The sequence below is a fragment of the Exiguobacterium sp. PvP048 genome, from assembly GCF_040549175.1.
Lineage (GTDB): Bacteria > Bacillota > Bacilli > Exiguobacteriales > Exiguobacteriaceae > Exiguobacterium_A > Exiguobacterium_A artemiae.
Genome location: NZ_JBEPSU010000012.1, coordinates 1 through 41,812, shown reverse-complemented (window position 1 = coordinate 41,812; position 41,812 = coordinate 1). Strand labels below are relative to the sequence as shown.

Genomic DNA, 41,812 nt, shown 5'->3' with positions numbered 1-41,812 from the left:
AGCACTTGAACGCCGAAAGTAGTTGGGGGCTTCCCCCTGTGAGGATAGGACGTTGCCAGGCCAGTAAGAGACCGATCTGCATTTTGCAGGTCGGTCTTTTTGTAGTTTAGATTGGAAAGGACTGTAGGAGATGAAAGGTCGTATGCCGATTATTGAAGCACTTTGTGCTCATGTAGAAAGAAAAGCTACTTCCTGGCATGTTCCAGGACATAAAAATGGAACATTGTTCGAAGGATTACCGTCTTTTTTCGAATGGGATAAAACAGAATTGCGAGGGTTGGATGATTTTCATCATCCGGAAGAGGCCATTTATGAAGCAAAACTCTTATTACGTCAAGTCTATGAAGCACGTGACAGTCATTTCTTGATTAATGGATCGACAGTTGGTAATTGGGCAATGTTAGCTGCGGTCTCACAGCGGGGAGACCGGATATACGTTCAGCGTAATTCCCATAAATCAGTTTTTAATGCGTTGGAATGGCTTGGGTTATCTCCGATTTTATTGGGACCGGAAATAGATCCCTCCACAGGTATCAGCGGAAATGTTTCACGTGAAACATTGGAGGAAGCGTTAACGACTTTTCCGGGAGGCGTTGCGGTCTTTTTAACTTCGCCGACCTATTACGGTGAAACGGCTCGAATCGAGGAGTTGCTTCCATTCACGACAGCATCGGGTATACCATTGTTGATTGACGAAGCCCATGGTGCTCATTTCGGGGAAGCTTTTGGCGTTCGTTCAGCGTTTGAACTGGGAGCCACTGCTGTTGTTCAATCGGCGCACAAGACGTTACCTGCTCTGACAATGGGAGCCTGGATCCATGAACGCTTTACGGATGACGAACGGAGACGGTTAACAAGGGCTCTTCAGGCCTTTCAAACGTCCAGCCCGTCGTATCTGTTGATGGCTTCACTCGATTTTGCTCGTGAGTATCGTGAAAAATGGACGGTTTCCAATATGAAGTCTGTCCGGACCAGTCACGAACACCTTCATCAACAAATCAATCAATTAACAGATATAACGGCGTTTACGTTCGATGATTGGTCACGGATGATTTTGTCCTGTGAGGAATATTCCGGAAGTCAGTTAATCGAGGCGTTGGCGGATCAAGGACTGGATGCTGAGTTTGCTCTCGGACCCCATGTAGTTTGTATATTACCGCTACGAAGTATCGAGCCATTTGAACAGGATACCTGGATTAATCAGATCCAATTAGCAATCGAAACCTTAAAAGCGGAAGGAATTCCGGATAAAAGGTATATGGAACAACCGTTTATGGGTAAAATAAAGGTATCGTCCCTGGCTTGTCCACTCGATCAATTGGAAGACGCTGAGGCGGTCGAACAAACTTTTGAACAGTCAGTCGGATTGGTTTCACTTGAAACAATCATTCCCTATCCGCCCGGGATACCACTAATCCTACGGGGAGAACGGATAACAGCAGAACATATTACAATGATTGAACATTATATAAACACATCAATTCATCTGCAGGGCGGTGAGTTTCTCCATCAGGGGAAATTACGTGTGATACAGGAAGGAATTAGAGAATGACAGGAACATTTATTACAGTCGAAGGACCGGATGGTGCCGGAAAAACGACCCAGCTGCAATTACTTGCAGATCGATTGACGGCTGAAGGGTATGAGATCGTGATGACACGCGAGCCGGGTGGAACACGAATCGGAAATGAAATTCGGTCATTGATTTTAAATCCTGATTTTCAAGAGATGGATGAGATGACTGAAATCCTTTTGTATGCAGCTTCACGGGCACAACATGTCAATGAATTGATTCGTCCGGCTCTTGCTGCTGGAAAAATTGTTTTATGCGATCGGTTCATCGATGCATCGATTGCTTATCAAGGGTATGGACTGGGTTATACAATTGAACAGGTCCGTTCCATTAATCAGCAGGCAACAAACCATTTAACACCGGATCGAACGTATCTGTTTGATTTGACGGTGTCGGAATCGAAGCAACGAATGATGGACCGAGGGGCACTAGACCGAATCGAGCAACGCGATGATGCGTTCCGTCAACGGGTATACGATGGTTTTATGACGTTAGCGGTACAAGAACCGGAGCGTATTCAGTTGGTCGATGCCAATCAATCGATTGAAAGTTTACAAACGGAATTATGTAAGGATGTTTTGACGTATTTAAAAAAAAGGGAGAGATTATCATGAAAATGGTCATTACGATTGTTCAAGATAAAGATAGCCTACGTTTAGCAGAAGCATTGGTCGAACACGATTTTCGGGCAACAAAACTCGCTACGACAGGCGGTTTTCTCAAAGAAGGAAATACCACGTTCATGATTGGTGTCCAAAGTGAACGCTTGGATGATTTGATGCGTTTGATCAAAAAGAACTGTTCAAGTCGGGAACAAATGGTTTCACCGATTTCACCAATGGGTGGTCATGCCGATTCATATATTCCGTATCCGGTTGAAGTACAGGTTGGCGGAGCAACGGTGTTCGTCTTGCCAATCGAAGGGTTTCATCAATTCTAATGCAGACATTTCATGAACTAGAACAAACTCAATCGGTCATTGCGACGATTTTGCGCAACTCGTTACAGACGAATCGTATCAACCACGCTTATATCTTTACGGGAGACTATGAGCCGCTTCTTTTAGAGGCGGCTCAATTGTTCGCCAAAAGCCTGTTTTGTGAACGTCGTGATCAAATCGAACCATGTCAAACGTGCCGGAGCTGCCGTCGGATGGACAGCGGAAACTTGGTCGACTATTATCAAATCGAACCGGACGGTGCGACGATAAAAAAAGAACAGATTCAGGAATTGATGCATGATTTATCCTTACGGGGTCTTGAAGGTGACCGCCAAATCTATGTGGTGACGCAGTCGCATAAAATGACACCCCAGGCGGCAAACAGCCTGCTGAAGTTCTTTGAAGAACCGGGAGCGGGAAAAGTAGCCATTTTGATTACGAATCAACCGCAATTGCTGTTGCCGACGATTCGTTCGCGAGGTCAATTATTAAGTTTTCGTCCAGCGGATCGCCTGTTGATTGGACAAGTCCTGTCCGAAAAAACGGGACGGGATAACGAATTGACTCAGCTGGCGGCCCGAGTCTATCCTAAAATAGAAGATGCAGAACAGGCATTAGTCGAAGACTGGTTTGTAAATGCGCGAGTGTCAGTGTTACAATTGATGGAGGAATTAGCGAATCGTCCGGCGGATTTACCGTTGTTTGTCCAGGAGAAATGGATGAGTCAATTTAAAAATCGGCAAGATGCACGAATTGGTCTGGAACTGGTGACATGTTTCTTTGAAGATGTACTGCATCTTAAATTGAATCCGTCATGGGAAACGATCACATATGCAAACAGCCGGCCATTACTGGAACAGATGGGTGGGAAAAGTCAGACGACGATCACACGGTGGCTGCAGGCAGTACTCGCAGCCGTTAAACGGATCGAAGCAAATGTTAATCCTCAATTAACAGTTGAGCGTCTCATGTTTGACTTACAGAAAGGGTAGAGCGATATGCTAGAAGTAGTAGGCGTTCGCTTTAAAGAAGCGGGCAAAATTTATTATTTTGCACCTGGACAAGAGTCATTATCACGAGGACAATCCGTCATCGTCGAGACAGTACGGGGCATTGAATACGGCGAAGTGGTGATTGCCGATAAACAAATGGACGAAGAAGATGTGGTCTTGCCACTAAAATCCATCCTTCGGGTCGCAGATGATAAAGATGCGATGATCGTTCGTGAAAATAAAATGGCAGCGTTTGATGCGCATGCTGTTTGTGTGGAAAAAATTCGTGAGCACAAACTCGATATGAAATTAGTCGATGTCGAATATACATTTGATCGCAATAAAGTCATTTTTTACTTCACGGCAGAAGGTCGTGTCGATTTCCGGGAACTCGTCAAAGATTTGGCGGCTGTTTTCCGGACACGCATTGAATTACGACAAATCGGTGTCCGTGATGAAGCGAAGTTACTGGGAGGAATCGGTCCATGTGGTCGTGTTCTCTGTTGCTCTTCGTTTTTAGGTGAATTTGAACCGGTCTCGATCAAGATGGCGAAAGATCAAAACCTATCCTTGAACCCGACGAAGATTTCTGGTGTCTGCGGTCGTTTGATGTGTTGCTTAAAATATGAAAATGACACGTATGAAGAAATGCGACGGGATTTGCCGGATTACGGAAAACGCTTGACTGTTCCGGAAGGCGAAGGACGGGTAGTCGGTCTGAATATTCTTGACCAAATCGTTCAAATTGAATTAAAAGACCGTTCGCGGGTCCTGACTTACTCGATGGAGGAACTACTTTCTGTCGGTGCCGTAAAACAAAAACGACCAAAAGAATGACGGGGTGCATGCGCGTGGAGAGAGTCGATAAAAAAGAAATCATTACGCGTGTTGATGCGATCGAGCAACAGATTCACTTGCTGACTGAGCATCTGAGCGTATTGAAAGATCAGCTTGCTTACATGATGGAGGAGAACCAACATCTGTATCTTGAGAATCATCACCTCCGTGAGAAGGTAGAGCGCGATGAACAACAACCGATTACAGAAGAAGCACAGGCGGAAGCCGGTACAGGTGCTGGCTATGATAATCTGGGACGGTTGTATCAAGAAGGATTCCATATTTGTAACCTGCATTATGGTCAAGTCCGTAAAGACGGAGATTGTCTGTTCTGCTTGTCCATGTTAACGAAACATTGAGAGGCTGACTTCCTAGGAGTCAGTCTTTTTTTCAGAAAGGAAGAACGTTATGCCTGAACTATTATCAGATGAGCGACTGGATCATCTGCTTGGAAAAGAAGGACGAATCATTCAAAGTCCAACCGTGTTTTCATACTCTCTGGATGCTGCCTTGCTGGCACAGTTCGCCTGGGTGCCGATCCAACAGGGGAAGTTGGTGGATCTATGCGCCGGTAATGGAGCGATTCCCCTGTTTTTGTCTTACCGGACGAAAGGGACGATCACAGGACTTGAAATTCAGCCCCGTCTCGTTGATATGGCCGAGCGCAGTATTCAGATGAATGAAAAACAAGACCAATTGCAGATGGTCGAAGGTGACGTCAAGGAAGCCGGGAAACAATTGGGATACGGTCTTTATGACGCTGTCACATGTAATCCACCATACTTCCTGGCAAACGAATCGTCGAACCGAAATGCAAGTGAACATTATACGATTGCCCGTCATGAAGTATTATGTACACTCGAGGATTGTATCCGGTCGGCTGCAGATCTGCTGAAGCAAGGCGGAAAAACGGCATTCGTCCATCGTCCGGAGCGCCTGCTCGACATCGTGACATTGATGCGGCAGTACCGGCTTGAACCGAAGCGGATGCAACTCATCTACCCGAAAGAAGGCAAAGAGGCCAACATGTTGTTGATTGAAGGGATTAAAGATGCCAAGCCGGGTCTTAAGGTATTAGCCCCCTTCATCGTCTACGAACAAGACGACACATATACGTTACAGATGCGGAATCAGTTTAATGTCTGAGCATGCCGTCTACATTGTCCGTTGCCGGGACGGCAGTCTCTATACAGGATATGCGATTGATGTCGAAAAACGGTTGGCGACACACAATGCCGGACAAGGTGCCAAGTATACCCGGGCCAGACTGCCGGTCGTGCTCGAGTATACTGAAACATTTCCAACGAAATCGGAAGCCTTAAAGCGTGAGTATGCCATCAAACAATTGACACGTCTAAAAAAAGAACGACTTATTCAAGGAGGGAGGTCATCTCATGAAAGCAACAAGCAGTTTTAAAGGACAAACGACCGGATTATACATCGTTCCGACACCAATCGGAAATCTTGAAGACATGACATACCGGGCTGTTCGTATCTTACAGGAGTCCGATCTCGTCGCGGCGGAAGATACGCGACAAACAATGAAGTTATTTAATCATTTTAAAATCGAGACGAAACTTGTCAGCTATCACGAACATAATAAGCAGGTCAGCGGAGCACGTCTGCTAGCTGATCTGCATGCGGGAAAACAGATTGCCTTGGTCTCGGACGCCGGTATGCCGGGAATCTCTGATCCAGGCAGTGATTTAATTCGGGAAGCGATTGCCGAAAACATTCCGGTCATCGTCTTACCGGGGGCAAATGCCGCGCTGACGGCACTTGTTGCCTCGGGTCTTGCGACAGAACGCTTTTTGTACTACGGTTTTTTGCCGCGTAAGAAAAAAGAACGTCGTGAGGCGCTTGAAACCGTCCGGTACGAAAAAGGAAGCCTGATCTTCTACGAGGCACCGCATCGTCTAAAAGAGATGTTAGGTGCGTTACGGGATGTGCTCGGTGACCGTCAATTGACGTTAGCCCGTGAACTGACTAAACGGTATGAAGAGTATATCCGGGGTTCTGTGACAGAAGCGCTCGAGTGGGCGGAAGAAGAGGTCCGGGGCGAGTTTGTCGTCATCGTCGAAGGATCGACCGAAGAACGGCCGGCGGAAGAAGAACAGGAAGCGGATCCGTTGCAACAAATTGAAAGGTATATCGAACAAGGCGAAAAACCGAATGCTGCCTTAAAACGGGTGGCGAAGGAACGGGGACTCGATCGTCAGGAACTGTATTTGCGTTATCATGAATCCTAAAAAAAGAAGCGACTCCGTTTGGAATCGCTTCTTTTGCTTATTCGTTTCCTGCGTAATGACGGTCGAGGAAATCTTTTAACTCAACGAGGACACGTTGTGCGCCGTCTGGAGAGAGAATCAATTTACCATCAGCTAGTTTGAAGTTATCTTCTGATACTTCACCTGTTACTTGGCAAGTCATGTTTGGTTTGTATTTTTTAAGGATGATTTGCTCGTTGTCGACATAAATCTCAAGAGCATCCTTCTCTGCGATTTGAAGCGTACGACGAAGTTCGATTGGAATAACGACCCGGCCGAGCTCATCTACTTTACGTACAATACCTGTTGATTTCATTTTGTTGTTCCTCCTCTGATGTCTAGGTTCTCTTTATTTTTGGAAAATCGTCAAAATTCGACATCACTTCTATAGAATGTAGAATACTAAACTTTCCAAAAGTAGTCAACCAATCTGAATAGCTTGAAATCAAAATGTCATTTATTTCTCAAAAAAGCCATATTTGAAACGATTTACTAATAGATTTTCCCTTTTTAAAGGAAATCAAACTATTTAGTGTGTTTTTTTGGTATTCGATGTCTGATGTCAAAAAATGTTTGCATTCGACAAAAAACGTGTTTCGACACAGACGACAGAACAGCGTATAATAATGAAATGAAATACAGAACGGAGGAATATCATGGCAAAAACATTTTATATCACTACACCGATTTATTATCCTAGCGCCAAGCTACATATCGGTCATGCCTATACGACAGTCGCAGGGGACGCGATGGCGCGTTACAAACGACTTCAGGGATTTGATGTCCGTTACTTAACAGGAACAGATGAGCACGGACAAAAAATTCAGGAAAAAGCGAAGGAAGCCGGTGTGTCCGAGCAGGAATTCGTCGATGGTGTCGTCGAACAAATCAAAGTATTGTGGGACCGTCTTGATATTTCCTACGATGATTACATCCGGACGACAGAACCGCGTCATAAAGAAGTCGTCGAACGTGTATTTGAAACGTTGCTTGAAAAAGGCGACATCTACCTCGGAGAGTACGAAGGTTGGTATTCCGTTCCGGATGAAACGTATTATACCGAATCACAGCTGGTTGACGGTAAGAGTCCGGACAGCGGTCATCCGGTCGAACTCGTTCGGGAAGAGTGTTATTTCTTCCGGATCAGTCAATACGCAGATCGCTTAGTCGAATATTATGAAGCGAATCCATCGTTCATTTTACCGGAGTCACGGAAACACGAGATGATCAACAACTTCATCAAACCGGGTTTACAGGACCTTGCTGTTTCACGGACGACATTTGATTGGGGCGTCAAAGTTCCATCGAATCCGAAACACGTCGTTTATGTATGGGTCGATGCGTTAACGAACTACATCTCGTCACTCGGATACGGAACGGATGACCAAGGAAACTTTGATAAGTACTGGCCGGCTGATGTCCATCTCGTCGGAAAAGAAATCGTTCGTTTCCATACCATCGTTTGGCCGGCTCTTTTGATGGCGCTTGACTTACCGCTTCCGAAACAAGTCTTTGCACACGGCTGGTTGTTGATGAAAGACGGTAAAATGTCGAAATCCAAAGGAAACGTCGTCGATCCGGTTCCGATGATTGATCGGTACGGACTCGATGCATTACGTTATTACCTCCTTCGGGAAGTACCGTTTGGATCAGATGGCATGTTCACACCGGAAGCATTCGTCGAACGGATGAACTTTGATCTCGCGAACGACCTTGGAAACTTACTCAACCGGACGATTGCGATGATCACGAAGTATTTCGACGGCGTCATTCCGACATATGCCGGAAATGTGACACCGTTTGACGAGACATTGTCGACACTGGCAAAAGAAACAGTCGAGAAGGTCGAAGCTGCGATGGAACACATGGAGTTTTCGGTTGCCTTGTCACACATTTGGCAACTGATCAGCCGTGCCAATAAATATATCGATGAAACACAACCGTGGGTGCTCGCAAAAGACGAGTCGAAAACGGATGAACTGGCATCATCGATGGTTCACCTGGTCGGTGCGTTACGTCACGTCGCCATCATGTTGCAACCGTTCATGACACGTTCGCCAAAAGAGATGTTCCGTCAACTCGGACTGGAAGGACAACCGATGGACTGGACGGCTCTTGAACAGTTCGCGGCTATTGAAGAAGGAACAAAGGTCGGTGCTGCCGAACCGATTTTCCCGCGTCGTGACATGAAAGAAGAAGTCGAAGCGATCGTTGAGATGATGAAACAAGCCTCTGCCGCACGTGTCGAAGAAGAGACGGAAGTTGAGGAAGAAGACACTGATGCTCGGCCGGAAACGACGATTGATTTCTTTGACCAAATCGAGTTACGTGTCGGAGAAGTCGTCACAGCTGAAAAAATCAAGAAAGCAAAAAAACTGCTGAAGCTGACCGTCGACATGGGGAAAGAGACACGACAAATCGTTTCGGGAATCGCGGAATGGTATGAGCCGGAAGATTTAGTCGGCCGTAAAGTCATCGTCGTCGCCAATTTAAAACCGGTCACATTACGGGGAGAATTGTCGCAAGGAATGGTGCTCGCTGCTGAGAAATCAGGTAAACTTGAATTAGCTACCGTACCATCAACGATGGCGAACGGAGCAAGCGTAAAATAATCCGGATGCCTGTGGACTTGATGTCACAGGCATTTTTTTGAAAGAAGGAGTCGAATAGTATGTTGATTGATACACACACACATTTAAACTCGGATCAGTTTGACGGAGATGTCGAGGAGACGATTGAGCGGGCAAGGGCAAACGGGGTTTCTCCGATGATCGTCGTTGGCTTTGATCACAAGACGATTGACCGGGCAATGGAACTCGTCGAACAGTATCACGACCTGTATGCTGTCATCGGATGGCATCCGGTCGATTCAATCGATTTCGACGATGCCGCCTATGAAAAAGTGGGACGATTGATGGATCATCCGAAAGTCGTTGCCCTCGGAGAAATCGGACTGGATTACCACTGGGATACGTCGCCGAAAGACGTTCAGGACGCAGCGTTTCGAAAACAGATTCGCTTGGCGAAGCAAAAAAATAAACCGATCGTTATTCATAATCGGGAAGCGACGGAAGATACGCTCCGCATTTTGGAAGAAGAAGATGCAAAAGAAGTCGGTGGGATTTTGCACAGCTACAGCATGAGTGCAGAACTGCTACCGCGTTGCTTAGCCATGAATTTCTACATTTCCCTCGGAGGACCGGTGACATTTAAAAATGCGAAGATGCCTAAACGCGTCGCACAGGAAGTACCGCTTGACCGTTTATTGGTCGAGACGGACTGTCCGTACCTGACACCGACTCCGTATCGCGGAAAACGGAATGAGCCGGCATATGTCCGATTCGTTGCGGAAGAAATCGCCCAATTGCGGGGAATGATGTACGCGGATATCGAACAAGCGACGACTGAGAACGCCAAGCGCGTCTTCCGCCTTCCATGATTCGATCGATCACCTATATGACCATCGGCTGCACCTTATTGTTGGTTGCCAGTCTGCTTTATATGATGATGGACCATCCGCGTGACGTTACGATTCTTGTGGATGGCCGGCAAACGAAAATCGAGACGGTGGAGACATCCGTTTTCGGTGTCTTGAAAGAAGCCGGCATCTCGGTTCGCTCACAAGATGTCATCGAGCCGGCTTTAAGTGCCGATCTTCCGAAAAATGATTTAATCGTCATTCAACCGGCTAAAGAAATTACATTAATCATGGGGTACGGTGAAGCACGGACAATCCGGACGCAAGCACGTCGTGTCGAGGATCTGTTAAAAGAACAGGGAATCAGCCAGATGCTTGAGACGGATGATGTGTATCCTTCGAAAGGAGCTGTTTTGACGAGCGGCATGACAGTCCGGTACCGGGAGGCGTTTCCGATCGAGCTGATTGTCGAAGGAAAAGCGCGTGAAGTCTATACGTATCAAACGACGGTGCGGGAACTGTTGTCGATGCAGGGCGTTAAGCTCCAAACAGAAGACAAGGTCATGCCCGGTCTGGATACAGTCGTCGCAAAGGATATGCTCGTTACGGTCAATACGACACGGCGTGCCGTGCTGACGGAACAACAGCTGTTACCGTTTGAAGTCGAGACTGTCGAAGACGACACCTTACCGGCGGGCGAACAATTGGTGACGAAATCCGGTCGCCCGGGCATCCGGACCCAAAAATATCAATTGACCCTTGCGGACGGATTGAGTAAAGAAAAGAAACTGATTGCTAATGAAGTGACGAGTGAACCGGTTAAACAAGTCGTCAAGATCGGAACGAAACCCGTTGAATCGGTTGAGGCCGCGACGACACCGGCACCGACGTTTGATCAGGAAAAAGCGACGGTACCGTTAGCAGAAGAACCTAAGGCGGCAACTGATTTAGATTTTAGCAAAGCAAAAACCCTGATGGTTGAAGCAACGGCTTATACAAATGATCCGGCTTCCAATGGAAGTCGATTGTATGATGGACGGGCACTGACGGCGACCGGTTATGACGTGACGGATACAATCACGTATCAAGGACTGCCGATCATCGCTGTTGATCCGAAAGTCATTCCCCTCGGAACAAAAGTATATGTCGAAGGGGTCGGACTGGCGATTGCCCTTGATACCGGCGGTGCGATTAAAGGAAATAAAATTGATGTGCTTGTTGAAGGAGAGTCGACCGCCAAAACATTTGGCCGGAAGACGATCCAGATCTGGGTCATCCCGAACGAGACGACGGAAGCGGGCACTTGACGCTTCCTTGTTTTTTTTGTGGAAACAGGTACAATTACGGAAGTGTTTGAAAAAGGTGGAGAAGATATGATGCGGAAACGCTTAAAAGAAGTCATCGTCGTCGAAGGACGCGATGATACGACACGCTTACAGGAAGTATTTGATGTCGATACAATTGAAACGAACGGTTCTGCGGTCAATGAGCAGACCCTGCAGCGAATTGCCAAAGCGCTTGAACGGCGCGGTGTCATCGTGTTTACCGATCCGGACTTCCCGGGCGACCGGATTCGGGCCCGGATTAACGAGCGGGTACCGGGATGTAAACAGGCTTACCTGCCACGGGCAGATGCCAAGGATAAACGCGGGAAAATCGGTGTCGAACATGCGTCACCGGAAGCGATTGAACGGGCGCTTGGTGCCGTATATGAGACGGAAGAGCAGCATGATGCGGAAGTGACGCGGGAGATGATTCTCGCAGCGGACTTGATCGGGGGACCAGCGGCCTCAAAACGCCGGAAACGGCTCGGACAGCTGCTCGCCATCGGTGAACCAAATGCCAAACAACTCGTCAAACGTGTCGCGTCGATCCGGATCACGAAACAAGAATGGGAAGACGCTTTGAAACAGATAGAGGAGGAACAGGATTGAAAGACATCGCAACACTACACCGGACAAAGGAAATCTTGGCGAAGCACGGATTTTCATTCAAAAAGTCCTTGGGACAAAACTTTTTAATCGATTTAAACGTACTCGGAAACATCGTCGGTGCCGCTAATCTGACACCGGACAGCGGTGTGCTTGAGATTGGTCCCGGTATCGGATCGTTGACGGAACAATCAGCAAAACAGGCGAAAAAAGTCGTGGCGCTCGAAATCGACCAGCGGCTCCTGCCGATTTTGGAAGATTCGCTTGCTCCGTATCCGCACGTGAAAGTCATTCACGGGGATGCGCTCGAACTGGATCTTGAAACGATCGTCGATGAAGAGTTTACGCAACAAGGGATTACGGACCTCGCTGTCGTCGCAAACCTGCCTTATTACGTGACGACGCCGATTATCATGCGGATTCTCGAAGCGCGGACACCGTTCCGGACCCTGATCATGATGATTCAAAAAGAAGTGGCGGAACGAATCGGGGCACAGCCGGGAACGAAAGCATACGGTTCCTTGTCAATCGCCATTCAATACTACGCAGAAGCAGAAGTTTGTTTTACGGTTCCGAAACAGGTCTTCATTCCTGCGCCGAACGTCGATTCGGCTGTCATCCGTTTAAATATTCGTAAAGAACCGGCCGTCAAGACACTTGATGAGAAACTCTTCTTCGAAGTAACACGCGCCAGTTTCGCACAACGCCGGAAAACGATTCTGAATAACTTATCCAGCCATTTTGGAAAAGCAGAAAAGGAAGCGGTCGAAGCGGCTTTACATGAAGCCGGCATTGATCCACGCCGCCGTGGCGAGACGCTCAGCCTGCAGGAATTTGCACAACTTGCCGACGCACTTTTGCCGATTAAAAAACGTTGACGGTAGACAAAAGAACAGATATAATATTTCCTCTTCCTAATATTTACTTCATATGCTATAATAAATATTAGTGAGGTGAAGCGTATGCCAAAGACGTTGAACGAAATCAGACATGTATTTGAAACACATGTAGGTGAAAGACTGACGCTAAAAGCAAGCGGCGGTCGTAAAAAGGTCGTAACCCGAATCGGAACGCTCGTTGAGACGTATCCATCGGTGTTTGTAGTCAAGCTAGACGCAGAGCGTCACAATGTCGAGCGAGTTTCTTACAGCTATGCCGACGTTTTAACCGACTCCGTACAAATCGAATTCGCGAATTCGTAAACTTACCTTCCGAAGTGGACAGAAATGTTCGCTTCTTTTTTTGTGCAAAGGTTGATACAATTCGTACAGGAAACGTACTAGAGGAGGAACGGCACGATGACGATTATTGTAAAAGCTCCAGCGAAAATCAATTTAGTATTGGATGCGACGGCGAAACGTCCGGATGGTTATCATGATGTACATATGGTGATGACGACGGTGGATTTGGCAGATCGTCTCGAATTGACGGAATTAGCGTCCGGCGAGATTCGGATGAATGCCCAACATGCTTACGTACCAAATGATGAACGCAACTTAGCGTATAAAGCAGCAGCAGTCCTGAAAGAACGATTCAACGTCAAGAGCGGGGTTGAAATCTATTTGGAGAAACAAATTCCGGTCGCAGCAGGTCTTGCGGGCGGTTCGAGTGACGCAGCCGCAACACTGCGTGGACTGAATGAATTATGGAAGCTCAACCTGACGCTTGAACAGTTGGCGGAAATCGGATCAGAAGTCGGATCGGATGTCCCGTTTTGTGTCATGGGTGGCACCGCGATTGCCACGGGGCGCGGGGAAAAGCTCGAGAAATTAGTCTCTCCTCCGCCTTGTTGGGTTGTACTGGCGAAACCGACCATCGGTGTCTCGACAGCAGATGTGTACGGAGCGCTTGATTTGGAAACAGCGGAACGTCCGGATGTCGGAGCAATGATCGATGCGGTCAAGAACCAAGATTTCACGGCCATTTGTGAATCGCTCGGCAATGTCCTTGAATCCGTGACATTACCGATGCATCCGGAAGTCGAACAAATCAAAGCGTTCATGACAAGTTGTGGAGCAGAAGGTGTCTTGATGAGCGGCAGCGGTCCGACCGTTTTTGCTTTGACGGAACACGAAAACCGGGCGCAGCGTCTCTATAACGGATTACGAGGATTTTGTAATGAAGTCTACGTCGTTCGTCTTTTAGGGGAAAACCATTGATAGTTTCCGTATGAAAATGATATATTCACTATTGAATATTCGGAATTACGGAGAGGTGGAACGATTTAGATGAAAATTCGGAGAAGTGGTCGGCTGGTAGATATGACACGTTACCTGCTGGATCATCCGCATCATCTGGTCTCATTGACGATTTTCGCAGAACGGTACAGCTCTGCGAAATCTTCGATCAGTGAAGATTTAGATATTGTCAGTGAAATGTTGGAGCATGAAGGAACCGGACGACTCGTCACTGTCCCGGGAGCCGCGGGAGGCGTCATGTTCATTCCGACCTGGAGCAGTGAAAAGGCGTTGCCGTTCATTGATGAATTATGTGAACGTGTCGCACGCCCCGATCGTCTGTTGCCGGGAGGCTACTTGTATCTGACGGACTTGCTCGGAGATCCGCGGATGGTGAAACAGATGGGACAAGTGTTTGCTTCTGTCTTCAGCCAGAAAAAAGTCGACGTCGTCATGACGATTGCGACCAAAGGAATCCCGCTTGCTTATGCCGTTGCCGAACAATTGGGTGTACCGTTCGTCATCGTCCGCTCAGACAGCCGGGTGACGGAAGGTTCGACCGTCAGCATCAACTATGTTTCCGGCTCATCGAAAGCAATCCGGACGATGGCTCTTGCGAGACGCAGTTTACCGCGAGGTGCGAACGTCCTGCTGATTGACGATTTCATGAAAGCTGGCGGAACGATCCGGGGGATGATGAGTCTGCTCAGTGAGTTCGAAGCGAACGTGGCAGGTGTCGGTGTGTTGATCGAAGCAGAAGGTGCCGAGAAGAAGATGGTCAATGAGTACGTCAGTCTGATGAAGCTTTCGGATGTTGATGTCGATCTTGGACAGATTCAAGTGAAACGGGGAAATGTCGACCAGTATTTCACAGATGGAGAAAACACCTGAATTTGACACAGATTTTTTTTGTAACTATACTGTAATTATCAAACTTTTGGAAATTATGCGTGAAATGATTGGCAAAAGCTAAACCTTTGAATGTTTTAAGCCGTAAGTAGAAGTAGACAACGAAGAGTTGTGACAACGGTTATAAAAAGGGGTGCGGACAAAATGAATGTCACCGACGTTAAGATTCGTCGCGTCGTAGCAGAGGGTCGAATGAAAGCACTGGCCTCGATTACGCTCGACCACGAATTCGTGGTACATGATTTACGCGTGATCGAAGGAAACAGCGGTCTTTTCGTCGCGATGCCAAGCAAGCGGACACAGGAAGGCATCTTTCGTGATGTCGCCCATCCAATCAATGCATTAATGCGAAAAAAAGTCGAAGATTCAGTATTAGAAGCATATGCGATTCGTGAAGAAAACGGTGAGGCGTCAGAACTTGAACTGGCGGCGCTTGAAGCAACCGATCCTTCCTAACGCGATTGACAGGTCTCCGCCAATGGGAGAACCTGTCTTTTTTTGTGTGTTTTGTCGATTTCCGGTCTGTCCTGTCATTGATTCGTTGCGCCATTTTCGTTATAGTGGGAACGAGTGGACTATTTCAGAACGAAATCAACACTAATTTACATGGAGGAGCGACAAGGATGAATCATTTCGCGGTAATTCTAGCAGCGGGTAAAGGCACTCGGATGAAATCAAAGCTCTACAAAGTACTTCACCCAGTAGCTGGGAAACCTATGGTACAACATGTCGTTGATCAGTTGACGACACTTGGTGTCACACGTCAGGTCGTTATTGTCGGTCACGGTGCAGAGTCTGTAAAAGAAGTGCTCGGCACATCGGTGGAATATGCACTTCAAAGTGAGCAGCTTGGCACGGGTCACGCTGTTCAAATGGCAGAACCTGTTCTTGGACAGGAAAAAGGTTCGACACTGGTCGTTTGTGGAGATACACCTCTTTTGACAAGTGAAACGTTACAGTCGCTCTTGCAACACCATGCAGAAACAGGTGCGAAAGTGACTGTTTTGACGGCACATGCGGACGATGCAACAGGATACGGACGAATTGTCCGCGGCGAAGACGGAAACGTCTCGAAAATCGTCGAGCATAAGGATGCGAACGCAGAAGAGCTTCTCATTAAAGAAATCAATACCGGAACATACGTATTTGATAACGAAATGCTGTTCGAAGCACTTAAGCAGGTCAAAAACGATAATGTCCAAGGTGAATATTATTTGCCGGATGTCATCGAAATCGCTAAAGCAGACGGAGAAACGATTGCAGCCTATGCGGCATCGACGTTTGAAGAAACGATTGGTGTCAACGATCGGGTGGCTCTTGCGCAAGCGGAAACGTCAATGCGTAAACGGACAAACGAACATTGGATGCGTCAAGGCGTCACGTTCATCGATCCGGCGTCGACGTACATCGGACCGGATGTCGTCATCGGTTCCGACACAGTCTTGTACCCGGGCACACAGTTGCTCGGTAACACAACAATTGGCTCGGAATGCATCATCGGACCGAATTCGGATATCCGTAACAGTGAAGTCGCTGATCAAGCGGTCGTGCGTCAATCGGTCGTGACGGACAGTAAAATCGGACCAGCAGCACAGGTCGGTCCATTTGCCCATTTACGTCAACAAGCAGTTCTCGGTGCCAACACACGAATCGGTAACTTCGTTGAAGTGAAGAAATCGACTTTTGGTGAAGGCAGTAAATCTGCTCACTTGAGTTACGTCGGTGACGCGACGATCGGCACAAACGTCAACTTAGGTTGCGGATCGATCACCGTGAACTATGATGGAACAAATAAATTCCAAACGGTCATTGAAGACGATGCGTTCATCGGATGTAACGTCAATTTGATCGCGCCGGTCACGGTTGGTAAAAATGCGCTAGTCGCAGCAGGATCAACTGTTACGGACGATGTTCCGGAAAACGGTCTCGCTATCGCACGTGAACGCCAAACAACTAAACCAGATTACCGTTAATTTTTATTCGTTCATTATCCGTCGCTCTACTCGTCTAAACCCAAACAAATGGAGGCCACCTAACCATGTCTACTGTCTTAGAACATGAAATTCGTATTTTCGCACTTAACTCGAACAAACCACTGGCAGAGGAAATCGCTAAAGTCATCGGAATTCCTGTCAGCGAAAGTTCAGTCAAACACTTCAGTGACGGCGAAATTTCAATGAACATCGAAGAAAGCGTCCGTGGGGATGATATTTACATCATTCAATCGACAAGCCAACCGGTCAACGAAAACCTGATGGAACTTCTCATCATGATCGACGCTTTGAAACGTGCTTCGGCCCGGACGATCAACGTCGTTATCCCGTACTACGGATATGCACGTCAAGATCGCAAAGCCCGTTCACGTGAGCCGATCACAGCGAAGCTTGTAGCGAACCTGCTTGAAGTAGCCGGTGCGACACGCGTCGTGACGATGGATCTTCATGCTGCTCAAATCCAAGGATTCTTCGATATTCCAGTAGATCAATTAATGGGTGTTCCCTTGCTTGCTTCTTACTTCGAGAAGAAGAACATCGACCCGAACGAACTCGTCATCGTTTCTCCAGACCATGGCGGCGTAACACGGGCACGTAAATTAGCTGAACAATTAAAAGCACCAATCGCGATCATCGATAAGCGTCGTCCGAAACCGAACGTCGCCGAAGTCATGAACATCGTCGGCCAAGTCGATGGTAAAATTGCGATCATCATCGATGACATCATCGATACAGCGGGTACAATCACGCTTGCTGCCAATGCCTTGATCGAAAACGGAGCGAAGCAAGTGTACGCTTGCTGTACGCACCCGGTTCTCTCCGGTCCAGCCATGGAACGTATCGAAAACTCGGCAATCGAAGAGCTCGTCGTTCTCAACACAATCGATTTGACGCAACGTGAATGTGCAAGCAAAATCAAACAAATCTCGGTTGCACGCTTGTTGGCAGAAGCCATCATCCGTGTCCATGAACAAAAATCAATCAGCCCGCTCTTCAGCTGATTACAAACAGATATGAACGCCAAGGTCCGGTTTTTAAAAATCGGACCCTTGTGCGTTGCTTTTTTCGTCAGCGGGATCCAGATTGGAAAAGTAGAGGAGGTGCCGATATGAAATGTATCGTCGGTTTAGGAAATCCAGGTGCAAAATATACCAATACACGGCATAACATCGGTTTTTTGGCTATTGATGCCCTCGCCAAGGAACATGGCATAAAATTAACAGAGTCTAAGTTTAAAGCCGTCTTCGGAACGGGAATGATTAAAGGGGAACGGGTCGTTCTCGTTAAACCATTGACGTATATGAATTTATCGGGAGAAGCCGTCCGTCCGTTGCTCGATTTCTACAAAATCGCAGTCGAAGATGTCCTTGTCATTTATGATGATCTTGATTTGCCGCTTGAGAAGATGCGCCTGCGTTCAAAAGGGAGTGCCGGTGGTCACAACGGAGTCAAATCGTTGATTCAACATTTAGGAACACAAGACATCAAACGATTGAAACTCGGAGTCGGCCGTCCGCCGGCCCCGATTCAAGTCATCGACTGGGTCTTGATGCCATTTGCCAAATCAGAACAGACGACGTTGCAACATGTGTTGTCTGATTCCGTTAATATCGCAACTGATTTCATCGATACACCGTTTTTAGCTTTGATGAATCGCTATAACTGAACAAAACGCTTTGGGTGACCAAAGCGTTTTTGCTGTCGTCCTAGGAGGGAAAGTATGAAACAACTACAAAATCTGTTACTCGGTATTCCGGAGATCAAAACCGTCCGGGAACGGTTCCGCGACGGGGTCAATGCCCAACTGATCACGGGCCTGATGAATAGCGGGAAAGCGTTATTCATCGCTGGCATTTACCAAGAGACGAAAAAACGATTCGTCATCGTGACTCATAACATGTTCCAGGCTCAAAAATTATATGATGATTTAATTGAACTTGTTCCCGAGCAGGACGTGATGTTGTATCCGGTCGACGAAACGCTTGCCGCTGAATTATCATACGGCGCAAGCCCCGAACTTCGGGCAACCCGAATCGAGACCCGTCATCGTCTGTTGACGACGGACGACGGTATTTTAATCATTCCGCTTGTCGGTCTGAGACGATATGTTCCGACGGCATCTGACTTTTTAGATCATACGAAACGGATCAAACCGGGGGATGTCTTATCGATTCCGGACTTCATTCAGGAATTGGTCGATGCCGGATACGAACGGACAGCGACGGTGACGACGCCCGGAGAATTCGCGGTCCGCGGAAGCATCATCGATCTATATCCGTTGACTGTCGAACGTCCTTATCGGCTCGACTTATTTGATGAAGAAGTCGATTCGATTTATACATTCGATGCCGAGACCCAACGTTCACTTGGTGTCATCGCAGAAGCGTTAGTGCCTCCGGCGACGGAACATTTTGCAACACGCGAAGGATTGAAGACGGCGGGTGACAAGTTACGCCGTCTGTATGATGCGACGAAGGAACGGGTTCAAAGTACGGAAGTATTGGCTGCCCTTGAAGAAGGAATTGCCTATGACGTCGAAGTGCTTGAAGGCGGGGACCGTCCGAAACAACTCGCGAAGTATGCGCCGCTTTTATATGAAACGACGTTGCTTGACGATATTAAGGATGCTGTTTTGATTGTGGATGAAGTGGCCCGGATTGAAGAAGCGGCCGAAGTGCAGGATACAGAAGAAGCGGAATGGATGGCTTCGTTGATCGAACGGGGACAAAGTGTCAGTGACTATACGTTATCGGTTCCGATGCTGAATGTGTTCAAGCAACGGCAATTGCTTTATTTATCGTTGCTTCCGACACGGCGTAGCGGTGTGCCGGAAAGTGCGGCGATTCATTTCAGTATTAAGCCGATTGCTCCGTTCCATGGACAGATGGAACGATTGAAACAGGAAGTCGACCGGTATGGTCGGGCGGATATGTGGATGGTCTTTCTGGCAAGCAACCGGGAACGGGCGGAACGCATGCGGCAGACGTTATCCGATTACGGGGTCGAAGCGTCTCTGCATACGACGGAAGATGAAATCCGTCGCGGACATCCGTCCATCTTAATCGGCGGTATTCATGGCGGATTTGAGATGACAAACGCCCGTCTTGTCGTCATCACGGAAGAAGAAGTCTTTAAACAGCCGGCACGACGACGGAAACAAACGACGAAACTGACGAATGCCGAACGAATCAAAAGTTATCAGGAACTGAAGACCGGTGATTACGTCGTCCATATCCATCACGGAATCGGTCGTTATCACGGCATCAAGACGATTGATGTCGCCGGCAATCACCAAGACTACCTGCATTTGATTTATGCCGGTGAGGATTCCCTGTATGTCCCGGTCGATCAAATCGACTTAATCCAGAAGTATGTCGGGGCGGAAGGGAAAGAGCCGAAGATTTACAAACTGGGTGGGATGGAATGGAAGAAGGTCAAGGCGAAGGTTCAAAAATCCGTCGAGGATATCGCGGATGAACTGATTAAGCTGTACGCGGCACGTGAAGCGGCCGTCGGCTTTGCCTTCCCCGAGGATGATGACAGTACACAGGCTTTTGAAGCATCCTTCCCTTACGAGGAAACCGTCGACCAACTCCGGTCGATCGAAGAAATCAAAAAAGACATGGAGCGCCCGCGTCCGATGGATCGTCTGTTATGCGGGGATGTCGGTTACGGGAAAACGGAAGTTGCCATTCGGGCTGCCTTTAAAGCAGTCATGGCAGGCAAACAGGTCGCACTGCTCGTTCCGACGACGGTTCTCGCCCAACAGCATTATGAAACGATGCTCGAACGCTTCAGTGACTGGCCGATTAACGTCTCCGTCATGAGTCGTTTCCGCTCGGCAGCGGAACTGAAAGCCACGAAAAAGGGCTTGAAGGAAGGAACAATTGATGTCGTCGTCGGCACCCATCGTGTCCTGTCCAAAGATGTCCAGTTTGCCGACGTCGGGTTGCTGATTATTGATGAAGAACAACGTTTTGGTGTTAAGCATAAAGAACGGTTGAAGCAGTTGAAGACGAATGTCGATGTGCTGACACTGACGGCGACCCCGATTCCACGGACGCTGCATATGTCGATGATCGGGATCCGTGATTTATCAGTCCTCGAGACACCGCCGGAAAATCGTTATCCGGTCCAGACGTATGTCATGGAGTATGACGGAATCGTCATGCGCGAAGCACTCGAACGTGAACTTGGACGGGGTGGACAAGCCTTCTTTCTCTATAACCGTGTCGAAGGAATCGAACGGAAAGCGGAAGAAATCCGGGCTCTCGTTCCGGAAGCACGTGTTGTCACTGCCCACGGGCGGATGACGGAAACAGAACTTGAAAGTCAGTTGATTGCTTTCTTCGAAGGGGATGCGGACGTCCTGGTCAGTACGACAATCATTGAGACGGGAATTGACATTCCGAACGTCAATACGTTGATTGTCAACGATGCCGATCAGATGGGTCTGTCGCAGTTGTATCAATTACGCGGTCGGGTGGGCCGGTCGAGTCGTGTCGCCTATTCCTACTTCACGTACCGTCCGCAAAAACGATTGACGGAAGTCGCGGAGAGCCGTCTGCAAGCGATCAAGGAATTCACGGAACTCGGAAGCGGATTTAAGATTGCGATGCGCGATTTATCGATACGCGGTGCCGGAAACTTACTCGGCTCACAACAATCTGGTTTCATCGATTCTGTCGGATTTGATTTGTACTCACAAATGCTGTCGGAAGCGGTCGAAGAACGGAAAGAACGGATGAAGGGCAGAAAAAAAGTTCAGAAATTCGTTCCGGACTTCACGTTCAGCCTCGATGCCTATATTCCAAGCCACTATATGGCGGACTCGGAACTCAAAATCGAGTTCTACAAACGTTTGAAGTATGTCGATACACCGGAAAGCCTGGAATCACTGGAAACGGAAATGTTGGAGCGTTTCGGAGAATTCCCGACTGAAGTCGCACGGTTGATTCAATTGACACGAATGCGAATCTTTGCCGAACGGGCACGGGTCGAACGGGTCAAACAAACAGATCCGAAAATCGAAATCGTCTTGTCTGAACAGACGACACAAACGTTGGATGTAGCGGATTTCGTGAAATGGACCGTTCCGATCGGACGTGGTCTTGGTATGGGGCAGGAAGAAGGAAAGCTGGTATTGACACTAAACCGCGGCAAACAAACCGTACAACAGATGACAGAGCAAGCCGAACGGTTACTGGCTGAGATTGACCGCCGGATCGTACAATGAGTCAACGAAGGACGATTGCGCAGGGGGCAGCCCTGCTCGCCATTTCGAGCTATGTCTCGAAATTGTTGAGTTTCTTTTACCGGATTCCGTATCAAAATATGGCGGGGGACTTCGGTTTATACGTCTATCAAACCGTTTATCCGGTCTTTGCCATCGCGGCGGCACTCGGTATTTACGCTTTACCGGTCGTCGTAGCCAAGTTGACGTTGCATCATCCGGAAGAAAAACGCGAAGTCTTATGGTCGATTTTCTTTGTCCTGCTCGCGATGTCGCTGACATTAGGAACGATTGGCTGGTGGGTTGCTCCTGAAGTCGCTGCCTTGTTCGGTGACGAACAACTTGTTCAACCGCTCCGTGCCGTCACGTTTACCTTCTATCTGTTACCGGTCATTGCTGTATTGCGCGGAATGTTTCAAGCGGATCTTGAAATGCGTCCGACGGCGTTCTCGCAAATCACGGAAAACGCCGTTCGGGTCTGTTTATTGCTGATCGTGACGTACTACGGTGTGCAAGCCGGAGCGAATCCTTATCAAGTCGGCGCAAACGCGCATATGACAGCACTCGGCGGAAGCATTGCGTCGCTCGCCCTGTTGTTACGCTTTGCGAAAGGAAAAATCGGTCGTCCTGTCATCTCAGGTCGTCATCTCCGGCGTGTCGGACGTGTTTTGTTGACGAGTGGTCTCGCAGTCAGTATCGCATCGCTCGCTTTGCTGCTGATGCAACTGATTGACGGACTGACCTTCGTCAACTTACTCGGAGACTCAATGGAGACGAAGATTGAAAAAGGGATTTTTGACCGAGGATACCCTCTGTTGCAGTTTGCGATTTTGTTCGCGACCTCGATCAGTTTGGCGAGCGTTCCGACGTTATTGATGGAATACCGGAAACGTAATGACACAGCGACAAAGTTGCATCTTGAGACCCTGTTGCGGTCCGGACTGTTGATAGCAGCTGCGGCAACCGTCGGACTCGTTGGGGTCATGCGTCCGTTAAACATCGCCTTGTATCAGGATGATAACGGGACAGCCGCACTCAGCTGGTTGGCGGCAACGGCTTTCACGGCCTCCCTGTCCATGATCATCGTATCGTGCCTGCAATCCGTCGATGCGGAAAAATATGCGTTCGTCGGCGTGATCGCGGGTCTGTTAATCAAACTCGGCCTCAATATTTACTTGATTCCCCTGTATGGCATGGTCGGTGCCGGTATGGCGACGTTCGGTGGGTTTGCGGTTATGGCGGCAGCCCAGCTGTTGTTGCTCAATCGAAAGTTTGGCCGGGTGACGGCAGGACGTCCTTTTTACGTTCGTCTTTTGAAGGCCGTCATTCCGATGGCTCTGTTTTTATACATCATCGAACAACTGTTTCGCCTGTCCGGCTGGGAAAACCGGATCGGAGCAACACTCGAGGTGGGTTTACTCGTCTTGGGTGGAGCAGGTGTTTTCTGTCTGTTTGCCTTACGGATGAGTGTATTGACGGAACGGGAATGGGCATTGTTGCCGTTTGGGGAAAAATTATATCGAATGCATCAGCATAGGAGGATCATATGACACATCAGATTACAGTCGTCGGCCTCGGCGTCGGGGAACTCGAACAGTTACCGTACGGGATCTATAAACGACTGAAAGAAACAAAACAACCGATTTACCTGCGAACGGCAGATCATCCTGTCGTTTCAGAATTGATGGCAGAGGGAATGAAATTTACATCGTTTGATTCCGTGTACGAAAAACATGATCAGTTTGAAGGCGTCTACCGTGAAATTGTGGCGACGTTACTTGAACAAGCTGAAAAGGAACCGATCATCTATGCGGTTCCGGGTCATCCGCTCGTCGCGGAGAGTACGGTCCAACAGTTACTCGCGCAAACGGAACATCTGGACATCATCGGCGGTCAAAGTTTCCTTGACCCGATGTTTGCCGCAGTCGGCGTTGATCCGATTGAAGGATTTCAATTACTCGATGCGACAGCCTTTGATATCGATGAAGCGCAGATCCGCCAGCATCTGCTGATCGGACAAGTCTATGATCAATTGGTCGCAGGTGATTTAAAGGTAATGCTGATGGAGCGTTATCCCGACGAACATAATGTGACACTGGTAACGGCAGCAGGGACAAGTCGGCAACACGTAACGACGGTTCCGCTTCATGAACTGGATCACATCACGACACTCAGTAACCTGACAACGGTTTATGTACCGCCTGTCACCGATCAAACGGTCTTGAATCGTGACTTCACGACACTTAAGCACATCATCGCCCGGTTGCGGGGAGAAGGCGGCTGTCCTTGGGACCAGGAGCAGACGCACGAATCGCTCAAAAAACATTTAATCGAAGAATCTTACGAATTACTGGAAGCAATCGACCTTCAGGACGATAACTTAATGATAGAAGAATTAGGGGATGTCTTGCTCCAAGTCATGCTCCATGCTCAAATCGGTCTCGATGAAGGATATTTTGATGTCCGGGACGTTATCGGCAGTGTCAGCGATAAGATGATCCGCCGACACCCGCATGTCTTTGGAGATGTAGAAGTCGACTCGGCTGCGGACGTCGTCAACAACTGGCAGGAAATCAAGGCCCAGGAAAAATCGGACCGGACCTATCTGTTGGATGGTGTCACTAAGGGAGCACCCGCCTTGTTGCGCGCAGAACAGATTCAAAAAAAGGTCGCCCGGGTCGGATTCGAATGGGAGACGGTTGCCGGTGCACTGGATAAAGTCCAAGAAGAGATTCAAGAATTAAAAGAGGCTCCGGCAGAGGAGCAGTTGGGTGAATTCGGCGACATTCTGTTCTCACTCGCTCTCGTCGGCAAGTATATGGAGTTATCGGCAGAAGATGCGTTACAACAAACGAATGACAAATTCATCCGCCGTTTTACACGGATGGAACAATTGGCTGATCGTCCGTTGACAGAATTATCGCTTACGGAACAGGATGCCTTATGGAATCAATCAAAGCAGGAGGAACAGTCATGAGACTCGATAAATTTTTAAAAGTATCTCGTTTAATCAAACGCCGGACCCTGGCGAAAGAGGTTGCCGACCAAGGCCGTATCAAAATCAACGGACTTGTCGCAAAAGCAAGCAGTACGGTTGCAGTCGGGGATGAAATGACAATCCGCTTCGGAAATAAGATTGTCACGGTTCAAATCGACAGCATCAAAGAACATGCGAAAAAAGAAGAGGCGTCGGATATGTATCAAATCATTCGTGAAGAAAAAGTGAATTCCGAAGAATCGATGTAATTTGGTTGAAAAAGGAAGTATACTAGAGAGTGTCAGAGATGACCACTCGGATAAGGAGGGATGATATGCCAGCACCATTGGAATCAGGGCGTGATACTCCGCCCAAGATCAAACCGCTGAATGACCGGAAAAAACAGTTGAGTCAAAATGCAATCGAAAACCGTTTACGTCTGAAGAGGCGCTTCTTAGTCTGTATGTCGATCTTTCTTATTGTCCTGTCCCTGATGGGGTGGTCATATATCGAGAAAAAACAACTGATCGCTGAACAGAAGCAGTCGTTTCAGGTAGCGAACCAAGAACAGGCGAAGGCAGAAAAAGAAACGGTTCGTCTGAAAGAAGAGATTGAACGATTGAATGATAAGAAGTATGTTGCGAACTTAGCGAGAAGTGAACTACTGTACTCGAAAAAAGGCGAAACAATTTTCTATTTTTCACCGGAAGATTAAACGAAGGTTCTCGATTGATTGAAAAAATGTAGAATCACTCGTATAATAAGAAAGAATCAACTAAAAAGGAGCAATACAATTTATGTCGATTGAAGTAGGCAGCAAAGTACAAGGGAAAGTTACAGGCATCACCAATTTCGGCGCGTTCGTAGAATTACCGACGGGTAAGACAGGTCTTGTTCACATCAGTGAAGTAGCAGATTCTTACGTTAAAGATATCAATGATGTCTTGACAGTCGGACAAGAAATCACGGTTAAAGTGTTGAGTGTAGAGAACGACGGTAAAATCGGTCTTTCGATTAAGAAAGCAGTCGATCGTCCAGAAGGCGAACGTCCTCGTCCTCCAGCTCGTCAATTTGATCGCGGACCACGTCCGGCAGGTCAAGACCGTGGACCACGTTCGTTCGATAACAAAGGACCACGTGGCGGAAGTGGCGGCGGTGGAAACCGTGGTGGCTTTAACAAAGGTGGCCGTGGCGCACCAGCTCCACGCAAAGAGCAAACGTTCGATACGTTGATGACTAGTTTCCTCAAAGATAGTGAAGATCGTCTTGCGACATTGAAACGACAAACCGATTCAAAACGTGGCGGACGCGGTGCTAAACGTCAATAACTTGCTGACCTGTTCTTTATAAGAATAGAGATGGAATGACGCCGTTCATTCCATCTTTTATTTTTTTAAAATTATTTTTATAAAAAGCGTTGACAATTATTTGACTCCACCGTATTATAGAAAATGTGCTTAAGACGCACGCGTTCAAAATATGGCGGTGTAGCTCAGCTGGCTAGAGCGTACGGTTCATACCCGTGAGGTCGTGGGTTCGACTCCCTCCGCCGCTACCATATTTTTTTGGCCCGTTGGTCAAGCGGTTAAGACACCGCCCTTTCACGGCGGTAACACGGGTTCGATTCCCGTACGGGTCATTCTGTAAAAAAGCTATCTCTATTTTATATAGAGGTAGCTTTTTTCGTTTAAGTGATTTTATTCATTAAGGGGGACCGGGCATGGAATTCGAGATTCATCTTCCGAAAGAACCTTTATTGGTTGCTGTTTCCGGCGGTTGTGATTCAATGGTACTGGCGCACCTTTTATATGAAGCGAATCATGATCTCATGATTGTTCATGTTCATCATGGTCTGCGTAAAGAATCGGATGAAGAAGCGGAAGCTGTCCGCGCTTGGGCGGAGGCGAGACGAGTAGGCATTCGGATGACCCGTCTCGAGTGGGAAGGTCAAGCACCGAGCCAAGCAGCTTGCCGGACGAGACGGTATGCCTTTTTTCAAGAGGTCATGGCGGAGACAGGACGCCGGCACCTTGTCCTGGCGCATCACCGGGACGATCAGCTGGAGACGTTGTTGATTCAGTTGATCCGGGGAGAAGCCAGCGTCGACGGCATTCCCCGAATCCGTTCTTTTGCGACAGGACAGATCCATCGGCCGTTATTGACGTATTCGAAACAACAATTGTATGACTATGCCAAAGCCCGTCAAGTCGTCTGGCATGAAGACGGGACGAATGCCGGCACCAAATATTTGCGGAATCAGATGCGGCACGGGCTCCTGCCGTTACTCGCAGAACTCCGTCCGGGCTATGAAGAAGCAACGGTTCAGGCGGCGATGGTTCGTCACGAGCAAAAACAGGAACATTTGAAGTATGTCACGTCGTACGTTAAGGAACAGATGACGGATCGCGGACTGCCCCTGGAGGCGATTCAAAAATTGCCTACCGACTTCAGGCGGCTCGTTCTGCGGACCTTGTTGCCGGACCACGATTTCACTTCCGAAGACTACAATCGATTTTTGACATTGTTACGAGTAGATATGCCGTCCGGTGAAGTGTATTATGGAAACTGGAGGATTCAGCGTACATATGGTTATGTGACATGTGTCCGTTGTCCGGAAAAGAACCTGCTTCCGGAAGCACTGGAAGTGGGAATCGATTTGGGCACTTATCATTATGGTGAACAAACGATTACGTTCTCTCGCACGACAACCGGCATCCCGTTTTCGGCCGTCCAGTTTCCGCTGACGATCCGGAGCGTCTTGCCGGGTGATCGGATTCGACTGGCGGTCGGTACGAAAAAAGTGAGTCGTATTCTCGTGGATGCGAAGGTTCCGCGGGCATCGCGGGCAGAAATTCCGGTTGTCGTGGATGCGGCAGGACAAGTTCTGGCGGTCATTGGACATCGAATTGCAATATTCGGGTCATTTGAACTCTTCGCAGAATCGTGTTTAATGATAGAATGGTAATGTAGTGTTTAAAATGGAGGAGGAATACCCAGCATGACGTTAATGAATGATATGGAAAAAGTACTGATTTCAGAAGAAGAGATCCAACATAAAGTCGGTGAACTCGCCGGTGAACTGACAGCAGATTATGGAGATCGTTTCCCACTCCTCGTATGTGTCTTGAAAGGCGCTATGCCGTTCATGTCAGATCTCGTCAAAAAGATGGACATGCACCTTGAAATGGACTTCATGGATGTCTCGACATATCACGGCGGTACGACATCAACAGGTGAAGTCAAGATTGAAAAGGATTTAAACACATCAGTAGAAGGACGTGACATCCTGATTGTCGAAGATATTATCGACAGCGGATTAACGTTAGGCTACCTCGTGGACCTCTTTAAATACCGGAAAGCGAAGTCAGTGAAGATCGTCACACTGCTTGATAAGCCAAGTGGTCGTAAAAACGATTTACATGCCGATTACAGCGGTTTCGTCATTCCGCATGAGTTCGTTGTTGGTTATGGTCTTGACTATGAAGAAAAATATCGTAACCTTCCTTATGTTGGTGTCTTGAAACCAGCAGTCTACGGCGGCTAATTATTTTTAATCTTGACTGTCACATGATAAGATGAAACCAATTACAAAGCGCGCTTTGCCGCGTTAGGATTCGTATCGATTGAAGAAAATCAATCAATTGATGCGGAGAGGAGGCCTACGATGAACCGAGCAGTGAAGAATACCCTTGTGTTTGGGGTCATTTTTCTAGCTTTGATCTTGTTTCTGCAATACTTGCAGAGTCCAGTGAACAAAAGCAAAGAAATCAATTACACACAGTTTGTCGAGTCAGTTGAAAAAGGTGATGTGAAGACGGCGACGTTCCAGTATGAGGGACAGACGTATAACGTCACAGGTGAATTACGTGAAAAAGATACGACATATGAAACGGTCGTACCGGCTGTTGATACAGAGTTGACGGATTTGTACACGCAATTGCGCAGTCAAAACGTCAAGATGGACTTTAAAGCAGCAGAAACAAACGGTGGTTGGATTGCGCTATTGACGACAATCGTGCCATTCATCATCATCTTCATCCTATTCTTCTTCTTGATTAATCAAGCACAAGGTGGCGGCGGCGGCGGTCGTGTCATGAACTTCGGTAAATCGAAGGCGCGCCTGTACGATACAGAAAAGAAAAAGATTACATTTGACGACGTGGCAGGAGCAGACGAGGAGAAACAAGAACTCGTCGAAGTCGTTGAATTCTTGAAAGATCCACGCAAGTTTGCCCGTCTCGGTGCCCGTATTCCAAAAGGTGTCCTCCTTGTAGGTCCTCCAGGTACAGGTAAAACGTTGTTGGCACGTGCCGCAGCTGGTGAAGCCGGCGTCCCGTTCTTCTCGATTTCAGGTTCTGACTTCGTTGAGATGTTTGTCGGGGTCGGAGCATCCCGTGTCCGTGACTTGTTTGAAAATGCGAAGAAAAACGCACCATGTATCATCTTCATCGATGAAATCGATGCCGTCGGTCGCCAACGTGGCGCCGGTCTCGGTGGTGGACATGATGAGCGCGAACAAACATTGAACCAACTTCTCGTTGAGATGGATGGATTCAGTGAAAACGAAGGGATCATCATGATTGCCGCAACGAACCGTGCGGACATCCTGGACCCTGCGTTACTTCGTCCAGGTCGTTTTGACCGTCAAATTACGGTTGAGCGTCCGGATGTCGTCGGACGTGAAGCGGTCCTTAAAGTACACGCACGCAACAAGCCGCTCGATACAACGGTTGATTTAAAAGCCATTGCGCAACGTACACCGGGATTCTCGGGTGCGGATCTTGAAAACCTCTTGAACGAAGCAGCACTTATCGCAGCCCGTACGGACCGCGACAAGATTTCAATCGTTGACTTGGAAGAAGCGATCGACCGTGTCATCGCAGGACCTGCGAAGAAGAGTCGGATCATTTCACCAAAAGAGAAAAAAATCGTGGCGTGGCATGAAGCCGGTCATACCATCATCGGTGTAACACTCGATGATGCGGATGAAGTCCATAAAGTAACAATCGTTCCCCGCGGAAATGCTGGCGGTTACGTCATCATGCTTCCAAAAGAGGACCGTTACTTCATGACAAAACCGGAACTTGAAGACAAAATCACCGGATTACTCGGTGGTCGTGTCGCGGAAGATATCGTCTTCGGTGAAGTTTCTACCGGAGCAAGCAATGACTTCCAACGTGCGACTGGTCTTGCACGTAAGATGGTCATGGAGTTCGGAATGAGTGAAAAACTCGGACCGCTTCAGTTTGGTTCCGGTCAAGGCGGAAATGTCTTCTTAGGACGTGACTTCCAAAACGAACAGAACTATTCAGATGCGATTGCCCATGAAATCGATACGGAAATTCAAGCGATCATCAACAAGTGTTACCAAAAAGCGAAGACGATCTTAACGGAGAAACGCGATCAGCTTGATTTGATTGCAACGACGTTACTTGAAGTCGAAACACTTGATCAAAAACAAATTCACCATCTCTTAGAGACAGGCGAATACAAAAAGCATGAGCCTGCCGCTATTACAGAACCAAAAGCAGAAGAGAAAACGCCGGAATCGACGACACCTGTCATCGATCAACCGACAGAATCTCCGACGCAACGCGGCTCTGTCATCGATGAAGGGCAAAATGTCGATACGGAAAATCCAGATCAACCACGTCGGGATGATCAAATCTGATTTTTGATTTCTTCCTGTCTGTTTGACAGAAAAGACAGCAGAAATGAGACGGATGATTCGTTCGCGTGAGAGGTCAGCATTCCTAACTGGAGTGCTGATCTCTTTTTTTAGTGGTACCGATTCGCAGCACGCACTTCGATAGGTGATGACCAATCTGCATGGTATAATCACAGCGTATAATTCAGTTATCGTCAGAGAAAAGTGGGGAATCAGATGATTTTAGTAATCGATGTAGGAAATACGAATATCGTCCTTGGGGTATATGATGAACAAACCCTTGTGCAACATTGGCGGATTGCTACGGACCGGACCCGGACAACCGATGAATATGGCATGCTGGTGAAAGCACTGTTTCGTGATGCAGAGTTAAACGTGGAAGACATTGAGGGAATCGTGTTATCATCTGTCGTACCCCCTGTCGTGTTTCCGCTCGAAAACATGTGCGTCCGTTATTTCAACCGGCGTCCATTCGTAATCGGACCCGGAATCAAGACAGGACTTGACTTGAAAGTCGATAATCCAAGAGAAGTTGGAGCCGACCGGATCGTTAATGCCGTCGCAGCGACGGTCAAATACGATGGTCCTTTGATCATCGTCGATTTTGGAACGGCAACGACCTATTGTTATATCGATGCACAAAAACGCTATTACGGTGGAATCATTTCACCGGGTGTCATGGTGTCGACAGAAGCACTTTATAATAAGGCGGCGAAATTACCGCGGATTGAGATTGCCAAACCGCAGTCGACGATCGGCCGCAATACGGTACATGCGATGCAGTCTGGAACGTATTTCGGATACGTCGCGCAAGTCGATGGACTCGTCCATCGGATGAAAGAGGAAATGGGAGAAGCGACTGTCATTGCGACAGGTGGACTTGCCCGACTAATCAGTGAGGAATCTGCAACGATTAAAATCGTCGATCCATTTTTGACGCTTGACGGGTTGCGGATTATCTACGAACGAAATAAGTGAGGGAAAAATAATGAAACGTGAAGAATTATTGGCACAACTAAAAGATGACTACTTGGTCAGAGCACTAGGATTTAACGGTGAAGTCCGTGCTTTTGCAATCCGTTCGACAAAAACGGTATATGAAGCACAACTCCGTCATCAGACGACACCTGTCGTCACGGCGGCACTCGGTCGGACATTGACGATCGGCGCCATGATGGGAACGATGCAAAAAGGGGATACCCGCGTCACATTAAAAGTCGAAGGTGATGGTCCAATCGGAAAAATCATCGTTGATGCCGATGCAAAAGGACAAGTTCGCGGATACGTCAGCCATCCGCGTGTCGAGATGGATACGTACGTCAATGGTGACGGTCTGACGAAATTAAAAGTCGGCGACGCTGTTGGTCGCGGAAATATCTCGGTTATCAAAGACTTAGGTCTCCGTGATTTCGTCGGTGGACAGTCGCCGATTCAAACCGGTGAAATCAGCGAAGACTTTACGTATTACTTCGCCGTCTCCGAGCAAAGTCCGTCGGTCGTCGGAGCAGGTGTCCTCGTGTATCCGGAAGATGAATCAGTCATTGCAGCAGGCGGTCTGATTGTTCAATTGATGCCGGGTGCATCGGAAGAAACGATTGCGGCACTCGAACAACGTGTGGCAGCACTCAAACCGATCTCGATTTTGGTCGGTGAAGAAAAAACACCGGAAGAAATGTTGAGCCTGGTTCTCGGTGAATCATTTGAGATCCTTGATACGATTCCGGTTGCTTTCAACTGTACGTGCGAGCGTGAAAAATTAGCAACGGCTATCGTGGCACTCGGGCCGGATGAGATCCAAGCGATGATTGACGAAGATGGCGGCGCGGAAGCGGTTTGTCACTTCTGTTCGGAACATTACCAATACGATGTCGAAGAATTACAATCGCTTCGTGAAAAATCACTCGAAAGAGCATAAGAGGGTCTGAAGATGGGAACTGTAAACTCTAAGTACTTGTGGATGTTGATTTTTATTTTGTTGCTGACGAATTTTATGACGGGTGCCTATGCATTCATGGGCGAATTGCCGAAAGTCGATTCACCGAAGATCGTTCAGGACAGTATCGGCGGACCGCTTGAGGATGTCGTCGCGACGGTCGGAGATGAAGAGATTACACGTACCGATCTGTATCAGACGATGCGTAAGGGTCATGAAAAAGAAACCCTTGACCGTCTGATTCGGGAAGCAGTCGAAAAACAGTCGGAAAACGGATCAAAGCCGACAGTAAAGCGCTTTGATTGACAATGTTCATCCAGTCCGTGGATAATTGATCTATCGGATTACTTGGAATTAAAGCTTTTCATTATGAGGAGGAATGGTCATGCGCATTGCGAATTCAGTATTGGATTTAGTCGGCCGCACGCCGATTGTTAAATTAAATCATTTGACAGGACCGGAAGATGCGGACGTGTATTTGAAATTGGAATATATGAATCCGGGGTCAAGCGTCAAAGACCGGATCGCTTTAGCGATGATCGAATCGGCAGAATCAGCGGGTCATTTAAAAGCAGGCGATACCATCATTGAGCCGACAAGTGGAAACACGGGAATCGGACTCGCAATGGTCGCTGCTGCTAAAGGATACCGTTCGATTCTTGTCATGCCGGAAACGATGAGCATGGAACGTCGAACTCTACTTCGTGCGTACGGTGCGGAGTTGATTTTAACAGCCGGCCCGGAAGGAATGAAGGGTGCGATTGCTCGAGCGACGGCAGAAGCGGAAGAACATGGTTATTTCATGCCGCAACAGTTCAATAATGAATCAAACCCTGTTGTTCATGAAAAGACGACTGGACCGGAAATCGTTGAAGCATTTGAAGGATTGACACTTGATGCGTTCATCGCTGGTATCGGTACGGGCGGTACGATCACAGGGGCGGGAAAAGTATTGCGCGAGGCTTTCCCGGGCATCGAAATCATTGCGGTTGAACCAACCGATTCTCCTGTTCTTTCAGGCGGAAAACCGGGACCGCATAAACTGCAGGGAATCGGAGCCGGATTTGTCCCGTCGATTCTCGATACGCAGATTTACGACAGCGTCGAGCAGGTGACGACGGAAGAAGCGTTTGATCATGCCCGTCGTGCAGCGAAATCGAACGGAGTTCTCGGAGGTATTTCTTCCGGTGCTGCGATTGCGGCTGCTTTAAAAACAGCGAAGCGTCTCGGCAAAGGAAAAACGGTTCTGGCGATCATCCCGTCAAACGGAGAACGTTATCTCAGTACGCCACTGTATCAAGTGGAAGAAGAGACGGACAGTTCGAAACTGTAAACTTTTGAAGCAAGAGGTTCATTCCGATTTAAAGGAATGGACCTCTTTTTATATGTAATCGGCAAGTGACTTATGCCCGCCTGTCTGATTTTTTGCGTATAATGAGAGCAGAATAGTTCGGAAGTGGAGGAACGCTAGTGCGACAGACAGTATACGAATCATTTACATGGACAAAGGAACAGTTTTATAACCGGTACGTTGAACGGACAGCCGGACAGACAGGTCATATCTGGCTTGAGAGTGGACGAATCGGATCCTATACGATGGCAGGCGTCCGGCCGGTCGGTCACATCCGGACAAAAAACGGTAGAACGATCATTCAAGAAGCCGGACAAGAAAAACAATATACCGATGCTCCATTTACATTGCTCGAAGAGATTCGTGCGCGCTATGCATCGGCTCGTCCGGAAGGGATGCCGCCATTTTTTGGAGGATTAGCCGGATATGTCAGTTACGATGCCGTTCGTTATCTTGAACGGTTGCCGGAACAGGCAGAGGATGATTTGGCAACAGCCGATCTTTCGCTTTACTGGTATGATGAGGTCGCCGTATTTGATCATCAGACAGAACGATTGTTTATAGCTGTCACACGGGAAACGGAGGCGGAAGCGACGCTTGCTTTGGCGGCAGAAGTTTCATCGTGGCGTCAGTCGAGTCCGGCTCCGATGTTCGCAGCACCGGAAGAAAAAACGGCTGAACGGGGACGTTCATTCGAAAGGTCCGCCTTCATGCAGGCAGCTGACCGGATCAAACAATATATTGAAGCGGGAGATGTCTTTCAAGTGAACCTTGCCGTCCGCCAACAGGAACCGTTGCGGACAACACCCGCTCATATTTATGATGTATTGCGAACGATCAACCCGTCTCCGTATATGGGTTACTTTGCAGATAAAGAATTGGTACTCGTTTCAGCATCGCCGGAGTTACTAGTCGAAAAAATCGGTCTGTCACTCGCGACCCGTCCGATTGCCGGAACCCGGCCGCGCGGACAAAATGAGGAAGAAGACCTGGCGTTAGCGAAAACGTTACTCGACAATGAGAAGGAACGGGCGGAGCATGTCATGCTCGTCGATCTTGAGCGAAACGATTTAGGGCGTGTCAGCCGCTACGGTTCCGTCCATGTTGACGAATTGATGGTCATCGAAAAATACTCCCACGTCCAGCACATCGTCTCAAACGTCCGGGGAGAGATTGCCGCAGATGAAACCGGCAGCAGTGTCCTGGCTGCGATGTTCCCGGGAGGTACGATTACGGGAGCACCTAAAATCCGGACGATGGAGATCATTGAAGAGCTTGAGCCTGTTCGCCGCGGCATCTATACAGGAGCCCTCGGTTTTATCAGCTGGGCGGACGATGTAATTTTCAATATCTTGATTCGGACGCTTGTCGCGAAAGATGGTATGGCCTATATTCAGGCAGGTGCTGGCATCGTAACCGACTCCGACTCGGAAAGTGAATATGAAGAGTCGCTCAGTAAAGCAAAAGCACTCTGGGTCGCAAAAGAAATGGCGGAGGGAACGACATGATTGTATTAATCGATAACTATGATTCATTTACGTATAACGTGGTTCAATATTTCGGCGAACTCGGACAAGACATCCGGGTGTTTCGGAATGATGCCATCACGATTGAAGAAATCGAACAACTGGCACCGGATCATTTAGTCATTTCACCGGGACCGTGTACACCGAATGAAGCAGGCATCAGTCTCGAGGCAATCCGTTATTTCGCAGGTCGGATTCCGATTCTTGGGATCTGTCTCGGTCATCAGGCGATTGGCCAAGTCTTCGGAGGAAAAGTCGTCCGTGCCAAAACGCTGATGCATGGAAAAGTCTCCTTGTTGACGCATGACGGGTCGGGTATGTTCAGCGGAATCGAACAACAGACACCCGTGACACGGTATCATTCGTTGGTCGTCGAACGTGAGAGTTTTCCGGATATCTTGACGATGACGGCAGAAGCAGACGGCGAAGTCATGGCTTTGCGTCATAAGGAATGGCCGATCGTCGGTGTCCAGTTCCATCCGGAAGCGATTTTGACGCGGGACGGGAAACAGATGTTAAAAAACTTTTTGGAGTTGACACACTATGTATCTTTGGCATGATGGGAACGTGAAACGGGAAGAAGAAATCCGGATTTCACCGTTTGATCATGGTTATCTCTATGGAATGGGTGTATTTGAAACGTTTCGTACTTACGAGGGACATCCTTTTTTATTTGATGACCATATCGAACGGCTCCAGATGAGTTGTGCAGCAATCGGTATTCAATTGCCGTACGGGCGTGAACAGTTACTCCGGGCAGTAGAGGATCTTTATCGTGTGTATGAAGAACAGGATCTGTATATCCGGTTGAACGTTTCTGGTGGAGCACGGGACATCGGACTGTCGAGTGAACCGTATGCGGAACCGACTGTCCTGTTGTACGCAAAACCAATCGGACAGAGACAGCCGGCAGAACGGGCACTCGAGACGGTGCGTCTTGCCCGCAGTACGCCGGAAACCAGCTATCGGCTCAAGTCGCATCACTATATGAACAATCTTGTGGCGAAACGTCATTTGTTTAATCAAGAAGCAGAAGGGCTGTTTCTGACGAAAGAAGGCTTTATCTGTGAAGGATTGACGTCCAATATTTTTTGGCGGTACGGCAACCAATGGTATACACCGCCGCTTGAGACAGGGGCGCTGAACGGGATTACCCGTCAATTCATCATGGAACAGGTCCCGGTGGAAGAGCGGCTTGCGCTGTTGCCGCAATTAATAGAGGCGGATGAAATCCTTTGTACGAACTCCATTCAGGAAGTCATTGCCGTTTCGTCACTGGATGGGCGGACTTTCCCGGGTTTGACGGGTCAAGGTTATCAATCCATTCGGACGTTGTTTGATCAAGTGGTCCAAACGAAATGGTCAAGGAGGAAACAAGGATGACGAAAATCATGGGCATTTTAAACGTGACACCGGATTCGTTTTCCGATGGTGGAAACTATGTCGATCTCGAACAGGCGGTCCGGCATGCGAAGCAACTCGTAGCGGACGGAGCAGATGCAATCGATGTAGGAGGAGAATCAACAAGACCGGGGGCAGTGTTCGTATCCGCGGCAGAAGAAATCGAGCGGGTCGTTCCCGTCATCCGTCGGTTGAAGCGGGAACTGGATGTTTTAGTATCGATTGATACGTATAAACCGGATGTCGCGGAAGCGGCTGTTCGTGCAGGTGCCGACATTATTAACGATGTCTGGGGATCAAAGTGGGGTGACTGTTCAATGGTTAACGTTGCGGCACACTACGATGTCCCGATTATTTTGATGCATAACCGTTTAGAACCGCACGGGCCAGATATGCTGGCGGAGGTCCGGGCTGATCTCGAAGATTCGATTCGTTTAGCGAAGCAGGCCGGCGTTTCCGAAAATCAGATTTGGCTTGATCCCGGGATTGGCTTCATGAAAACCCATCAGGAAAACTTATTTTTGATGCGCCACTTGTCGATTACGACCGATTTCGGTTATCCGGTCCTGCTCGGGACGTCGCGCAAGTCGATGATTGGTTTGACGCTCGGATTACCGGCAGACCAACGCGTCGAAGGAACAATCGCGACAGTATGTTACGGTATCCAACAAGGATGTGAATGGATGCGAGTGCACGATGTCAAAGCAGTTAAGCGAGCCGCTGTCATGATGGATGCGATGTTGGAAACGGAATTAACGGGAGGGGAATGAAGATGGATCGAATCGAAGTGACAGGGATGCGTTTTTACGGATACCATGGTGTGTTTGCGGAAGAGACGAAGCTCGGTCAGCGCTTCAATGTGGATTTATCAATTGGCCTTGATTTGTTGCGTGCCGGTCAAACCGATGATTTACGGGAAAGCGTGAATTATGCTGAATTATACGAAGTGACAAAGCAGGTTGTCGAAGGAACGCCGTTGCAATTGGTCGAAGCCTTGGCGAATCGGATTGCGGAACAGGTTTTGGCACTCGATAACCGGATTCTTGAAACGACCGTCAAAGTCATCAAACCGGATCCGCCGATTGCCGGACATTATGAACATGTCGCGGTTGAAATCCACCGGAAGCGGGCGGATTACTTATGAATCGTGCCTACATCGCGTTAGGATCAAATATTGGAGATAAGGCGGGTCATCTCCGGGCGGCGATTGAGGCCATGCGTTCGCTTGCGACGACGCATGCTTTACGTCCTTCTTCTGTTTACGAAACAGCTCCTGTCGGGTACGTGGATCAGGATCTTTTTTACAACATGGTCGTAGAACTCGATACGACAGAACCAGCAGATCGTTTATTACAAGCGTTACAACGTATCGAACAACAGGAGGGACGGAAACGGTTGTTTAAAAACGGACCACGGACACTTGATTTGGACATCATTTTGTATAATGATGAAACAATTCAAGCAGATGGGCTGACCGTCCCGCATCCCAGAATGCAGGACCGTGCGTTTGTACTGGCGCCGTTGCGTGAATTGACTCCTTCTTACGTCGTACCCGGTTTGAAGCAAACGGTCGAGGAGTTATATCGGGCATTGCCGGAAGCGGAGCGCACCGACGTACGACGGATTGAGTAAGTGTTGTTTCAGGAAGAGGAAGGGAAGAGAATGATGACAGGTTTTAAAATAGGTGACGTCGAACTGAATAACCGTGTCATTTTAGCACCGATGGCGGGTGTCTGTAATCCTGCGTTTCGTTTGATCGCAAAAGAATTCGGGGCAGGTCTCGTCTGTGCAGAAATGGTCAGTGATAAGGGAATCCTCTACGAAAACGAACGGACAATGCAAATGCTGTATGTGGACGATCGGGAAAAACCGCTCAGTTTGCAGATTTACGGCGGATCAAAAGAAACGTTGGTTCAAGCGGCTCAATATGTCGATGCGAATACGAATGCAGACATCATCGACATCAATATGGGGTGTCCTGTTCCAAAAGTGACGAAGTGTGACGCGGGTGCCAAGTGGTTGCTTGATCCGGATAAAGTCTATGAGATGGTTCATGCCGTATCACAAGCGGTGGATAAACCCGTTACGGTGAAGATGCGAACCGGCTGGGACAGCCACCATATTTATTGTGTTGATAATGTCCGCGCTGCGGAAGCGGGAGGGGCGAAGGCGGTCGCTATTCACGGCCGGACCCGGTCGCAGAAGTATGAAGGCGTCGCCGATTGGAATATCATCGGTGAAGCAAAACGGGCCGTGACTATTCCGATCATCGGAAACGGTGATGTTCAAACCCCGCAAGACGCGAAACGGATGATTGATGAAATCGGGGTGGACGGTGTCATGATCGGGCGAGCGGCACTCGGAAATCCGTGGATGTTGTATCAGACGATTCAATATTTGGAATCGGGTACCCTGTCGGTCGAGCCGACGCCACGTGAGAAAATTGATATTTGCCTGTTACATGCCGAACGTCTTGTCGCACTTAAAGGAGAAGACCTCGCGGTACGGGAAATGCGGACTCATGTCGCCTGGTATTTAAAAGGATTAAGCGGCAACGGGCATGTGCGCAAAGCCTTATTCGATACGAATACCCACACGGGACTGCAAAAGTTGCTGCATGAGTATGTTGAAACATTGGAAATGAATGCCGTACATGCGTGACAGGTAAAGTATAGTCGGACTTACCGGTTTTATGGTACGCTAATGCCATTGAAGATGAGCGAATCGGTTTTGCTAGGAGCTGTCGGTCATACCGGCAGCTTTTTCATCGAAGAAGTAAAAACCATCGTGAACCATTATAAAAGGAGTGAAGACAGTGAGTCAGGACATGGAAATGAACGATCAAATGCAGGTGCGTCTCGGTAAGATGAACGCCATGCGTGAACAAGGACTCGATCCGTTTGGTGCCCGTTTCGAACGTACAACAGATACGACGAGTATTCGTGCCGCTTACGGCGAACATGAAAAAGAAGAATTGGCAGAGCTGAAGCCGGACGTCTCAATCGCGGGTCGCGTCATGACGACACGCCGTAAAGGGAAAGTTGGCTTTACAAACGTCCAGGACGTCAATGGTCAAATCCAACTGTATGTACGTAAAGACGATGTTGGCGAAGAAGCGTACGAAATCTATAAAACATGTGACTTAGGTGATATCGTCGGAATCAGCGGTTACGTGTTCAAAACGAATGTCGGGGAACTGTCTGTTCACGTCACGTCGTTTACATTACTGACGAAAGCATTGCGTCCGCTTCCGGATAAATATCACGGATTAAAAGACGTCGAACAACGCTACCGTCAGCGTTACCTGGATTTGATCACGAATACAGAATCACGGGAAACATTTATTGCACGCAGTAAAGTCATTCGCGGCATTCGTCAGTATCTCGACAGCCTCGGATACTTGGAAGTCGAAACACCGATGTTGCATACGATTGCAGGTGGCGCTTCGGCACGTCCGTTTATCACGCATCATAACGCACTGGATATGACGCTTTACATGCGGATCGCGATTGAGTTACATCTCAAACGTTTGATTGTCGGTGGACTTGAAAAAGTTTACGAAATCGGCCGCGTCTTCCGGAATGAAGGAATCTCGACGCGTCATAACCCTGAGTTTACAATGATTGAGTTATATGAAGCCTATGCAGACTATAACGACATCATGAATCTGACGGAAAACTTGATTGCCCACGTCGCTCAAGAAGTACTTGGCACAACACAAGTCACTTACGGTGAAGATGTGATTGATCTGTCTGTCGGATGGAAACGGGCACACATGGCGGATCTCGTTAAAGAAGCAACGGGTGTTGATTTCTTTGAAGAGATTTCAAAAGAACGTGCACATGAACTCGCACATGAACATGGCGTTGAAGTACAAGCCCATATGACGACAGGACATATTCTCAATGAATTCTTCGAGCAGAAAATCGAAGAGTCGTTGGTTCAACCGACATTCGTCTATGGTCATCCGGTTGAAATTTCACCGCTTGCGAAGAAGAATCCGGAAGATCCTCGCTTTACGGATCGATTTGAATTGTTCATCGTTCGCCGGGAACATGCCAATGCCTTTACGGAATTGAACGATCCAATCGACCAACGTGAACGTTTCGAAGCCCAGCTTGTCGAAAAAGAAGCAGGGAATGATGAAGCGCATGAAATGGACAATGATTTCATTGAAGCGCTTGAGTACGGTATGCCGCCGACAGGAGGTCTTGGTATCGGAATCGACCGTCTTGTCATGTTGTTGACAAACGCTCCTTCGATTCGTGATGTCTTGCTCTTCCCGACAATGCGTCACCAGCAAAACTAATTAAGATCAGACTCTCCGCTTTCTTTATAGAAGGAAGTGGAGAGTTTTCTTCATTGGTGGCCACTAGAATTCCCTGTGGAAAAGCATGAGTATTCTTAAGCTGAAACGGGAATAATAACTTTTTAAATGTTTTTCTGATAAAACACTTGTACAAATAAAAACTCCATGGTATATTACTTCTTGTGCCGCAAATGGTTGTGACACACCGAAAAAAATATCGAAAAAAGTTGTTGACAATTGTGTTGGTAACTTGGTAAGATATTAAAGTCGCTGAAAACGACATGACGAACTTTGAAAACTGAACGATGAGGCAAAAAACGTATCTTCGGATACAAACAATGAATGAAGCGCAAGCTTCGTCAACGTGACTCCGGTC

The 41,812-nt window shown here is 48.1% G+C and carries 43 protein-coding genes and 2 tRNA genes; 44 read left to right on the top strand and 1 reads right to left on the bottom strand.

Annotated elements, in window-relative coordinates; all coding sequences use genetic code 11:
- Positions 1 to 142: 142 nt before the first annotated feature.
- Genes ABIC15_RS14605 through rsmI form a run of 9 tightly spaced genes read left to right on the top strand, consistent with a single transcriptional unit; the run spans position 143 to position 6,591 of the window.
- On the top strand, positions 143 to 1,552 hold the full coding sequence (locus ABIC15_RS14605; protein ID WP_354020989.1) for an aminotransferase class I/II-fold pyridoxal phosphate-dependent enzyme: 1,410 nt from the start codon (positions 143 to 145) through the stop codon (positions 1,550 to 1,552).
- Positions 1,549 to 2,187 carry a dTMP kinase gene (gene tmk / locus ABIC15_RS14600; protein ID WP_012368936.1) on the top strand — a complete coding sequence of 213 codons (639 nt, stop codon included), beginning with the start codon at positions 1,549 to 1,551 and terminating at the stop codon, positions 2,185 to 2,187. Before ABIC15_RS14605 ends, tmk begins: the two co-directional genes overlap by 4 nt.
- Positions 2,184 to 2,513: a cyclic-di-AMP receptor gene (locus ABIC15_RS14595; RefSeq protein ID WP_012368937.1), complete on the top strand. Its 330-nt coding sequence runs from the start codon at positions 2,184 to 2,186 to the stop codon at positions 2,511 to 2,513. Before tmk ends, ABIC15_RS14595 begins: the two co-directional genes overlap by 4 nt.
- Positions 2,513 to 3,505 carry a DNA polymerase III subunit delta' gene (locus tag ABIC15_RS14590; protein WP_012368938.1) on the top strand — a complete coding sequence of 331 codons (993 nt, stop codon included), beginning with the start codon at positions 2,513 to 2,515 and terminating at the stop codon, positions 3,503 to 3,505. Before ABIC15_RS14595 ends, ABIC15_RS14590 begins: the two co-directional genes overlap by 1 nt.
- A gap of 6 nt (positions 3,506 to 3,511) precedes the next feature.
- Positions 3,512 to 4,342 (top strand): PSP1 domain-containing protein, encoded by an 831-nt coding sequence (locus ABIC15_RS14585; RefSeq protein ID WP_012368939.1) that lies wholly within the window; start codon positions 3,512 to 3,514, stop codon positions 4,340 to 4,342.
- An 8-nt stretch (positions 4,343 to 4,350) separates the two neighbouring features.
- Positions 4,351 to 4,701: a DNA replication initiation control protein YabA gene (gene yabA / locus ABIC15_RS14580; protein ID WP_114597427.1), complete on the top strand. Its 351-nt coding sequence runs from the start codon at positions 4,351 to 4,353 to the stop codon at positions 4,699 to 4,701.
- 49 nt (positions 4,702 to 4,750) lie between these two features.
- Positions 4,751 to 5,488, top strand: a complete 738-nt coding sequence (locus tag ABIC15_RS14575) for a tRNA1(Val) (adenine(37)-N6)-methyltransferase (protein ID WP_012368941.1) — start codon at positions 4,751 to 4,753, stop codon at positions 5,486 to 5,488.
- Complete coding sequence (locus tag ABIC15_RS14570) at positions 5,481 to 5,759, top strand: GIY-YIG nuclease family protein (RefSeq protein WP_290831098.1); 279 nt, start codon at positions 5,481 to 5,483, stop codon at positions 5,757 to 5,759. The genes ABIC15_RS14575 and ABIC15_RS14570 overlap by 8 nt, the downstream gene beginning before the upstream one ends.
- Positions 5,737 to 6,591 (top strand): 16S rRNA (cytidine(1402)-2'-O)-methyltransferase, encoded by an 855-nt coding sequence (gene rsmI / locus ABIC15_RS14565; protein WP_354020988.1) that lies wholly within the window; start codon positions 5,737 to 5,739, stop codon positions 6,589 to 6,591. Before ABIC15_RS14570 ends, rsmI begins: the two co-directional genes overlap by 23 nt.
- A gap of 37 nt (positions 6,592 to 6,628) precedes the next feature.
- On the opposite strand, the gene ABIC15_RS14560 is transcribed toward rsmI, so the two are convergent.
- Positions 6,629 to 6,925: a transition state genes transcriptional regulator AbrB gene (locus ABIC15_RS14560; protein WP_012368944.1), complete on the bottom strand. Its 297-nt coding sequence runs from the start codon at positions 6,923 to 6,925 to the stop codon at positions 6,629 to 6,631.
- A gap of 340 nt (positions 6,926 to 7,265) precedes the next feature.
- Here ABIC15_RS14560 and metG point away from each other — a divergent pair, with 340 nt between their 5' ends.
- The 35 genes from metG (at position 7,266) to lysS (ending at position 41,436) form a co-directional block, all read left to right on the top strand.
- A complete protein-coding gene (gene metG, locus ABIC15_RS14555; protein ID WP_354020987.1) occupies positions 7,266 to 9,221 on the top strand; it encodes a methionine--tRNA ligase in 1,956 nt (651 codons plus the stop codon).
- Between the two features lie 59 nt (positions 9,222 to 9,280).
- Complete coding sequence (locus ABIC15_RS14550) at positions 9,281 to 10,048, top strand: TatD family hydrolase (RefSeq protein ID WP_354020986.1); 768 nt, start codon at positions 9,281 to 9,283, stop codon at positions 10,046 to 10,048.
- Positions 10,045 to 11,334: a ubiquitin-like domain-containing protein gene (locus tag ABIC15_RS14545; protein ID WP_354020985.1), complete on the top strand. Its 1,290-nt coding sequence runs from the start codon at positions 10,045 to 10,047 to the stop codon at positions 11,332 to 11,334. The genes ABIC15_RS14550 and ABIC15_RS14545 overlap by 4 nt, the downstream gene beginning before the upstream one ends.
- A 66-nt stretch (positions 11,335 to 11,400) precedes the next feature.
- Positions 11,401 to 11,961: a ribonuclease M5 gene (gene rnmV / locus ABIC15_RS14540; protein WP_214767545.1), complete on the top strand. Its 561-nt coding sequence runs from the start codon at positions 11,401 to 11,403 to the stop codon at positions 11,959 to 11,961.
- Positions 11,958 to 12,836, top strand: coding sequence for a 16S rRNA (adenine(1518)-N(6)/adenine(1519)-N(6))-dimethyltransferase RsmA (gene rsmA, locus ABIC15_RS14535; RefSeq protein ID WP_012368949.1), 879 nt, complete (start codon positions 11,958 to 11,960; stop codon positions 12,834 to 12,836). The genes rnmV and rsmA overlap by 4 nt, the downstream gene beginning before the upstream one ends.
- Before the next feature lie 84 nt (positions 12,837 to 12,920).
- Positions 12,921 to 13,160: a Veg family protein gene (locus ABIC15_RS14530; RefSeq protein ID WP_012368950.1), complete on the top strand. Its 240-nt coding sequence runs from the start codon at positions 12,921 to 12,923 to the stop codon at positions 13,158 to 13,160.
- 96 nt (positions 13,161 to 13,256) lie between these two features.
- Complete coding sequence (ispE, locus tag ABIC15_RS14525) at positions 13,257 to 14,117, top strand: 4-(cytidine 5'-diphospho)-2-C-methyl-D-erythritol kinase (RefSeq protein WP_214767542.1); 861 nt, start codon at positions 13,257 to 13,259, stop codon at positions 14,115 to 14,117.
- Between the two features lie 69 nt (positions 14,118 to 14,186).
- Positions 14,187 to 15,026: a pur operon repressor gene (gene purR / locus ABIC15_RS14520; protein WP_012368952.1), complete on the top strand. Its 840-nt coding sequence runs from the start codon at positions 14,187 to 14,189 to the stop codon at positions 15,024 to 15,026.
- Positions 15,027 to 15,188: 162 nt separating this feature from the next.
- A complete protein-coding gene (gene spoVG / locus ABIC15_RS14515) occupies positions 15,189 to 15,500 on the top strand; it encodes a septation regulator SpoVG (protein ID WP_012368953.1) in 312 nt (103 codons plus the stop codon).
- 167 nt (positions 15,501 to 15,667) lie between these two features.
- The gene (gene glmU / locus ABIC15_RS14510; protein WP_012368954.1) at positions 15,668 to 17,017 is read left to right on the top strand and encodes a bifunctional UDP-N-acetylglucosamine diphosphorylase/glucosamine-1-phosphate N-acetyltransferase GlmU; all 1,350 of its coding nucleotides are present in this window, start codon (positions 15,668 to 15,670) and stop codon (positions 17,015 to 17,017) included.
- Positions 17,018 to 17,082: 65 nt separating this feature from the next.
- Entirely contained in the window at positions 17,083 to 18,039 is a 957-nt protein-coding gene (locus ABIC15_RS14505) for a ribose-phosphate diphosphokinase (protein ID WP_012368955.1), read from the top strand.
- 107 nt (positions 18,040 to 18,146) lie between these two features.
- On the top strand, positions 18,147 to 18,704 hold the full coding sequence (pth, locus tag ABIC15_RS14500) for an aminoacyl-tRNA hydrolase (RefSeq protein WP_012368956.1): 558 nt from the start codon (positions 18,147 to 18,149) through the stop codon (positions 18,702 to 18,704).
- Between the two features lie 54 nt (positions 18,705 to 18,758).
- Complete coding sequence (mfd, locus tag ABIC15_RS14495; RefSeq protein WP_012368957.1) at positions 18,759 to 22,274, top strand: transcription-repair coupling factor; 3,516 nt, start codon at positions 18,759 to 18,761, stop codon at positions 22,272 to 22,274.
- The gene (locus ABIC15_RS14490; protein ID WP_354020984.1) at positions 22,271 to 23,821 is read left to right on the top strand and encodes a polysaccharide biosynthesis protein; all 1,551 of its coding nucleotides are present in this window, start codon (positions 22,271 to 22,273) and stop codon (positions 23,819 to 23,821) included. Before mfd ends, ABIC15_RS14490 begins: the two co-directional genes overlap by 4 nt.
- Positions 23,818 to 25,248, top strand: a complete 1,431-nt coding sequence (yabN, locus tag ABIC15_RS14485) for a bifunctional methyltransferase/pyrophosphohydrolase YabN (protein ID WP_214767537.1) — start codon at positions 23,818 to 23,820, stop codon at positions 25,246 to 25,248. The genes ABIC15_RS14490 and yabN overlap by 4 nt, the downstream gene beginning before the upstream one ends.
- Positions 25,245 to 25,517, top strand: a complete 273-nt coding sequence (locus ABIC15_RS14480; RefSeq protein WP_012368960.1) for an RNA-binding S4 domain-containing protein — start codon at positions 25,245 to 25,247, stop codon at positions 25,515 to 25,517. Before yabN ends, ABIC15_RS14480 begins: the two co-directional genes overlap by 4 nt.
- Positions 25,518 to 25,582: 65 nt before the next feature.
- Positions 25,583 to 25,963, top strand: a complete 381-nt coding sequence (locus ABIC15_RS14475; protein ID WP_012368961.1) for an FtsB family cell division protein — start codon at positions 25,583 to 25,585, stop codon at positions 25,961 to 25,963.
- A gap of 82 nt (positions 25,964 to 26,045) precedes the next feature.
- Positions 26,046 to 26,576: a S1 domain-containing RNA-binding protein gene (locus tag ABIC15_RS14470; protein ID WP_012368962.1), complete on the top strand. Its 531-nt coding sequence runs from the start codon at positions 26,046 to 26,048 to the stop codon at positions 26,574 to 26,576.
- Positions 26,577 to 26,729: 153 nt separating this feature from the next.
- Positions 26,730 to 26,806 (top strand) — tRNA-Met (locus tag ABIC15_RS14465).
- Positions 26,807 to 26,815: 9 nt separating this feature from the next.
- Positions 26,816 to 26,887 (top strand) — tRNA-Glu (locus tag ABIC15_RS14460).
- Between the two features lie 81 nt (positions 26,888 to 26,968).
- On the top strand, positions 26,969 to 28,213 hold the full coding sequence (gene tilS / locus ABIC15_RS14455) for a tRNA lysidine(34) synthetase TilS (protein WP_214767534.1): 1,245 nt from the start codon (positions 26,969 to 26,971) through the stop codon (positions 28,211 to 28,213).
- Between the two features lie 33 nt (positions 28,214 to 28,246).
- Positions 28,247 to 28,792 (top strand): hypoxanthine phosphoribosyltransferase, encoded by a 546-nt coding sequence (hpt, locus tag ABIC15_RS14450; protein WP_012368964.1) that lies wholly within the window; start codon positions 28,247 to 28,249, stop codon positions 28,790 to 28,792.
- Between the two features lie 120 nt (positions 28,793 to 28,912).
- Entirely contained in the window at positions 28,913 to 30,919 is a 2,007-nt protein-coding gene (gene ftsH / locus ABIC15_RS14445) for an ATP-dependent zinc metalloprotease FtsH (RefSeq protein WP_214767531.1), read from the top strand.
- Between the two features lie 213 nt (positions 30,920 to 31,132).
- Entirely contained in the window at positions 31,133 to 31,894 is a 762-nt protein-coding gene (locus tag ABIC15_RS14440) for a type III pantothenate kinase (protein WP_026826988.1), read from the top strand.
- A 10-nt stretch (positions 31,895 to 31,904) separates the two neighbouring features.
- Positions 31,905 to 32,831: an Hsp33 family molecular chaperone HslO gene (hslO, locus tag ABIC15_RS14435; protein WP_012368967.1), complete on the top strand. Its 927-nt coding sequence runs from the start codon at positions 31,905 to 31,907 to the stop codon at positions 32,829 to 32,831.
- Between the two features lie 12 nt (positions 32,832 to 32,843).
- Positions 32,844 to 33,155, top strand: coding sequence for a SurA N-terminal domain-containing protein (locus ABIC15_RS14430; protein ID WP_354020983.1), 312 nt, complete (start codon positions 32,844 to 32,846; stop codon positions 33,153 to 33,155).
- Between the two features lie 79 nt (positions 33,156 to 33,234).
- Positions 33,235 to 34,182, top strand: coding sequence for a cysteine synthase A (cysK, locus tag ABIC15_RS14425; RefSeq protein WP_012368969.1), 948 nt, complete (start codon positions 33,235 to 33,237; stop codon positions 34,180 to 34,182).
- A gap of 137 nt (positions 34,183 to 34,319) precedes the next feature.
- On the top strand, positions 34,320 to 35,708 hold the full coding sequence (locus ABIC15_RS14420) for an anthranilate synthase component I family protein (protein WP_012368970.1): 1,389 nt from the start codon (positions 34,320 to 34,322) through the stop codon (positions 35,706 to 35,708).
- A complete protein-coding gene (locus ABIC15_RS14415; protein ID WP_012368971.1) occupies positions 35,705 to 36,286 on the top strand; it encodes an anthranilate synthase component II in 582 nt (193 codons plus the stop codon). The genes ABIC15_RS14420 and ABIC15_RS14415 overlap by 4 nt, the downstream gene beginning before the upstream one ends.
- Entirely contained in the window at positions 36,270 to 37,109 is an 840-nt protein-coding gene (locus tag ABIC15_RS14410) for an aminotransferase class IV (RefSeq protein WP_012368972.1), read from the top strand. Before ABIC15_RS14415 ends, ABIC15_RS14410 begins: the two co-directional genes overlap by 17 nt.
- Complete coding sequence (folP, locus tag ABIC15_RS14405) at positions 37,106 to 37,897, top strand: dihydropteroate synthase (protein ID WP_012368973.1); 792 nt, start codon at positions 37,106 to 37,108, stop codon at positions 37,895 to 37,897. Before ABIC15_RS14410 ends, folP begins: the two co-directional genes overlap by 4 nt.
- Before the next feature lie 2 nt (positions 37,898 to 37,899).
- The gene (gene folB, locus ABIC15_RS14400; RefSeq protein ID WP_012368974.1) at positions 37,900 to 38,271 is read left to right on the top strand and encodes a dihydroneopterin aldolase; all 372 of its coding nucleotides are present in this window, start codon (positions 37,900 to 37,902) and stop codon (positions 38,269 to 38,271) included.
- A complete protein-coding gene (folK, locus tag ABIC15_RS14395; RefSeq protein WP_012368975.1) occupies positions 38,268 to 38,759 on the top strand; it encodes a 2-amino-4-hydroxy-6-hydroxymethyldihydropteridine diphosphokinase in 492 nt (163 codons plus the stop codon). The genes folB and folK overlap by 4 nt, the downstream gene beginning before the upstream one ends.
- Before the next feature lie 33 nt (positions 38,760 to 38,792).
- Complete coding sequence (gene dusB / locus ABIC15_RS14390) at positions 38,793 to 39,788, top strand: tRNA dihydrouridine synthase DusB (protein WP_041261775.1); 996 nt, start codon at positions 38,793 to 38,795, stop codon at positions 39,786 to 39,788.
- A gap of 166 nt (positions 39,789 to 39,954) precedes the next feature.
- Positions 39,955 to 41,436 carry a lysine--tRNA ligase gene (lysS, locus tag ABIC15_RS14385; RefSeq protein ID WP_147269823.1) on the top strand — a complete coding sequence of 494 codons (1,482 nt, stop codon included), beginning with the start codon at positions 39,955 to 39,957 and terminating at the stop codon, positions 41,434 to 41,436.
- Positions 41,437 to 41,812: the final 376 nt, after the last annotated feature.

Bases quoted from the DNA above. Each gene is read 5' to 3' on its own strand.
- ABIC15_RS14605 (WP_354020989.1), top strand. From the start codon at position 143: ATGCCGATTATTGAAGCACTTTGTGCTCATGTAGAAAGAAAAGCTACT.
- tmk (WP_012368936.1), top strand. From the start codon at position 1,549: ATGACAGGAACATTTATTACAGTCGAAGGACCGGATGGTGCCGGAAAA.
- ABIC15_RS14595 (WP_012368937.1), top strand. From the start codon at position 2,184: ATGAAAATGGTCATTACGATTGTTCAAGATAAAGATAGCCTACGTTTA.
- ABIC15_RS14590 (WP_012368938.1), top strand. From the start codon at position 2,513: ATGCAGACATTTCATGAACTAGAACAAACTCAATCGGTCATTGCGACG.
- ABIC15_RS14585 (WP_012368939.1), top strand. From the start codon at position 3,512: ATGCTAGAAGTAGTAGGCGTTCGCTTTAAAGAAGCGGGCAAAATTTAT.
- yabA (WP_114597427.1), top strand. From the start codon at position 4,351: ATGCGCGTGGAGAGAGTCGATAAAAAAGAAATCATTACGCGTGTTGAT.
- ABIC15_RS14575 (WP_012368941.1), top strand. From the start codon at position 4,751: ATGCCTGAACTATTATCAGATGAGCGACTGGATCATCTGCTTGGAAAA.
- ABIC15_RS14570 (WP_290831098.1), top strand. From the start codon at position 5,481: ATGTCTGAGCATGCCGTCTACATTGTCCGTTGCCGGGACGGCAGTCTC.
- rsmI (WP_354020988.1), top strand. From the start codon at position 5,737: ATGAAAGCAACAAGCAGTTTTAAAGGACAAACGACCGGATTATACATC.
- ABIC15_RS14560 (WP_012368944.1), bottom strand. From the start codon at position 6,925: ATGAAATCAACAGGTATTGTACGTAAAGTAGATGAGCTCGGCCGGGTC.
- metG (WP_354020987.1), top strand. From the start codon at position 7,266: ATGGCAAAAACATTTTATATCACTACACCGATTTATTATCCTAGCGCC.
- ABIC15_RS14550 (WP_354020986.1), top strand. From the start codon at position 9,281: ATGTTGATTGATACACACACACATTTAAACTCGGATCAGTTTGACGGA.
- ABIC15_RS14545 (WP_354020985.1), top strand. From the start codon at position 10,045: ATGATTCGATCGATCACCTATATGACCATCGGCTGCACCTTATTGTTG.
- rnmV (WP_214767545.1), top strand. From the start codon at position 11,401: ATGATGCGGAAACGCTTAAAAGAAGTCATCGTCGTCGAAGGACGCGAT.
- ABIC15_RS14530 (WP_012368950.1), top strand. From the start codon at position 12,921: ATGCCAAAGACGTTGAACGAAATCAGACATGTATTTGAAACACATGTA.
- ispE (WP_214767542.1), top strand. From the start codon at position 13,257: ATGACGATTATTGTAAAAGCTCCAGCGAAAATCAATTTAGTATTGGAT.
- purR (WP_012368952.1), top strand. From the start codon at position 14,187: ATGAAAATTCGGAGAAGTGGTCGGCTGGTAGATATGACACGTTACCTG.
- spoVG (WP_012368953.1), top strand. From the start codon at position 15,189: ATGAATGTCACCGACGTTAAGATTCGTCGCGTCGTAGCAGAGGGTCGA.
- glmU (WP_012368954.1), top strand. From the start codon at position 15,668: ATGAATCATTTCGCGGTAATTCTAGCAGCGGGTAAAGGCACTCGGATG.
- ABIC15_RS14505 (WP_012368955.1), top strand. From the start codon at position 17,083: ATGTCTACTGTCTTAGAACATGAAATTCGTATTTTCGCACTTAACTCG.
- pth (WP_012368956.1), top strand. From the start codon at position 18,147: ATGAAATGTATCGTCGGTTTAGGAAATCCAGGTGCAAAATATACCAAT.
- mfd (WP_012368957.1), top strand. From the start codon at position 18,759: ATGAAACAACTACAAAATCTGTTACTCGGTATTCCGGAGATCAAAACC.
- ABIC15_RS14490 (WP_354020984.1), top strand. From the start codon at position 22,271: ATGAGTCAACGAAGGACGATTGCGCAGGGGGCAGCCCTGCTCGCCATT.
- yabN (WP_214767537.1), top strand. From the start codon at position 23,818: ATGACACATCAGATTACAGTCGTCGGCCTCGGCGTCGGGGAACTCGAA.
- ABIC15_RS14480 (WP_012368960.1), top strand. From the start codon at position 25,245: ATGAGACTCGATAAATTTTTAAAAGTATCTCGTTTAATCAAACGCCGG.
- ABIC15_RS14475 (WP_012368961.1), top strand. From the start codon at position 25,583: ATGCCAGCACCATTGGAATCAGGGCGTGATACTCCGCCCAAGATCAAA.
- ABIC15_RS14470 (WP_012368962.1), top strand. From the start codon at position 26,046: ATGTCGATTGAAGTAGGCAGCAAAGTACAAGGGAAAGTTACAGGCATC.
- tilS (WP_214767534.1), top strand. From the start codon at position 26,969: ATGGAATTCGAGATTCATCTTCCGAAAGAACCTTTATTGGTTGCTGTT.
- hpt (WP_012368964.1), top strand. From the start codon at position 28,247: ATGACGTTAATGAATGATATGGAAAAAGTACTGATTTCAGAAGAAGAG.
- ftsH (WP_214767531.1), top strand. From the start codon at position 28,913: ATGAACCGAGCAGTGAAGAATACCCTTGTGTTTGGGGTCATTTTTCTA.
- ABIC15_RS14440 (WP_026826988.1), top strand. From the start codon at position 31,133: ATGATTTTAGTAATCGATGTAGGAAATACGAATATCGTCCTTGGGGTA.
- hslO (WP_012368967.1), top strand. From the start codon at position 31,905: ATGAAACGTGAAGAATTATTGGCACAACTAAAAGATGACTACTTGGTC.
- ABIC15_RS14430 (WP_354020983.1), top strand. From the start codon at position 32,844: ATGGGAACTGTAAACTCTAAGTACTTGTGGATGTTGATTTTTATTTTG.
- cysK (WP_012368969.1), top strand. From the start codon at position 33,235: ATGCGCATTGCGAATTCAGTATTGGATTTAGTCGGCCGCACGCCGATT.
- ABIC15_RS14415 (WP_012368971.1), top strand. From the start codon at position 35,705: ATGATTGTATTAATCGATAACTATGATTCATTTACGTATAACGTGGTT.
- ABIC15_RS14410 (WP_012368972.1), top strand. From the start codon at position 36,270: ATGTATCTTTGGCATGATGGGAACGTGAAACGGGAAGAAGAAATCCGG.
- folP (WP_012368973.1), top strand. From the start codon at position 37,106: ATGACGAAAATCATGGGCATTTTAAACGTGACACCGGATTCGTTTTCC.
- folB (WP_012368974.1), top strand. From the start codon at position 37,900: ATGGATCGAATCGAAGTGACAGGGATGCGTTTTTACGGATACCATGGT.
- folK (WP_012368975.1), top strand. From the start codon at position 38,268: ATGAATCGTGCCTACATCGCGTTAGGATCAAATATTGGAGATAAGGCG.
- dusB (WP_041261775.1), top strand. From the start codon at position 38,793: ATGACAGGTTTTAAAATAGGTGACGTCGAACTGAATAACCGTGTCATT.
- lysS (WP_147269823.1), top strand. From the start codon at position 39,955: ATGGAAATGAACGATCAAATGCAGGTGCGTCTCGGTAAGATGAACGCC.